Source organism: Flavimarina sp. Hel_I_48 (assembly GCF_000733945.1).
In the GTDB taxonomy this organism is placed as follows: domain Bacteria; phylum Bacteroidota; class Bacteroidia; order Flavobacteriales; family Flavobacteriaceae; genus Leeuwenhoekiella.
On sequence record NZ_JPOL01000002.1, the window covers coordinates 2,612,126 to 2,669,796 of the forward strand.

General features: G+C 40.8%; 46 protein-coding genes and 4 tRNA genes (2 of these 50 running past the window's edge). 33 read left to right on the top strand and 17 right to left on the bottom strand.

Going from position 1 to position 57,671, the window contains the following annotated elements; genetic code table 11:
• Both P162_RS11495 and P162_RS11500 read right to left on the bottom strand, forming a co-directional pair.
• Positions 1-1,323: the 5' portion of a RagB/SusD family nutrient uptake outer membrane protein gene (locus P162_RS11495; protein WP_031427524.1), read on the bottom strand. 303 nt of this gene lie to the left of the window's left edge; the window shows 1,323 of its 1,626 coding nt (coding positions 1-1,323); the start codon lies at positions 1,321-1,323; its stop codon lies beyond the left edge, outside the window.
• A 10-nt stretch (positions 1,324-1,333) separates the two neighbouring features.
• Positions 1,334-4,468, bottom strand: coding sequence for a SusC/RagA family TonB-linked outer membrane protein (locus P162_RS11500; protein ID WP_031427525.1), 3,135 nt, complete (start codon positions 4,466-4,468; stop codon positions 1,334-1,336).
• A 385-nt stretch (positions 4,469-4,853) separates the two neighbouring features.
• Here P162_RS11500 and P162_RS11505 point away from each other — a divergent pair, with 385 nt between their 5' ends.
• A complete protein-coding gene (locus tag P162_RS11505) occupies positions 4,854-6,128 on the top strand; it encodes an NAD(P)/FAD-dependent oxidoreductase (RefSeq protein WP_031427526.1) in 1,275 nt (424 codons plus the stop codon).
• Positions 6,129-6,324: 196 nt separating this feature from the next.
• On the opposite strand, the gene P162_RS11510 is transcribed toward P162_RS11505, so the two are convergent.
• Positions 6,325-6,801 carry a TspO/MBR family protein gene (locus P162_RS11510; RefSeq protein ID WP_031427527.1) on the bottom strand — a complete coding sequence of 159 codons (477 nt, stop codon included), beginning with the start codon at positions 6,799-6,801 and terminating at the stop codon, positions 6,325-6,327.
• Between the two features lie 104 nt (positions 6,802-6,905).
• Between P162_RS11510 and P162_RS11515 the strand changes: the two genes are divergently transcribed.
• The 4 genes from P162_RS11515 to P162_RS11530 all read left to right on the top strand — a co-directional run bounded on the left by P162_RS11515 (position 6,906) and on the right by P162_RS11530 (position 11,320).
• Positions 6,906-8,000, top strand: coding sequence for a diphosphomevalonate/mevalonate 3,5-bisphosphate decarboxylase family protein (locus P162_RS11515; RefSeq protein ID WP_031427528.1), 1,095 nt, complete (start codon positions 6,906-6,908; stop codon positions 7,998-8,000).
• 158 nt (positions 8,001-8,158) lie between these two features.
• Positions 8,159-9,097 (top strand): mevalonate kinase, encoded by a 939-nt coding sequence (locus P162_RS11520; RefSeq protein WP_031427529.1) that lies wholly within the window; start codon positions 8,159-8,161, stop codon positions 9,095-9,097.
• 78 nt (positions 9,098-9,175) lie between these two features.
• Positions 9,176-10,087 (top strand): geranylgeranylglycerol-phosphate geranylgeranyltransferase, encoded by a 912-nt coding sequence (locus P162_RS11525; protein WP_031427530.1) that lies wholly within the window; start codon positions 9,176-9,178, stop codon positions 10,085-10,087.
• A gap of 399 nt (positions 10,088-10,486) precedes the next feature.
• Positions 10,487-11,320, top strand: a complete 834-nt coding sequence (locus tag P162_RS11530) for a pseudouridine synthase (RefSeq protein WP_035917029.1) — start codon at positions 10,487-10,489, stop codon at positions 11,318-11,320.
• Between the two features lie 112 nt (positions 11,321-11,432).
• On the opposite strand, the gene P162_RS11535 is transcribed toward P162_RS11530, so the two are convergent.
• The 3 genes from P162_RS11535 to P162_RS11545 all read right to left on the bottom strand — a co-directional run bounded on the left by P162_RS11535 (position 11,433) and on the right by P162_RS11545 (position 20,625).
• A complete protein-coding gene (locus P162_RS11535) occupies positions 11,433-11,882 on the bottom strand; it encodes a hypothetical protein (protein ID WP_031427532.1) in 450 nt (149 codons plus the stop codon).
• Between the two features lie 262 nt (positions 11,883-12,144).
• Positions 12,145-13,269: a hypothetical protein gene (locus P162_RS11540; protein WP_031427533.1), complete on the bottom strand. Its 1,125-nt coding sequence runs from the start codon at positions 13,267-13,269 to the stop codon at positions 12,145-12,147.
• Positions 13,270-13,416: 147 nt separating this feature from the next.
• Positions 13,417-20,625, bottom strand: coding sequence for a choice-of-anchor D domain-containing protein (locus P162_RS11545; RefSeq protein ID WP_031427534.1), 7,209 nt, complete (start codon positions 20,623-20,625; stop codon positions 13,417-13,419).
• 478 nt (positions 20,626-21,103) lie between these two features.
• Between P162_RS11545 and P162_RS11550 the strand changes: the two genes are divergently transcribed.
• Positions 21,104-21,538: a GNAT family N-acetyltransferase gene (locus tag P162_RS11550; RefSeq protein WP_031427535.1), complete on the top strand. Its 435-nt coding sequence runs from the start codon at positions 21,104-21,106 to the stop codon at positions 21,536-21,538.
• Between the two features lie 116 nt (positions 21,539-21,654).
• Here the strand turns inward: P162_RS11550 and P162_RS11555 are convergent, their stop codons facing one another.
• Entirely contained in the window at positions 21,655-22,287 is a 633-nt protein-coding gene (locus P162_RS11555) for an SDR family oxidoreductase (RefSeq protein ID WP_031427536.1), read from the bottom strand.
• 148 nt (positions 22,288-22,435) lie between these two features.
• Between P162_RS11555 and trxA the strand changes: the two genes are divergently transcribed.
• Positions 22,436-22,735 (top strand): thioredoxin, encoded by a 300-nt coding sequence (trxA, locus tag P162_RS11560; RefSeq protein WP_031427537.1) that lies wholly within the window; start codon positions 22,436-22,438, stop codon positions 22,733-22,735.
• A 53-nt stretch (positions 22,736-22,788) separates the two neighbouring features.
• On the opposite strand, the gene P162_RS11565 is transcribed toward trxA, so the two are convergent.
• The 5 genes from P162_RS11565 to P162_RS11585 form a co-directional block, all read right to left on the bottom strand.
• Positions 22,789-23,682 carry an ABC transporter permease gene (locus P162_RS11565; RefSeq protein ID WP_051907867.1) on the bottom strand — a complete coding sequence of 298 codons (894 nt, stop codon included), beginning with the start codon at positions 23,680-23,682 and terminating at the stop codon, positions 22,789-22,791.
• Positions 23,645-26,125 carry an exopolysaccharide transport family protein gene (locus P162_RS11570; protein WP_051907868.1) on the bottom strand — a complete coding sequence of 827 codons (2,481 nt, stop codon included), beginning with the start codon at positions 26,123-26,125 and terminating at the stop codon, positions 23,645-23,647. Before P162_RS11570 ends, P162_RS11565 begins: the two co-directional genes overlap by 38 nt.
• Positions 26,126-26,938, bottom strand: a complete 813-nt coding sequence (locus P162_RS11575; protein ID WP_031427540.1) for a polysaccharide biosynthesis/export family protein — start codon at positions 26,936-26,938, stop codon at positions 26,126-26,128.
• 118 nt (positions 26,939-27,056) lie between these two features.
• Positions 27,057-28,238 carry a GlmU family protein gene (locus tag P162_RS11580; RefSeq protein WP_031427541.1) on the bottom strand — a complete coding sequence of 394 codons (1,182 nt, stop codon included), beginning with the start codon at positions 28,236-28,238 and terminating at the stop codon, positions 27,057-27,059.
• A gap of 88 nt (positions 28,239-28,326) precedes the next feature.
• Positions 28,327-29,712 (bottom strand): MATE family efflux transporter, encoded by a 1,386-nt coding sequence (locus P162_RS11585; protein ID WP_051907869.1) that lies wholly within the window; start codon positions 29,710-29,712, stop codon positions 28,327-28,329.
• 166 nt (positions 29,713-29,878) lie between these two features.
• Here P162_RS11585 and P162_RS11590 point away from each other — a divergent pair, with 166 nt between their 5' ends.
• Positions 29,879-30,472 (top strand): hypothetical protein, encoded by a 594-nt coding sequence (locus tag P162_RS11590; RefSeq protein WP_410471168.1) that lies wholly within the window; start codon positions 29,879-29,881, stop codon positions 30,470-30,472.
• A 79-nt stretch (positions 30,473-30,551) separates the two neighbouring features.
• On the opposite strand, the gene P162_RS11595 is transcribed toward P162_RS11590, so the two are convergent.
• Both P162_RS11595 and P162_RS11600 read right to left on the bottom strand, forming a co-directional pair.
• Positions 30,552-32,081, bottom strand: coding sequence for a GH3 auxin-responsive promoter family protein (locus P162_RS11595; protein WP_031427544.1), 1,530 nt, complete (start codon positions 32,079-32,081; stop codon positions 30,552-30,554).
• A 117-nt stretch (positions 32,082-32,198) separates the two neighbouring features.
• Positions 32,199-33,587 carry a M20/M25/M40 family metallo-hydrolase gene (locus P162_RS11600; protein WP_031427545.1) on the bottom strand — a complete coding sequence of 463 codons (1,389 nt, stop codon included), beginning with the start codon at positions 33,585-33,587 and terminating at the stop codon, positions 32,199-32,201.
• A 239-nt stretch (positions 33,588-33,826) separates the two neighbouring features.
• On the opposite strand from P162_RS11600, the gene recR reads away from it, so the two are divergent.
• From recR to P162_RS11625, 5 genes are all read left to right on the top strand, one after another.
• The gene (gene recR / locus P162_RS11605) at positions 33,827-34,444 is read left to right on the top strand and encodes a recombination mediator RecR (protein WP_031427546.1); all 618 of its coding nucleotides are present in this window, start codon (positions 33,827-33,829) and stop codon (positions 34,442-34,444) included.
• A gap of 3 nt (positions 34,445-34,447) precedes the next feature.
• Positions 34,448-35,581 carry a glycosyltransferase family 2 protein gene (locus P162_RS11610; protein ID WP_031427547.1) on the top strand — a complete coding sequence of 378 codons (1,134 nt, stop codon included), beginning with the start codon at positions 34,448-34,450 and terminating at the stop codon, positions 35,579-35,581.
• A 67-nt stretch (positions 35,582-35,648) separates the two neighbouring features.
• Complete coding sequence (locus P162_RS11615) at positions 35,649-37,031, top strand: dihydrolipoamide acetyltransferase family protein (protein WP_031427548.1); 1,383 nt, start codon at positions 35,649-35,651, stop codon at positions 37,029-37,031.
• 172 nt (positions 37,032-37,203) lie between these two features.
• Positions 37,204-38,709 carry a M28 family peptidase gene (locus P162_RS11620; protein WP_051907871.1) on the top strand — a complete coding sequence of 502 codons (1,506 nt, stop codon included), beginning with the start codon at positions 37,204-37,206 and terminating at the stop codon, positions 38,707-38,709.
• Between the two features lie 41 nt (positions 38,710-38,750).
• Positions 38,751-39,293: a YfiT family bacillithiol transferase gene (locus P162_RS11625; protein WP_031427550.1), complete on the top strand. Its 543-nt coding sequence runs from the start codon at positions 38,751-38,753 to the stop codon at positions 39,291-39,293.
• On the opposite strand, the gene P162_RS11630 is transcribed toward P162_RS11625, so the two are convergent.
• On the bottom strand, positions 39,290-39,850 hold the full coding sequence (locus P162_RS11630) for a thioredoxin family protein (RefSeq protein WP_031427551.1): 561 nt from the start codon (positions 39,848-39,850) through the stop codon (positions 39,290-39,292). The genes P162_RS11625 and P162_RS11630 overlap by 4 nt on opposite strands.
• A 125-nt stretch (positions 39,851-39,975) precedes the next feature.
• Between P162_RS11630 and P162_RS11635 the strand changes: the two genes are divergently transcribed.
• Together P162_RS11635 and P162_RS11640 are read left to right on the top strand one after the other, a co-directional pair.
• Positions 39,976-40,281 carry a hypothetical protein gene (locus P162_RS11635; protein WP_031427552.1) on the top strand — a complete coding sequence of 102 codons (306 nt, stop codon included), beginning with the start codon at positions 39,976-39,978 and terminating at the stop codon, positions 40,279-40,281.
• Positions 40,281-40,616 carry a tRNA-binding protein gene (locus P162_RS11640; RefSeq protein ID WP_031427553.1) on the top strand — a complete coding sequence of 112 codons (336 nt, stop codon included), beginning with the start codon at positions 40,281-40,283 and terminating at the stop codon, positions 40,614-40,616. The genes P162_RS11635 and P162_RS11640 overlap by 1 nt, the downstream gene beginning before the upstream one ends.
• Before the next feature lie 109 nt (positions 40,617-40,725).
• Here the strand turns inward: P162_RS11640 and P162_RS11645 are convergent, their stop codons facing one another.
• A complete protein-coding gene (locus P162_RS11645) occupies positions 40,726-41,994 on the bottom strand; it encodes an exo-beta-N-acetylmuramidase NamZ domain-containing protein (protein WP_031427554.1) in 1,269 nt (422 codons plus the stop codon).
• 7 nt (positions 41,995-42,001) lie between these two features.
• Here P162_RS11645 and P162_RS11650 point away from each other — a divergent pair, with 7 nt between their 5' ends.
• The 3 genes from P162_RS11650 (at position 42,002) to P162_RS11660 (ending at position 45,150) form a co-directional block, all read left to right on the top strand.
• Positions 42,002-43,231, top strand: a complete 1,230-nt coding sequence (locus P162_RS11650; RefSeq protein WP_031427555.1) for an ABC transporter permease — start codon at positions 42,002-42,004, stop codon at positions 43,229-43,231.
• Between the two features lie 200 nt (positions 43,232-43,431).
• A complete protein-coding gene (locus P162_RS11655; protein ID WP_051907872.1) occupies positions 43,432-44,118 on the top strand; it encodes a hypothetical protein in 687 nt (228 codons plus the stop codon).
• 51 nt (positions 44,119-44,169) lie between these two features.
• Positions 44,170-45,150, top strand: a complete 981-nt coding sequence (locus tag P162_RS11660) for a PLP-dependent cysteine synthase family protein (RefSeq protein WP_031427557.1) — start codon at positions 44,170-44,172, stop codon at positions 45,148-45,150.
• Between the two features lie 121 nt (positions 45,151-45,271).
• Here P162_RS11660 and P162_RS11665 read toward each other — a convergent pair whose 3' ends face one another.
• Positions 45,272-45,829, bottom strand: coding sequence for a hypothetical protein (locus tag P162_RS11665; RefSeq protein ID WP_031427558.1), 558 nt, complete (start codon positions 45,827-45,829; stop codon positions 45,272-45,274).
• A gap of 141 nt (positions 45,830-45,970) precedes the next feature.
• Between P162_RS11665 and P162_RS11670 the strand changes: the two genes are divergently transcribed.
• The 15 genes from P162_RS11670 to tuf all read left to right on the top strand — a co-directional run.
• Complete coding sequence (locus tag P162_RS11670) at positions 45,971-47,257, top strand: DUF2851 family protein (protein WP_031427559.1); 1,287 nt, start codon at positions 45,971-45,973, stop codon at positions 47,255-47,257.
• Positions 47,258-47,397: 140 nt separating this feature from the next.
• Complete coding sequence (locus tag P162_RS11675) at positions 47,398-47,625, top strand: PspC family transcriptional regulator (RefSeq protein WP_031427560.1); 228 nt, start codon at positions 47,398-47,400, stop codon at positions 47,623-47,625.
• 2 nt (positions 47,626-47,627) lie between these two features.
• On the top strand, positions 47,628-48,635 hold the full coding sequence (locus P162_RS11680; protein ID WP_031427561.1) for a potassium channel family protein: 1,008 nt from the start codon (positions 47,628-47,630) through the stop codon (positions 48,633-48,635).
• An 87-nt stretch (positions 48,636-48,722) separates the two neighbouring features.
• Positions 48,723-50,408: an alanine/glycine:cation symporter family protein gene (locus tag P162_RS11685; RefSeq protein WP_031427562.1), complete on the top strand. Its 1,686-nt coding sequence runs from the start codon at positions 48,723-48,725 to the stop codon at positions 50,406-50,408.
• Positions 50,409-50,668: 260 nt separating this feature from the next.
• Positions 50,669-52,750: an amino acid carrier protein gene (locus P162_RS11690; RefSeq protein ID WP_031427563.1), complete on the top strand. Its 2,082-nt coding sequence runs from the start codon at positions 50,669-50,671 to the stop codon at positions 52,748-52,750.
• Between the two features lie 8 nt (positions 52,751-52,758).
• On the top strand, positions 52,759-53,628 hold the full coding sequence (locus tag P162_RS11695; protein ID WP_031427564.1) for a ComEA family DNA-binding protein: 870 nt from the start codon (positions 52,759-52,761) through the stop codon (positions 53,626-53,628).
• 75 nt (positions 53,629-53,703) lie between these two features.
• A complete protein-coding gene (locus tag P162_RS11700) occupies positions 53,704-54,873 on the top strand; it encodes an acyl-CoA dehydrogenase family protein (RefSeq protein ID WP_031427565.1) in 1,170 nt (389 codons plus the stop codon).
• Positions 54,874-55,037: 164 nt separating this feature from the next.
• Positions 55,038-55,232, top strand: coding sequence for a 30S ribosomal protein S21 (gene rpsU, locus P162_RS11705; protein ID WP_031427566.1), 195 nt, complete (start codon positions 55,038-55,040; stop codon positions 55,230-55,232).
• Positions 55,233-55,485: 253 nt separating this feature from the next.
• Complete coding sequence (locus P162_RS11710; protein WP_241077761.1) at positions 55,486-56,376, top strand: tyrosine-type recombinase/integrase; 891 nt, start codon at positions 55,486-55,488, stop codon at positions 56,374-56,376.
• 34 nt (positions 56,377-56,410) lie between these two features.
• On the top strand, positions 56,411-56,713 hold the full coding sequence (gene hpf, locus P162_RS11715) for a ribosome hibernation-promoting factor, HPF/YfiA family (RefSeq protein ID WP_031427568.1): 303 nt from the start codon (positions 56,411-56,413) through the stop codon (positions 56,711-56,713).
• Positions 56,714-56,811: 98 nt separating this feature from the next.
• A tRNA-Thr gene (locus tag P162_RS11720) sits at positions 56,812-56,885 on the top strand.
• Positions 56,886-56,948: 63 nt separating this feature from the next.
• Positions 56,949-57,031 (top strand) — tRNA-Tyr (locus tag P162_RS11725).
• A 65-nt stretch (positions 57,032-57,096) separates the two neighbouring features.
• Positions 57,097-57,169 (top strand) — tRNA-Gly (locus P162_RS11730).
• A gap of 190 nt (positions 57,170-57,359) precedes the next feature.
• Positions 57,360-57,431, top strand: a tRNA-Thr gene (locus tag P162_RS11735).
• A 131-nt stretch (positions 57,432-57,562) separates the two neighbouring features.
• On the top strand, positions 57,563-57,671 hold the 5' portion of the coding sequence (gene tuf / locus P162_RS11740) for an elongation factor Tu (protein ID WP_031427569.1). Its footprint extends 1,079 nt past the window's final position; the window shows 109 of its 1,188 coding nt (coding positions 1-109); it begins with the start codon at positions 57,563-57,565; the stop codon falls past the right edge of the window.

Consider the following 57,671-nt stretch of genomic DNA (forward strand, 5'->3'; position numbering starts at 1 on the left):
TTTCATGAGGTGCGCATCTGCATAACGGAAGAAAATCTCATGCTGTCTGGATGCACCATTTCTGGGATTATACTTAATAAGTCTGATGCCAGTAGTTTCACCATTGTTTAGAAGACTACTGTTTCCTTCTCCATCTACAAAATTCTTTTTGAAAGTTAAGGGATTTCCACCACGATCCTTTAGAGGAGAACCGTTATCAGCATATTGCTGATTAATTAAAAAGCCGTAACCTACACTTGATCCATCAGCAATACCATTGTTATTAATATCTGAACTATTGACTACCTCATTGAGGGGCAATCCTTCTGTTGGAACAAAACCTCGTCGCTCTTCCTGTCCAGACCCTGGTGTATTTACGTCTGAATCACCTTCAAACATGTTATAATATTCAGCCAAAGTCGCAAAACCGTTCCATCCACCACCTACAATTTCTGGTGCCTGATTATAATGAAGACCATTCCAAATTCTATTTTCAACACTTTGGGTTAAAAACCAGATAGTTTCGTTATCCAATTCCCTTTCAAAAATATCAAAATAACCTTCTACAAGATCATAGCCCTCTGCATTTATTGAATTTACCAAGTCTATTACCTCTTGCATATCACCCGCATTTGGTTCAGTTTTAAGATAGACATGTTTATTCAACAATACCTTTGCAAGTAGATAGCGCGCTGCAGCTTTGTTGGGTCTGGAATTGCCTGCACCTGGCGCCTCAGCCTCTAGGCCGTCAATAGCATCATTAAGATCTGAAACAATAAGATCAATAGCTTCCTGACCTTGAATAACGGGTGGGTTATCAAAAGGTGGTGCAGTTACATCCCTGATGGGTACTTGACCAAAATTATCTAGAATTATATAAACGCCAAGTGCCCTAAGAAAACTTGCGCTTGCTTTTACATTGGCACTTGCGGTGGTACGCTCTGATAGTAGTTGTGCAGCCTGAAGGTGCACATTATTCCATTGATTCCAAACATTTTCGATATAAAAATGGCTGGGTCTCCAGTCGTGCTGGTGTAGCTGTCTCCATATACCATTATCTCCCCAGTCAGAACCACGTGTAGGAACAACAGATGCATCTGTTGTGACCTCACTCAGGGCAAATAAATTTTCCTGACCGCCCACTAGTCCATTAATTGAATTGAATGCATTTGAAAGGAATGAGTCAGGATCGGTTACTCCTTGAAAACTTGAATCATTTGGGTCTTGAAATACGGAATCCGTAGCTTCAATTTCCAGATTTGTACATGAGTTCAAAACCATACTCATGGTAAACATACCCAAGATTAGTTTGTATGAACTCAATTTATTATTAATGTTTTTCATGTCGTTTTTTTTAAAATGTTGCATTAAATCCAAAAGTTACAGTAATAGGTCTTGGATAAGAGGAATAGTCTATACCTGCTGTTGGAATATTTGAAGCATTCAAGGAACCTGTATTTGCAGAAATCTCTGGATCAAGACCACTATAGCCAGTTATTAAAAATAGGTTCTGACCTGTAAATGAAAGTCTCATTGATTTAAAGATATTTTCGCCGCTTAAAGGAACATTATACCCCAAGGATGCAGTTGTCAACCTTACAAAATCAGCTTTTTCCAGAAAACGAGTTGAAACGGCCACTGTAGAACCAGGGTTTTCATTCGTGCCTAGGACATCTCTTGTTACATTTTTACCTATTAATAATGCACTTTTTGAAAAGAATGCATTTGCAGTCGCATTGTATACAGAGAATCCAAACTGACCATTAAAATATGTAGATAGATCAAAATTCTTGTATGTTGCATTAATTGAAAGCCCAGCAGTATAATCAGGAACTGCATCTTCGCCTACAAAATACTTATCTGCATCAGGGTCACCAATACCATCACCATCAAAATCAAAATATGTTGGATTTCCAGTTGTAGGATCAAAGCCAGTAAATTTAGCCATATAATAAGAATATAATGGTTGATCCGCTTGCAACCGCTGGGCAAAAGCATTGGATAGACCGTTACCATTTATAGGACCAGCGTTAATTGGCACTTGAATATCTTCTACATTATTACTGTTGTAAGCTACATTAAGACTCGTGGAAAGACTAGCATTATCTGTTCGTATAAAGTCATAGTTCAAAGAAACTTCAATACCATCATTTACGATCTTACCATCAGATAAGTTTTGAAAGATTGTTCCAGATCCAGGTGCTGCAATTTGTGTAGTTAGTAATAAATCCCTTGTCTCCTTGCGGTAAAGGTTGACTGTACCATTAAAACGATCTTGGTTGAACCCAAAATCAATACCTACGTTGAAGTCTGTTGTTTCCTCCCATTTCAAATCTGGGTTAGGAAAACCACCGGCAATAGCTGTTCCTGGCCGTGGAAAAACATTCAAATCATTATTTATACCTCCTCCAGCGGCTGTAGTCCTAAAAATAAATTGACCATATGCAAGACCTTCTTGGCTACCTACTACACCTGCACCGAGGCGTAATTTAAGTGTGGAAAATGCATCTCCCATAAATTCTTCTTTATGTAACTGCCATGCAAATGCACCTGAAGGAAAATAGCCATATCGCTCATTTTCACCAAAGGTAGATGAGCCATCCGCTCTAAAAGTACCTGTGAAAAGATATTTTTCAGCCAGTGTATAATTTGCCCGAACAAAATAAGATTGTAATTCGTCAAAGTTATCGTAGCTGTAATTCATAATATAGGAAGGTATAATACGATTAAAACTTCCTGGTATTTCATCTGTTGTATTAATTTCTGGGAAAAGACGATTTACATATGTGCCATCATTTCCATAACCAAATACGGAATATCGATCTTGAATCAAATTATCAATAATTTTATACTGACTCTTTAATTGATCACTCATTTCACCTAAATCTGTGGTGTTGAAACCAGCACCCTCAGAACCAAAGCCGGAACGTTGAAATTTCTGGTAAGAATAACCACCTACAATAGCTAGATTTGAATTGTCAAAATCTTTGTTGAAATTCAAAGTTGCTTCTAAAAGTTTATTCTCTTGATCACCTACATTATAATTACCCCGACCAATATTGGAAGTGCCATTTAAACCAATAACGGATGATGCAAAAACAGATGTAGTTTCTGCATTAACTTTATCATAGCCTATAGCTACTTTAACGCTCAAAGGATCAATAATTTGATATTCCGCGGAAGCATTTGCCAGAAAACGATCAGTATTTGAAATACCTTCAAAATTTTCCAACAAACTCACAGGATTTAAGACGTTACCACCAGCATCAAAATCAGGATCTAGTGGATAAGTTGGGTTGGCAGTTATAGATGCACCAATTAAATCACCAGTAGAACCTGCACTTCCAGAGATAGGGGCTTTAAGGTCATTAACACGTGACAATGAGAATTGACCACTCAAAGTAAGTTTGTCATCAAATAGTCGCTGGTTTATGTTTAGACGTCCAGAAATCTGTTCCTGGTTTGTGTTTTGAACCACGCCATTTGTCAAACTGTATCCAAATGAGGCACGTACATTACCCGTAGAATAACTTTTAGAATAGCTAAGATCTGAACGTGTTGATGATGTTTTTCTAGTATAGAAGTCTTGAAAATCAGAATCTGCGCCAAAGTCCAATGCATTTGCGTCATTTCCTACGGAAGTAAGAGCTCCTAAAAACTCTTCACGACCCAAAAGGTCATATTTGTTTAGTGGTTCTAAGAAACTTACGGTAGAATTAAATTCAAAAACACCCTCTGAAGCTCCACGACCACTTTTAGTCTGAATTATTATAACCCCATTAGCTCCACGAGATCCATAAATAGCGGTTGCTGATGCATCCTTTAATATGGAAATACTTTCAATATCATTTGGGTTCAAAAAACTTAGGGGGTTGCTCGTGGAAGATCCACCTATACCAGCAACATTTCCAGCTGGTGCTCCGCCAGTTGTTAAAGGGATACCGTCAACAACAAAAAGAGGATTGTTACCCGAACGGATAGAGTTTGTACCACGGATTCTTACATTTATCCCCGCACCTGGTTCTCCTGAGCTTTCTGAGATTTGAACCCCAGCGGTCTTACCTTGAATTAATTGCTCAGGAGATGTGATCACACCCTTGTTGAAATCTTCTGCAGTTACTGAAGAAACAGAACCCGTTGCGTCTCGTACGGTGGTCTGCCCATACCCAATGAGTACGACTTCATCTAAAGTGTTACTGTCTTCTTCCAGTGTCGCATTTATGGTTGACTGGCCATTTACGGGAACTTCTAACTGGGCAAAACCTACATAACTAAATACGAGTATGGCTCCCGCGGGAACATCGTTAATAGTGTAATTTCCGTCAAAATCTGTCGTTGCACCATTTGTGGTCCCTTTTACAAGAACGTTTGCGCCCGGAAGTGGACCACTAGGTTCTGAGATTGTACCGGTTACTGTCTGTGCCTGTAAACCTTCTGCCCCAACAATCGCCGAGAAAAGGAATATACAGAGGAGTAATAATTGCTTCATAAAGGTATTTTTTGTTGTACATAATATAACGTTGTAGTCGAATTACTACAGGTCGTAAATATAGATAAATTATTAACGCAAAAATTAAAAAGTTGCGGAAACGATTGCATAGGGTTTAAATGTATATTTTACGTTTATCGTATTAAAAATGGCAAATCCTTTCTAAAAAATTAATTAAGTTCTCAATCATTGAGTTTTTAATAAAAATAATTCAATCGTTCTTTTCCAAAATTTAACTTTTCGATAGATATATTTATTAATATTTAGCTGGTTTTTAGATTCTAAAGTTTATAAAATAGGAGTACCGCCTTTTAAGTTCTAAATGATCTATTGCATTACATTATGATACGTGTTCCTTTTTTATCGAAAGCGTATCTTTGGATTTATGAATTATGACGTAATGATTGTGGGTGGAGGGGCGGCCGGCTTCTTTACAGCTTTAAACCTGGCGGAACGTAACCCCTCCCTTCGTATCGCCATAATAGAACGTGGCGCATCCTGTCTTGAAAAAGTGCGTATTTCTGGTGGTGGCCGGTGCAATGTTACCCACGCCGAATTTCTGCCCAGACCACTTTCCGTGAATTATCCAAGGGGTGAGAAGGAGCTTCTGGGGCCTTTCAACCGTTTTATGACCGGTGATACCATGGCATGGTTTGAAGAGCGCAATGTTCCTTTGAAGATTGAAGAGGATGGTCGCGTTTTTCCCACCAGTGATAGCTCTGAAACGATCATCAACTGTTTTGAAGCGGAAGCAGAAAAATATGGCATTCAAATTTTATTGAAACATGCATTAAAAGATTTGAGAAAAACCAGTGAAAACTGGTATTTATCTACTTCCTCAGGTGATTTTTCAGCTAAAAAAGTCGTTTTTGCTACGGGAAGCAACCCTAAAATATGGAAATTACTTGCAGGTTTGGGGCATTCTTACACCTCCCCGGTGCCTTCGCTCTTCACGTTTAATTGTAAAGATCCACGCATATCAGAGCTGCCGGGACTTACAACTAATGTAGAGGTTCAATTACTTGCCAGTGGAGAGGAAATAGTTAAAAATGGACGTTCCCAGCGGGTGGATCGTGGTGGTCTCCCCGGGCCATTGCTCATCACGCACTGGGGATTCAGCGGTCCCGCAATCTTAAAACTTTCGGCCTGGGGAGCACATGAATTGGCAGAAATGGGCTATACCTTTAAAATAGCGGTCAATTGGTTGCCAGAGCATAGCCCGGAAACTGCATTAAAGCATATTGAAGCTACAAAAATAACACTTGCCCGCCAGCAGGTAAGTACAAACGTACCTTTTGATATCCCGAAGCGTTTATGGCAAAAACTTGTTGCCGCCACGCTCAAAGATGAAAATAGGCGCTGGGCAGATCTCAATAAACAAGAAATGCTTGATCTTACAGATCAGTTGACTCATAGTGTTTTTTCAGTTGCCGGTAAAAGTAGCTTCAAAGAAGAATTTGTAACCGCTGGTGGGATAAATCTTCAGGAGGTGGACTTTAAGACTTTTGGAAGTAAAGTACATCCCAACCTTTATTTTGCCGGTGAAATTTTAAATATTGATGCGATCACCGGTGGTTTTAATTTTCAAAATGCGTGGACGAGTGGTTTTGTGGTCGCCAATGCCATACAAGAGCATTGGGCGTTAGAAAATGCAGGGTAAACTTTTCCGCGGAAGCGAAATTTCAACTTAAATTGTCTGATTGTTAAGCTACTTTTTGGTTCTTCAATTAGATTTTTGGGCGTTTCCCTGCGGGTCGGGCTTTGCGTTTCAATCTTTTTGCTCGTACCTCACAAAAAGGATTTTTACTGCAATCCCTAACGCAAGGTTCGTTTCCAGAGCTTAAAGTATTCAATTCCTAATTTAAACGCCATATTTCAAAGTTGAGCGCAGCGGCATATGCAACCCAAACAAGGTAGGGCAGAAGTAGATAGGCAGCCCTGGGGTCTACCAGTTTAAACCATTTAACGGTGGGCAACAAAACAAGAAAAAGTATTACAATGCAGAGGAGCGCCGGTAACGGACTTTTTAAGCCAAAGAAAATAACTGACCATAACGCGTTGAGAATAAGCTGAATCCCAAAATGATATAGGGCTGTTTTCACCCATTTGTGATAGAAACCTTTGTTCCATACCATTGCCGCGGCCACGCCCATCATGATGTACAAAACGGTCCATACTGGGCCAAAAAGCCAGTTGGGCGGCGTAAAAACTGGTTTTTCAAGCGCTATATACCAGCTGTGGACGCTACTTTGAGTTGCAACTGCCGCAATGAAACCCACAAGCAGGCAAATGCCCACACAGATTGCGACGCGTATGTGTTCTTTTTTTATCATATTATTAATAAGTTCCAGTTTAAAAATAAACTTTTTTTTCATTTTTGCGATATGCCTTTAAAAAGTGCGACCGCTACGCGCTTTGAAGAACTTATATTTGCAGCATGAGTATAGAAGAATTTGTACCAAAAACCGCTTACAGCCCCTTACCTGCCGGTAAAGTGGGATACGAATCACCCAGTAATATTGCACTTATTAAATACTGGGGAAAACACGGGGAGCAATTGCCCAAAAATACTTCGGTTAGTTTTACCCTCACCAACTGTAAAACCACCACAACGCTGAGCTATAGTCCCCTTGAGACGGAAAAACCAGAAGGTTCTTTTGACTTTGAAGTATATTTGGAAAACGAAAGAAAACCCGATTTTGAGCCAAAAATCGGTCAGTTTTTTACCCGTATTGAGCAGTATTTGCCCTTTTTACGCAATTATAAATTTATAATTAACACGAGCAACAGTTTTCCGCACAGTTCGGGGATTGCTTCTTCGGCAAGTGGTATGAGCGCGCTCGCACTCTGTCTTTTACAAATGGAGCAAAAAATGATAACGGCCAGGTCTGAAGAATTTTTCCTTAAAAAAGCCTCTTTCCTTGCCCGGTTGGGATCTGGGAGTGCCTGTAGAAGTATTTCAGGTCCAGTGGTATCCTGGGGAGAACATAACAATTTGCCCGGAAGTAGTGCCCTTTATGGCACACCATTTATAGGGGGAATTGCTCCCGTTTTTGAAGGTTTTCAAGATACGATCTTACTGGTAGATACCGGTAAAAAAGAGGTGAGCAGCACTGTAGGGCACAACCTGATGAACGATCATCCTTACGCAGAAAACAGATTTCAGCAAGCTGAAAAGCATATTGACCAACTTCTGTATATTTTCAAGAATGGTGATCTTGAAGGTTTTGTAAGTCTAGTAGAGCAGGAGGCGCTTACCCTTCACGCGATGATGATGACGAGTAAACCGTACTTTATTTTAATGAAAGAGAATACGCTCAGTATCATCAATAAAATTTGGGAATTTAGAAAAGAAACAGGTTTGCCGGTTTGTTTCACCCTGGATGCGGGCGCGAATGTTCACGTGTTGTATCCTGAAAAAGATAAACAGGAAATCCTTAAATTTATTAAAGAGGAACTGGCCATATTTTGTCAGAACGGTAGATACATAAGCGATTTTGCCGGAAAAGGGTCAAAAGCCTTACTAAAATGACCGTTTTTACTCATTTTCAGCAGTTTTTTAATCTTATTGTATTATTGCTGGAGAATACGTTAACTTTGCATTCATAGCTTTTAAGGTAAGTTTTTGATACTCATGTAATAAATGATTCAAAATTGAGCTTTGTGGAAGCGGAAACTAAATACTCTTTAATGAAAGGACCTTTATTCTATTCTAAAATTTTGCTTTTTGGTGAATATGGAATCATCAAAGATTCCAAAGGTTTATCCATTCCCTACAACTTTTATAACGGGGCGTTAAAGAAAGAGGAAAATCCGTCTGAAGAAGCGCAGAAGTCCAATGCCAGTTTGCAGCGTTTTGCAACCTATCTGGATACGTTGCAAAGCAACAAACCTGAACTTGTCACATTTGATATTGCATCCTTAAATAAAGATATTTCTGAAGGAATGTATTTTGATAGTACCATACCGCAAGGTTATGGTGTAGGCAGTAGTGGAGCGCTCGTTGCCTCCATTTATGATAAATATGCCCAGAACAAAATAACGATTCTGGAAAATCTTACCCGTGATAAATTGCTGAAGTTAAAGGTAATTTTTGGTGAGATGGAATCTTTTTTTCACGGTAAATCTTCAGGTCTTGATCCTTTAAACAGTTATTTAAGCCTGCCTATTCTTATAAATAGCAAAGACGATATTGAACCTGCCGGTATCCCCAGTCAGACCGTTGATGGTAAAGGCGCTGTTTTCTTGTTAGACAGTGGTATTGTGGGTGAAACTGCCCCCATGATCAATATTTTTATGGAAAATATGAAGCAGGAAGGATTCAGGAAAATGCTGAAAACCCAGTTTGTAAAACATACCGATGCCTGCGTGGAGGATTTTTTGAAAGGCGATGTAAAATCACTCTTCGGAAATGTCAAGCAGCTTTCTAAAACCGTGCTGAGCAACTTTAAACCTATGATCCCGGCTAAATTTCATGAATTATGGCAAAATGGGTTGGAATCTAACGACTACTATTTGAAACTTTGTGGTTCTGGAGGTGGCGGTTATATTCTTGGCTTTACGGAAGATATTGATAAAGCAAGGAAAGCCCTGGAAGGTCACAAGCTGGAAGTGGTTTATAATTTCTAGACCTTTTTTTAAGTTTCCGGGTTTGGTAGGCTTTCGCGCATTTTACGCAAAACCAACTATTTTCATCTCAATTGACACATGTCCCTCATAAACCGAAGAAATAAGTTATTGCTGCTTAAATTTTTCAGTTTATTTTCAGTGGTGCGCGGGTATAATATTCTCATTATAGTCATCGCGCAGTACCTCGCATCTATCTTTATCCTTGCGCCAGATCTTAGTGCACGGGCCATTATCCTGGATGTCAATTTATTTATCCTTATACTGGCAACGTCGCTGGTTATTGCCGGTGGCTATATTATAAACAGTTTTTATGATAGTGAGAAAGATCTCATTAATAGACCAAGAAAAACCAGGCTGGATCATTTTATAAGCCAGAAGAAAATACTCACCCTCTATTTTGTGCTCAATTTGCTTTCGGTGATCATCGCGAGCTATGTTTCTTTTAAGGCAGTGCTTTTCTTTTCGCTCTACATTTTTGGCATCTGGTTTTATTCCCATAAACTAAAGCGCATGCCATTTATTGGCAATCTTACCTCCGCCATACTTTCCATTACACCTTTTTTTGCAGTATTTATCTATTATGGCAATTTTGATCAGGTTATTTTTGTGCACGCCACTTTTCTCTTTCTGATCATAGGAATGCGTGAGATCGTCAAAGATCTGGAAAATTTAAAAGGGGATCTTGCACTGGGTTATCATACCATTCCTATAGTTTTAGGGGAACAGCCTGCAAAATGGTTGATCACAGCGCTGGTTGGTTTTGCCATTATTCCCATTTACTTATTGGTCACACATTATGACATTGGTTTTATGAATTATTATTTCTACGGAAGTGTGGTCCTTTTACTTGTGTTTCTGGGTCTGGTCTGGTTTTCAAGAGCACAGTTACATTATCTTTTACTTCACAATATTCTCAAATTTATCATTGTAGCCGGTGTTTTCAGTATCTTGCTAATTGATATTGATGTATTTTTGGGTAGAATCTTTTAAATGTCCTTAGCTTAGCAGTTTGTGAATGAACAGCTTATCCTAAAACTTCTTAGCTTAATATATACAATCTCAGAAGCGATATGGGTTATTTGATTCTTGAGAATATTTAGCTCTTTTTTTGGTTTTTTTGGCGTTTACCTACGGGTAAGGCTTTACGTTGCAATCTTTTAGTTCGTGCCTCACAAAAAGGATTTCCACTTCAATCCCTAACGCAAAGAAAGTTTTTAGATTATATGATCGCTTTAAGCATTTACTAAGTTTCCGTGTATTTGTTTAAGGTTTTGGTATGCTAATGAAACAAGATAGTGCAAGTTCAACAGAACTGGAAACCCTTTTTGACTACTAAGGGATATGCAAATAGCTCTTACTAAAAACGTACCTTTGCACAAATTTTTTATCATGAAGAAGCAGGACGGAAAGCCTACAAAAAAATATAATAAACCTACTACCGGTAAGAAAGCGGCAGGAGGTAAGCCTTCGGCGAAAGCCGTTAAGGAAAATGCAAGCGCACCAAAAAAACAAAGTTCAAGCGGAATACGCCTCAATAAATATATCGCAAACAGTGGGATCTGCTCCCGCCGCGAAGCAGATCTTTATATTTCTACCGGTCAGGTTACCGTAAACGGCCAGGTGGTAAATGAAATGGGAAGTAAAGTCAATCTGGATGATGATGTGCGTTTTGATGGGCGTCGTATCAACCCTGAGGCAAAAGCCTATGTATTGCTCAACAAACCTAAAGGTTTTGGGGTGACCACAAGCAATAAAAAGGGAATGACGGTTATGGATCTTGTGGCCAATGCCACAAAATCGCGTATTGAGCCCATAGGCCGACTGGGCCGAAATGCAACCGGTCTTCTTTTGTTTACCAATGATGAAAAGGTAATGCAGAAAATGATGAACACAAAAGCCGGCCTGCCCCGTCTTTTTCATATTGAACTTGATAAAAACCTAAAAGGCGAGGATCTTGAAAAGATCAAGCAAGGTCTTACCGTAGAAGGCAAGAAAATTTTTGTGGAAGATATTAGTTATGTGAATGATGCGCCAAGAAAGGAAGTGGGGCTTCAGATCAAGAATATAGGCAACGGTGTGATCAGGACTATATTTGAATATTTAGACTATCAGGTGGTACGCGTGGATTGTGTCACGCTGGGAACCCTTACTAAAAAGGACCTCCCCAGGGGAAAATACAGACATTTAAACCAGCAGGAAATCAATAACCTAATGATGCTTTAAAAAGTGCCTTTTTGGGCTGAAAATTGGCTATTTTAGTCGAAAAACTAGGTGTTTTAGTAAAAAAAAGCGGCAAGTAAAACTTGCCGCTTTTTTATTTTGGGAAGGTATTGAATTAATGTTCGTTGTTTACCTGTTCTGAAAGTACACGTTTGATAGTACTAAATTCTTCAGTGCTAACAAAGAAGACTTTTCTTTTGTCTTTTGAAGCTATCCTGACAGCTTCGCCAATTTTCACATTGTAAAGCCATCCCTGGGTTGTATATCGTATACCAATACCGGTCCACCATTTTAATTCTATCTTTTGAATTGATGAAAAATCAATTTCGGAAAGGTGCATCTTCCTCTTAAAAAGTCCAAAATTAAAATAAGCTACAATCTCTTCACTATTTATAAGAATAGTCAATTTGTGAAAAATCACTGCAATCGCAGCCAATAAAATAACAGGAAAATAAATTGTTGTTATATCATATCTGAAAAAAAGAAAAATACCAATTAATGAGAAAAGGGCATAAATCCAATACGTGTACTGATCTTCCCTAAATACTTCGTTGTGTGCTTTCATATTATAAATGGCATTGAACTTTCTTAGACTAAAAAACTGAATTGCAGGTACTAAACATCTTTTAATGTGTATACTTTATAAAGTTAAACAATCAAGTAATATATCCAAAACGATGGGATATTGTTATTTTAGCATGAAAAATCGGAATTTCCCTATATCCATACGATAGATTGGAATTTATGCCATACTATTTGGTTTAAATGAAAAAATGCGATTGTCCTAAGGCAATCGCATTTTTTTTATAAATTAAGCTATCTTAAATTTATAAAATATCGCTTATAGTAGCTACAAAAGCTGCATGAGCCTCGTCCATAGTTAAAATATGGCCTTGCTTCTGAGCGTTTTGAGCCAGATCATAACCTGCTCTTGATGCAGCCATTCTCTGAGCAGGTGTACCGTGGTGACCACTACTGGAAAAACTACAGTCTCCAATTTGAAAGTAAAGATCAAGAAACTGCTCTACTCGTTTCCAATTGTATGTTGCTCCTCTTTTATGTGTCATGTAATAAGATGCAATAAAATCTGCTTCAAGCTCCGTATAACGTGTAGCTTCTGCAGGATCCTGAGCAGCACCGTTAGGATACCAGTCCCCAAAATTTAAAAATTGAATCTCATGAGCCCATTCGTGCGCTAAGATCCCTGTCCATACAATACCCTCGTCAATTCCAGTTTGAGAAAGCCAGTCTGGCAGTCCATCACCTATAACGATTGTACGGTTAGATGATGCAAAACCATCTGTTGCAAAGTATGGGTTTTCTGGTAGGTTAGGGGATTGCTCATTAAGTTCAAGTATTATATCAGCCTGTTCATAAGCCTGCTCCTGTGTAAGGGGTACAAAGTTTCCCTGTGCGTCGCGAAATCCAAAAAATGAATAGAAAACTTCTGCCACTTTTTCTCTGTCATTCAAATTTGCGGTATGCTCACCCTTAACTGTGATATCTACAGGCATGCTCCAGAATTTATTCAACTCTCTTTCCCTTTTAGTCATCAACTGAGTATAATTCCCATCTTCACCAAAATACTGATCTCCCTCATTGAGCAGAAAGCTATAGTAATAATTGATATCAGAGTATAATGAAACATAAGATAAGGCCAGTGGATCTGCAATGATGGAGTTGATATACTTATTTTGTACATCCCTTAGCTCCGTAGGGCCGCACGGGGATGGTGCAACTGCATTTCTAAAAAGATATGCTAAATTTTTGGAATTCTCATCCTGCCATTTTTTCGCATCGTCTTTAAGTTCTAGATTGTTTGTAGCTGCTTCAAGGTTTACGCCATCAGAAAAGTCCTGAGTTACGATTTCATCAGGGTTATCCTTTTCACAGGATATACTAATTATACTGAGTACAAGCGTTGCGCATGCCATTTTAATACTTCTATTCATAAGTTTGAGTTTGATTATTTATTTAAATTAAGGCTTTGTTTTATAAATTCAAAAGAAATTATGTTAACTCCTAAAAAGTAAATCGCAAAAAAAACCACCATTTCTGGCGGTTTTTAATAGTAAGGCTAACTTAATAATCAAATCATTTTATTTCTTCACAACCTGAATTTTTGAAGAAATAGCACCTTCCTCGTTAGTCAATTGTAAGAAATAAACTCCTTGTGACATGCCGGTCATGTCCATCACACCCTGATTTACACCAGGTCGAAGGTCAAGCGTTCTATTTATAACATTAGCACCGTTAAGGTTGAACAATTGTCCTTTGAATGTACCTCCGTTACCTTTAACAGCAAGGTTAAGATAACCACTTACCGGGTTAGGGTACATATTTATGTCCAATTCTGCATTGGCCACACGGTTGATTTGATTTTCGATGCTCAGGAGAATATCAATATCCTCATCACTAAGGGTGTTGATCACCAGGATTCCATCCAGGTCATAACCGTCTGCTGCGCCATCTGTAAAGTCGGCCGGATTGCTCATATCGGTCACACGGATAAAACGTGCGCTAGATAAGCCTCCATCGGCAAGATCAACTTCGCCATCACGGCAAATACCGGTACCTATCACAGACCAGGTTTCCCCATCGAGAGACGCTTCGATCATCGCTTTTTCAGGATAGGTTTCACAAGGTTGCCCAAGATCGTTAAAGCCGGTCTCCACAATCAGCAGGTCATTTCCAGCCATATCCATGACTTCACACCCTAATTCGATCACGATACTACCACCAAAGCCTAAAGAGACATAGTTGTAGTTGTCATTTTCCATAGGCATGCCCAGGGCACGTTCAGGATTTGATCTGCTCGCTGGCAAACTGCTGCCATCCTTTTTAAAGCCAGGGGAATAGTCTGTTACGGACTCCCCAAAACATAAAGTAGGCGCCTGGATTACTTCAAAAGTTACCGTTAATGCATTTCCGGCTTGTCCTGTTCCGTTTTTACCGGAATACGGTGTAGCAGTAATCGTGTTTTCACCTAAGGGAAAGGCAACGGGCATATAGATCGCGCCTTCATTACCATTGATGGTATACTCTGAGTTGTTTTCTACCTTAAATCTTGGGTTGTCATTAAAACCAAAGACGACGCTAGAGACATCAAGCACACCTACGTTAGCAACAACGCTAAACGCATTTTCTGGATAATTGTCCAGATTGATCACATCACCATCCATCAGCGGACCTATTTCTTCATTAAGATCTGCATTGTAGAGTACAAAGCCTGTAACTTCTGGTACTTCCAAAACTTCAAGACTTACGGGAACCTGAACTATGGGAGTAACAGGATCGTTGCTACCTATGGTAATATTTCCTTCATAAGTTTGACCACCTTCAAGGTCTTCCGCAGAAAAGGTTATTGGGATTTCTACGCTTTCGCCTGCTTCTATACTACCCAATAAGGGAGGAGTAAAAGTAATTGCGAGTTCATTAGTAAGATATTCCGTATTGAATAGTACCTGTAAACCGCTCGTTCCATCAGGGCCTTCCAGACCTACGGTACTACTTGTTGCAATACTGGAATCTACGATCCTGTACTGCGTTTTTATGGTACCATTAGGATATAAAATCACCTGAAAAGTTACAGGGTCTGGAATGGGTAGAAAGGGAGGGAACCCAAATCCAGGCACCGCTTCATACTGTACTATGAAATACTCTTCGCTAGCCTGATAAAAGACGCCCGTACCGTTTTGTGGTTCAAGGTCTGACCACATGGCAGCGATAATATTGTTAGGCTCCGTAGTACTTGGTATCTGCGCATTTGAAAAATTAGAACCTACCACGGGAGCGAATGTCAAGAAGCCATTTGCAGCAATAGTTACGCTGTCCTGTATATTTCCAAAGAAATTAAATTCAAATGGAAGTTCAACCGAAGCATTGCCTTCGCCGGCAGTACCTTCAAAAGCCACCGGGGTTCCAGATTCACTGATGTCTACATAATCATATGCTGGACCACCACTGTTATTGTCTATCCAGGTATAACCAAACGTTCCAGGACCGCCACTAGCATTCATAAACTGAGGTCCTTTGCGGGTATCGCCGGCTTCTTTGCTTCTTATTTTAGCAAATTCCAACTGAGGGTATACCTGAGGTGTTGCAGTAGCTTGGTCAGTAGAACCAAAATATGGCGGAGTAACCGAATAATTAAGCACAGAACCACCATTATTGTTGATAGTGATCGATTCACTAATAGAATCGCCTTTGTTTACAGTAAGATCAAAGGCTTCCGGGGTTACGGCGATGACCGGAGGGTCTATGCCTATACCGCTCAAAAGAACAGTTTCTGTTGAATTGTCAAATGCATCATTGCTCGTAATGGTGATTTCATCTGAAATAGAACCTATAACGCTTGGTGTGAACGTCACTCCAACCACAAGGGATTGATCAGGTTTTAAGCTGAATGGAGCTACGGTATCCAGCACAAAATCAGAATTTCCGTTAGATAATTCAGAAATCTCAAGGGTTTTTGAACCCGTATTTTCGATGAGGAAATCTGCAGAAGTACTCTGATTTACATATAGACCTCCAAAATTAAGGGTGTCTGGCGTAATGGTAATTTCCGGATATCCAATTACGGTAAGCTCAAATAATGTACTTGGGCTATTTATGGGATCATTACTGGAAACCTCAAGATTGTCAAAATACACACCATCGTTTAGCCCTGTTGCATCGAGTGTTACAGTAAGTTGACGTGACCCGCCAGCTGCAACAACTCCTGAAAGAGGCTTGACGTTGCTTATAAAACTGGTAAGTGGTTGTTCTGGTTTTACAAATCGCAGGGCCAGGTTATCTTTAATGTAACTTGTATTAAAAGCCACCTGAGCACCTTGTGTACCGTCTGCATTTTCAATACCTACTGTAGCAGAGTTGAGAAAGCCTGCATTTTCAACATTATCATAATATAGATCAATGTTTCCATCACTGTTCAATACGATTTGAAAAGTAACTGCAGATTCTGCCGTACCGCTATATTTTGATACCGTAGTCCATTGTATTATAAATCTATTTTCAAACGCCTGATAATGGACAGCTCCATTAAAATTTTGAGGTTCTAGATCATCCCATAATGCTGCGATCATATTATTTATACCGCCAGCGGTAGGAATTTGCTGATTGGTATAGGTAACCCCAGTAGGTTCCTGGAAAGCCACAAAACCATTGGCGTTTATAAAAGCATTATCATAAAACACTCCATAAAATTCAAAAGGGAATCCTATTGCGACTTGTGTAGAACCATCACCAAGTATATCTGAGGTGATTGCTGTTCCTGATCCCGAGATATCGTTAAAAGCATAAACGGGACCACCATCTTCATCGCTATCTATCCAGGTGTAACCAAAACCGGTATCTGTACCCACGCTATATTCAATTTGATTACCTCGACGGGGATCTGTAGCGCCCTTATCCAAATTATTTGCTGAACCAAAGTCAATAATTTCGGTGTTGTTTAATTGAACATCAGGATCTGCTAGCGCATTAGCCACGGCAAGATCAGGGAAAGAGAAGATTAATGGAGAATTTCCTTCATTTTTCAAGGTAATCTCACTATCTATTGTAGTTCCCGCATCTGTGGTTTCAGAAACCTCAGTAGGGTCAAGAACTGCAACCGGTGGATCAACACCCACCCCGTTTACTACGATCTGTAATTCATCATTTTCTGGTGCATCACTGTTTATGGTAAGAATACCGTTGATACTTCCTGTAGCAGAAGGGGCAAAAGTTACCACAACATCAAGGCTCCCGTTTGCGGCAATAGCAGCTTGTGCTGGCTCCACACTAAAATCTGGATTGTCTGAAGTTATACTTTCAATTGTAAGTACATCCAGTCCCAGATTATCTATGGTAAATGTGCGTTCTGCCTCGCTGCCCAAAAATACATTGTTGAAGAGCAAGAATTCATCAGAAATGGCAATTTCAGAAATCTGGCCTGAAACTTCAAAAGTTGTTGCTAGACGTGCTTCTGGAGTTATAGGGTCATTGCTAGAAACTACAATATCTGTATCGTAAACTCCATTTGCTAATGTTGTACCATCAAAGGTAACATTTACCTCGAGTGATTCTCCTGGTGCAACTGTACCTGATGAAGGTTCTAATGCGATATAACCATCTCTACCACCGCTAAGTGCACGGGTAAAAAACGCAAAATCTACAGCAACGTATGTTGCTCCGCCATCGCTACTTGCAAAATAAGTGTTTGGTCGTATGGTTGCAGCAGAATCGTATCCCTGAGGGAACGCGATACCATCAGGATATTGATAAACTATCCAGAAGGTTTCGCCAGCGGTAAAAGTTTGAGCTTCATCAAGTACATTTGCCACTACAATGCCATCTGCACTTGATTGCGTAAAGGTTTGTGTTATCAAAAGCTCACCATCGTTTGGACTCGCGTCACCGCCTCTGTAAACTTGCAAAATAATAGTGGGATCTGAAACGGCTTCTGTCCTATAGGCATTTCTAATTGCAGATAGGGTAAAATCGCCTTCTGTAACAAATTTCATTGCCGAAGTGAGCGGTGCTGTTTGAAAACCTACAAAATCATCAGGAAAATCAACCCCTGAATCGTAAGAAATGGAGTCAGAATACGTTACTGCATCACGCTGTACATTTTTATGAATTTTGAGATTCTCCAATGTACTGGCAATTTTCATAGAAACCTTTTCTGTATTGCCTACGCCATAGTTGGCCATATCAAGATCTTCTATTTTGATAGCGTTGTCCATTGCCGGAGGCGTAAAAGAAGTAGAACCAGGAGAAGCCGTAAAATCAAGTGGGCTTTCGCCGGAATTTGAAATGGTAAAACTTGATTGTGCTGTGGCAGGAGTTTCTGTGATCACATTTACCGAAGCGCTCAGAGAATCTGGAGCTACTTCTATGGTAGGCGGTTGAAGTACGGTAAGTGCAACAGGAACCTTAATCTGAGGATTGTCAAGATCATTGCTGCTAACTGTAAGTGCCGCTTCGTAAGATCCAGGATTAAGGGTTCTTGCATCAAATTTTACGTTTACGGTACTGGTGGTTCCAAAGGGAACAGTACCTGCGCTTGGGCTTACAGACAAAAAAAAGGAAGAAGGATCACCATCTGTAATCTCAAAATCGTCCATATCAAAAGTAGAACCTGTAACTTCCATATTTGAAAGAATTACAACCTGCTCAATTTCCGGGGCAAATCCCTGTCCTGAAAAGACTAGTTCTTCATCAAAGAAAATTGAAAATGTGGAGTCATCCTTATCTACCACGATACGAAGGTCAAAATAACCCTCTGGCGTTGTAGCGGTAATGGGAACAAAATCACTTTCTGTAAGTACATCTATACTTCGGTCTGGATTGAACCGTAGGCGCGTATTGACCGAGTTTGCGGTAGGAGATTGTGGGATCACTTCCCAGGTTACGCCTTCTCCCTGAATATTTATAGTAGCCGAAGCGACCATAAACGGTTCATCACCAGGAGTAATTGTAGGCGAAATTGCAAGAACGCTGCCAGCCCTCGTGCTACCTAATCCATCAGAAATACCTCTAAAATGCTGATTTCCATTTTCAGGATTTTCGGTAGAGACGACCCAGTTTCCCGGATATTGACCGCTCCATCCCAGTTGACCCAGAATATCACCAGTGGTGAATTCTTCAAAATCTGTTGCGTAAAGACTAGTAACTATTTTCTCAAAACCTCCACTGTATTTAACAAGTTGTCCGTTGCCAAACAGTGTAGTATTCGTATTGAAATTGGTCGTTTTTGAGCCCGAATTAGCAATATACTCCCTTGATATCGCAACTCGAGAATCAAATTCTTGCGTAGAGTCGCTAACAACCTCAATAGAATAAGTAAGATCTTCATCTCCATTGTTTGCAATGCTAAGTTCACGGGTTATAATTTGAAATTGCTCAATAGTCTCATCAAATGATTCTGGACTAACAGAAATTTGCGGAGTTTCCGTACCGTCAAGTACACGCACTGTTACCGGAATGGCAATCTGGTTCTCATTTGCGCTTCCACTTACAAATATCGTATCGTTGTATATTCCCTTTACAAGTCCTGAAGCGTCAAGGTTGACGTTAAATGTATTTGTACCGGCAGAAGCAATTGTAAAACTTTCTGGATCAAAGGAAGTGATAACAGTAGCATCAGAATTTGCATTTACGGTAACATCTATTGCGTCATCAGAAATGTTAGAGATTTCAATCGCACGGCTTAAGGTGTCACCCACAAAAAGTTCTTCGGTTAAAGATTGTGGAGTAGCAATAAGAGATGGCGCATCTTCATCGTTTATAACCCAGCCCATATCTTTGAATAGACCACGGGTAATGTCGCCAATATCAAAGTTTGATTCTGCAGAGCCCACCTGAGGTGTCATAAGTGAGTTGGGATCACCTGCGGGAAAAGAAACTTCGTCCCAGTGTGCAAGGCTAGAACCACCTTGCCACGTTGATGGAGCATAAAGTTCTGGTCGCTCACCTGCAAGAGCGGCAACCGCAAAAGTTCCTCCCATATAGAGGTCACCACCCGTAAAGGCACTTCCCAGTTCTGTAGAAGGGTCTGCCAGATCGAGAAGTCGAGTACCATCACCAAGTTCCATAAAGAGACCGTAAACGGAAGGGTTTCCGCCAGATCTCAAAGAACCTGTGCCAGCATTATAACTACGCACGGTGGTAAAGCCCAGGCCGTGACCAGCTTCGTGAAGCGCTACGGTCACAAAATCGTAAAGCCCTGCCGGTGTATTTCCATCAGTGCCAAAGTACCAGGGGATACCGTTGCCCAGATTCACCAAGAGATCATAATCTTCATCTGGAAAAAGAGCTTCCCCTGCAATTGAATTTGCCAGTGCCGCAGGATAAAGTACATCTTGCTCAGGAGCACCTGGGAAATTTGTGACATTATATGCTGGTCCTGCCGAAGCAAGAACACCTTGTCCCAAATCTGCAAAATCTGCATACACCTTTATGGGAACAGCAGAGACAACTTGTGTCGCCCAGATATCAAGTGCAAATTGAAAAGCAGCACTTGCTTCGGGATTGGCCTGTGCTCCCGGGCCGAAGGTAATGTCAAATTCCGCGGTTGCGGCATTTTCCATTGTGCGTTGAAAATCCCCAGATGACGTTTTGGGAATATTTACTTGGGTATTCATATCATCTGGCCCAGCGGGACAAACAATAATTTCACCAGGTAATTTAACAGGTTTTTGAGCGAAGGCTTGTTGGAATCCCATAAAGAGAAAAATAAAAGCCGTCAAAATAGTCATTGCGGTAGCCGATAATGAACTTCTGGCATGTACACAACAACCTCTGGAATTGAGGTACTCTTGTTTCATAGATAAAAAGTTTTAATTGGATTTTTGTTGAGATAAAGTTATCCTATTTTTTTGCTGGATTTTACGTTTAACGTATGTATGAGTAGTTAAACTTTTATTTTTAGTTTATATTAATAAGAAAAATGCTTCAAATTAGAAATAATATAATGCTTTCGAGAATTGTGTATTTAATCGATATTTTTAGCATTTATGGTGTTTGTTAATTAATTTTTTTACTCTAAAAAGCTATAAATGATGCCTTTAGTAGAAATTTTCCTACCTCGTCAAAATGCATATAAATACTTTGAATTTGAGTAAAAATTTTACGATTAATTTACTCTAAATGAAAAATGACTACATATACCATAATTGCTAGATGTGATTCAAGCTAAATATCTAGCGTTTTAAATCTTCTTTTTGCATATCTTTCCAACCTATAAGAAAGTGCTTAAACCCTTCAGTTATTTTATTAAACACATAATAAAGTTATAGACCAGCAATGATTGAAATACAATCTATTACGGCTCAGGATACGTACGGTATTCGCCATAAAGTGCTACGTCCTGGTCGCCCCTTTAAGGAATGTTTTTTTGAAGGTGATACTGCTCCTCAAACCTTTCATATAGGAGCTTTTTCAATGGGAAAACTGATAGGGGTTGCCAGTTTTATGGTAGATGAGTATAGTGGCTTTAGCGGTAAACAATTCAGATTGCGTGGTATGGCCGTCTTGACAGATTATCAGGGTCAGGGTATAGGAAAAAAACTAGTTGTGTATGGGGAGGAAAAGGTAAGGGAGAAAGGTTTTGACCTTTTATGGTTCAATGCCCGCAAGATTGCTATTGAATTTTATAAACGCCTGGGATTTACAATCAAAGGAAATGCCTTTGAAATCCCCACAGTAGGAAAACATTATGTAATGTTTAAAAAATTATAACTAGTATTAAGGGCATAAACCTCAGATACAGACAAAGAAAAGCCCCACGTATTATATGATAGTTCAAATAAAAGCGTGAGGCTTTAACCCGTTTTTCAATCTTTCTTTAAAACAAATTAATTAACGGCATCTTCAATTTTAGTTTCCCCGTTGATCATTTCAAAAGTTTCATTAGCGGCTATAGTATCGCTTAGTGCTTGTACAAGTACTGATGCAACATCTTCCCGGGTTATTTTCCCAGTTCCGTCAAGCTTTTCTGCCTTCTTTATTTTACCGGTAGCTTGATCATTTGTGAGCGTTCCAGGACGCACAATAGTATATTTTAGGCCACTTTTTCGTAAATGTTCGTCAGCTTCTTCTTTGGCTTTTAAATATTTGGAAAGATCGGGATTGCTTTCTGGTTCATCTGCTTTGATACTGCTCAACATTACGAATTTTTTTACGTTCGCTTTCTTTGCGGCATCTACTACTTTTTTAGCTCCTTCCTGATCTACAAGAATTGTTTTTTCATCAGAAGTATTCCCACCAGATCCCGCAGCGAAAATTATTTTATCAATTCCTTTAACTGCATCTGTGACATCGTTTTCTAGATCTGCCAGAACCGTATGGATGCCTTTATCCTTAAATTGTGCTTGTTGCTCCTCTTTACGAACCATGGCTACAGCCTCGTAATTTTCAGTATTATTGACTTTGTCTACTATTATTTTTCCTGTGGTACCATTTGCACCTACGATAAGTATTTTCTCCATTGTAATATGATTTATTTAATGGTGCAATTTAAAAAGCGAATGCGGAAGAAATGGGATCATTAACGGCTATTAACCTCTACCAATACTATTCCCTTAAGGACATGTTAAGGCATTTTTAATCGAAATAGGAATGTTCTAAATTTGCATCATGAAAACATCATTTGGAGCCCTTACCGATTCGGAAACCCCCGTTTTAATAGATTTTCATGCCAGTTGGTGTGGACCTTGTCAGACACTTGCGCCTATACTTCAGGATGTAAAGAAAGATCTAGGGGAGAATATAAAAATTATTAAGGTCGACGTTGATAAAAACAAGCCGCTGGCGGCTAAATTTAAAGTGCGTGGTGTACCTACTCTTATGCTTTTCAAGAATGGTCAGCAACTCTGGAGAAAGAGTGGTTTAATGACTAAAAATGACTTAAAAGAGGCTATTCTACCCCACAAATAGGTAGTTTTGTTTACTAAATGTTGATTTTTTGTTCATTTAGGTTCTTTCTATATCTAGACTGTATCTATAAAGTTCCTACCCGTTCGGTTAAAGATAATAAGACCAACAAAAAAAAGGATAAGGCTAAGAAGTATACAGTATAGCAATAAATCCCATTCAAAAAAACCTTCTCCCAATACCATGTACCTAAAAGCTTCGATAAGAATGGCTATGGGATTGTATTCAACGATCCAGGCATAATCCCCAAGTGTTCGGCTATTTCTTACTTCAGAAATAGGATACATCACGGCAGACACGTACATAAGTAGAGACGTTGCGAAACTTATAAGAATCCTAAAATCGCGGTATTTTGTTGTCAATGCCGAGATTAGCATTCCTACCCCAAGACCAAAAATAGCCATTGTAGCCAATAAAACGGGAAATAGCCATACAGTCATATTGGGAGCTAGAGGACTTCCCTTCCATAAATAATAAAAATAGAAAATAACAAATATCAACAATTGAACACCCATTTTAAGCAAGCCTGAAATGGCCTGAGAAAGGGGTGCTATAAACCTTGGGAAATAGACTTTTGCAAAAAGGCCGGCATTTGTGGCAAAAGTATTTGATGACGTGGTCAGGCAGTGCGTAAAATAATTCCAAAGTGTTACACCTGCGAGGTTGAACAAAAATGGAGGTACATTTCCGGTAGATATCGTTGCTATATTATTAAAGACCAATGTGAAAATGACAGATGTAAAAAGGGGCTGTATTAAATACCAGAGCGGTCCCAATATGGTTTGTTTATAGGTCGCTACTATATCCCTACGTACAAATAACAATAGAAGATCACGGTAGCGCCATAATTCTGGAAAGTCAATCGCCATGAGAGATTGCTCCGCATTAATCTCATAAAGCCAGCCTTTATCGTCATCCTTTTCCACCGTTCCTATTTCGCTTTTTTGCATTTGATTTACCGCGCACGTTTTTCAGTATTTTTGAGAAAAACCCTGTTTTTTCATCTTCGTGATATCCTTCGGCATAACTGCCATATCCATAACCGTAGCCATAATTATAACCTAATTTGCCTTTGGTCCTAAAATAATTAAGCACAAAACTGATGTTTTTTACCTCCCCTCGTTTATACTTCTCGTTGATATTTGCAAGCATTCCTTTTTTAGTATAGTCCTGTCTTATCACGTAAAGTGTTGCATCTACATAGGATTGAAGTTCTAAAGCATCTGCGACCAGACCTACCGGTGGGGTGTCCAGGATGATATAGTCATAATTTTTCTTGAGTTCTGCAATAAGCGCATCCATTTGATCACTCATGAGCAGTTCAGAAGGATTGGGCGGTACGGGACCGGCCAGAATAATATCAAGATAGGGCAGGTGGGAAGGCTGCTTGATCTCTTCATAACTTTTATCACCTATTAAATAATTGACTACACCTATGTTTTTATCAAGACTGAAATCATCATAAATTTTGGGTTTTCTAAGGTCGAGACCTACCAATACCGTTCTGCGTTCGCTTAGGGCAAAAACAGTGGCCAGGTTCATGCTGCAAAATGTTTTTCCCTCGCCGCCTACTGAAGAAGTTACCATTACGGTTTTTGCCCCATCTATTTTTTGCCGCCTATAAATAAACTGAAGGCTTGACCGAATGGCCCTAAAGGCTTCTGCAACCGCAGATTTTGGTTTATCCAAAAGGACCAGATTAGAGTCTAGAGAACTTTTTCCTATAGCACCTAAGACAGGAATCTCTGAAAGTTGTTTCAGCTCATCGGGGTTGTTGATCTTATTATCAAAAAAAACAAGCAAGAATACGACGATCATGGGTACTGCACTTCCCGCAATGGCAGCCATAATATAATTGGTCTTTGTATCTGGACCTACAGCACCACCGCCTATATCTTTAGCGGGATCTATAACCTGTATGTCAGAAACGTTTGCAGATTTTATGATTCCGGCTTCACTTCGTTTCGCCAAAAAGATACTATAGGTGTTTTCGCTTAAATTGTATTTGCGCTGTATGCCCAGCAACTGCTGCTGTTCTGCAGGCAATTTGCGCATTTGGGATTCCACATTGCCTATATCCTGGCGTATACTGTTGAGTTGGCTATTGAGAATTTCCTTAGATGAAGATATATTCTCCAGCACAATTGTTTTTATGGCATTGATGCGTCTATCCAGATCGTTAAATATGGGATTGCCCGGTTTTGCCGAATAAGACAACCGCTTTCTTTGTTCAGAAAGCGCGATAATATTTGATACTTGTTGTGAGATACTACCTTCCCCTATTCCGGTAAGGGAGGGGGCGGGAATATTTGAGGAATAATCTGTGCGGGTTATGAGGTAATCTTCCAGATTTCTGTAATACTGTAATTGTTGCTCCAGCTGTTGTTGCTTTGTATCCAGCTCACTCACTTTTACGATCAGGCTTTCTTCACTACCAGATATGCCTACGCTGGTATTATTTTCCCTAAACGCATTAAGTTCCTGTTGAACATTTTTAAGTTCAGAAGATTTATTGGCTAAACTGCTATCAATAAATTTGATTGTCTTTGTTGCAAACAGGTTTTTGCGCTCTAGCTGATCTGTGCTCAGCACTTCTACAGATGTATTGAGATAATCTACGATACGGTATTTATTTGTCCCTTCCATGGTCAGGCTCATGATGCTTGAACCACTGGGGGTCTGCTCCACACTGAGGTTTCGGTAAGCACTTACCGTAGCATCAAAATCGCTCAGTTTTAGTAGGTATTTTTGACCTTTTAAGGCAATTATATCTGTAGGCTGTACTTTAAAGTTGAGAAAAGGCAAATCTACGGGATCACCCAAAGCATAGCGCTTTATAAAATCCTGTGAGGGAAGTACGAACGGGATTTTTTCTTTAGTACTATAATTTTGAAGCATGCCGTCGCCTCCCTTTAGTGCTATTTTGAGATCAAAATGTGATGCATCAACAAATTCAATGGTTATTGTAGTATTTAAAAGTTGAGGTTCGGCTGTATTGATGTCCACCTTAAAAGGTGTTTTGTCATAAACATCTAAAAGGTTGTATTCGCCCTGCTTAAGATATGCTACATAGAATTGCAGTTTCTCCACCACTTTTTCATTATGGCTTCGTGATTTAAGAAAAATCAGTGCGGTTTGTACTTTATCTGTAGTACCTCCCCAGTTGAACGTGAGACTGGTATTGCTCGTAAAAAAAGGATTTTGGTCATCTTTGACCGAGATCATATTGCTCAGGCGGTATACGGTCTCCTTGCGTATATTGATGTAATACGCGATATAAAATGCGATACTTAGAGAGATTATAAAAAGAGGCCAATACCGTAAAATTTTGATCAGAAACCCCCTAAAATCAAAAAAATGCTGCTGGTCTTTTATTTCGAATCCATCTTCCATTTAAAGTCGTGTAAATAATAAAATGGTCGTGGTAAGTGCAGTAAATATTGATAATACGGTTGTAAAGGATGATAGTCCCGTAGTGCCCGTACCTAGTGATTTCTGGGGCAGGGGATTGACCAGTATAAGGTCATTGGGCTGAATGTTATAATACGGGGATTGCATGGACTCTATTTCGGTAAGATCCAGATGATGTACGCGTTGGCCACCCGGATACTGCCTTATAATTACCACATCTTTCCTGTCACCGGTAATCAATATATCACCGCTGTTTGCGATAGCATCCATAAGGCTCAGTTTTTCTACCAGTTCCACCTTGACGCCGGGGCTGCCCACCTCACCAGCTATGGTGTATTTAATCCCGGCTAGTTTTACGGTTACAAAAATGTTTGCTTCTTCGGTAAAGTAGTCCTCCAGAAGTTTTTGTTCAATGATTTTACGAATCTCCTCTGTAGTATAGCCTAAAACATTGACTTCTCCCAGTGTGGGAACCCGTATTTTGCCATGACGGTCTACAGCAAATCCATCGTAATAATAACCTTCATCCAGAGCGTTGCCGCCCGACTCTGATTCCTGACCGGCATTAGATGAAGATGGGTTGAAAAGGGTTACTAATTTCTGATCCAGCGCCTTGATGCGTAAGCTCAGGACATCGTTGATCTGAACCCGGTAGGGGCGCTGTTGCAGATCAATTGAAATCAAGCTGTCGTCAGTTTTTGTGTTTTCCTGTAAATATGTAAGATCTTTTGTAGGAATGCAGGACGTCAAGGCCAACAGCATTAGTATATAAAAAATATAAGTTAAGCTTCGCATAGCTTGGGATTGCTAGAACGTAAAGATACTTTTTATCGACGAAATACAAAATTTAAAGATTCCTTTAACATATTCGGGTAATTTAATAGGGATACTTGAAGATTTCAGTTGTACCGAATTATTCTTTTCCCCTGTATTGCGCACTTTCTTCAAAAATATGCTGAAGGATGCGCTGTTCCCTGTCATCAAAATCAATATGGCGGCGCTGCATCACTATTTTTATGGTCTCGAACGCCTTATCCATTCTATAGGTTGTCATCCCTGCGCTTCCTCCCCAACTGTAGGATGGTATAAAATTGCGCGGAAAATCACCACCGTAGATATTTGCTGCGACCCCTACCACGGTTCCTGTATTGAACATGGTATTGATACCGCATTTGCTGTGATCACCCATCATAAGCCCACAAAATTGGAGTCCGGTTTTTTCAAAACCTTCTTTTTCATAGTCCCACAAGCGTATCTCGGCATAATTATTTTTGAGATTGCTCGTATTGGTATCGGCACCCATGTTGCACCATTCCCCAAGTACGGAATTTCCTAAAAAGCCATCATGGCCCTTGTTTGAATATCCCATCAAAATAGAATTATTGATTTCACCACCCACTTTACTAAAGGGTCCCACAGTGGTAGGTCCATAAATTTTCGCCCCCATTTTTACGGCTGCCTGTTCACCCAGGGAAAAAGGTCCGCGGATAAGGCATCCCTCCATGACCTCACTGTTTTTTGCCAGATAAATGGGTCCGCCGGAAGCGTTGAGTGAAGCAAATGTTACAACGGCTCCTTCTTCGAGGAATATGTTTTCTTTATTTATGCAGTGCACCCCATCTGGTATAGGTTGCGAAGTACGGCCATGTGTAAGTAGTTTGAAATCTTCTTCGATCGCTCTGCCATTCAGGGAAAAGAGATCCCAGGTATGGTTGATTTTAAAAATCGCTTCTTCAGGGCAATTTTTGACATTAAATGCATCAAAATTTGCCTGATTTTCAGCTTTTTCACTGCGATAGGCAACAATCTCGTCAGCGTAAGCAAGGGCTTCTCTGGTTTTTAATTCTTTAACGGAAGTAACCAGCTCTTCCGTAGGTAAGAACGACGCGTTGATCAATACATTATCGTTTGTTTCCTTCAACTGAAATTTTTCTGAAAGATATTTTTCAGTAAGTGAGGAAGTTGGAGCGCTGAGATGCTTTTCCCACTTTTCACGTATGGTCAGTATGCCAATGCGCAGGTCAGCAACTGGACGGGTGAACGTGAAAGGCAGCAGTTGTTTACGGGCTTTGCCGTCAAAAAGAATGTAATTCATGTGTAAAAGCTATAATTCTTTGAGGTTTATTCTTGCCAAAGGTATCACATTGAAGTGAATAGGTTTTTGACTATCTAAAAAAATGATATTAACGATTTATTGCTTCGCCTGGTTTTATCCCAGATTTATTGTGGGCGTGTATCAATTTTTGGCTAAGATAATGAAAGCGTATATACAGAAACAATGCTGAGGTGCTCAAGCCTGCAAGCAGCCCAAACCAGATGCCCTGGCTTCCCATATTTTCGGCTTTGCCAAAATACCACGCCACGGGAAAGCCTACCAGCCAGTACGCTACAAAACAAATATACGTGGGTACCTTGACATCTTGCAGGCCGCGTAACGCACCCAGTATGACGACCTGCAGCCCATCGCTAAGCTGAAATAGTGCGGCTACAACCAGCAGTTGACTGGCGAGCAAGATAACTTCTGCATTATCAATATAAAAAGGGGGCAGCACATCTTTTAAAAGTATAAAACCTACCGCAAACACCGCTTCTATTAAAAAAACCTGTAAAAATAAAGACAGCGCTATGCGTCGCATATTTTGATAATCTAGTTTGCCCTTTTGATTGCCCACGCGTATGGTGGCCGTTACCCCAAGCCCTACGGCAATCATAAACGTCATTGCGGCAAGGTTAAGGGCAATTTGATTTGCAGCCTGTGCATTAGTGCCCAAGATTCCACTTAAAAAGATACACGAGGTAAAAAGCGCCACTTCAAACAACATCTGCATGGCAGTGGGAAAACCCAAGTCAAAGATCCGCTTAAAAATTGCCAATTTAAAAGCTTTACGACGTGTCCAGATAAAATAAGGTTTGAATTTCTCCCTTCGGCTGAGAATGAAATAAAGCAGCCAGAGCATAAAAAAGCGGGAAATTAAGGTGCCGTACGCCGCGCCCTCAAGTTCAAGCCGCGGAAAACCTAATTTTCCATAAATGAGCAAATAGTTGAAAAACACATTTACGACGTTTGCCAAAATAGTGGCATACATCGCATAACGCGTATTGGAAAGACCGTCTGCAAATTGTTTAAAGGCCTGAAAAATCATAAGTGGTATGAGGGAAAACGCAACAATTTCCATATAAGGTATGGCAAGCACGACCACTTCTACCGGTTGGTCAAGGTAATACAACAGCGGTTTTGCGAGCAATAACAATAAAAAAAGCAGAATTCCATTAATGGTGCATAAAACGATGCCATGATGAAAATAATTGCGGCCCATTTTTGTATCTGCCGCACCATCTGCCTCTGCAATGAGTGGGGTAATCGCAAATGAAAAACCTATGCCCAGGGAAAGCGCGATAAAAACCAGGCTGTTGCCCAGGGAAACCGCGGCAAGGGGCGCTGCGCCTAACCGCCCAACCATAAGATTATCTGCCAGCGCAACAAGAATATGGCCTAGTTGGCCCAGCATTATGGGAAAGGCCAACTTAAGATTGGTATTAAATTCTTTGGTGTAATTCTTTAATTGCAATGGGGCGATTTTTTAGGACGGCAAAAATAGTCAAAGAAGTTGCAATTTAGAGCCTGCCGTTCAACTACTTTTATAGAATTAATGCCTGATGCTTTTTATTGTAAAAAAGGATTTGAATTTTAGGCAGCTAGAAGGATCATCAAAATAAATCCTACTTTACGTACATTTGCATTTTCCCCACACCATGAACGAGCAGATCAATTTTACAAATAAAAAAATTCCTGAATCCATAACGGCCGAGACCCTTAAAGCACTTTCGTATTATCCCGCTTTAAAAGACACGCCTATTGCTTTTAAGTTCAAGAAAAATATCAAGAAATCTACGATGCAGGCCCAGCCTATATTCGGTAGTTTTTTTAGATCCCGAAAAAACCGGGAATATGTAATTCTTATCAGTAAACGGGTAAAAATTGATAAAGAGGTTTTTAAGATCACAGATGTACCCTCAGATGTCTTGATAGGATGGATAGGCCACGAACTTGGCCATGTGATGGATTACAGGGAGCGGGGAACGATTGATATGTTTTTCTTCGGGATTAAATATCTGTATTCTACCGGTCATATTCAGGAAGCAGAGCGTGCGGCTGATACTTTTGCGGTTGCCCATGGTATGGGCGATTATATTTTAAAAACAAAGGATTTTATTCTCAATCACGCTGATATCTCTGAGGCTTATAAAAACCGTATACGTCAACTTTACCTTTCGCCAGAAGAAATCATGCAACTTATTGAAGAGCATAGCGACGAAGAAAAAGTCTAAAATTTGTAAAAAAATTATAAGCTGTATATTCTACTTGCTGTTAAATAAGCGTTCAATAAAATATACAGCTTAATTCAATCTATTGGTCAGCTACAAAAGCTTCCCATTCCTTAAATTTTTCCTCACCCATTACTTTTTCCATTTTTACCTGGCCGCCCTTTTTCTTATTGGCCGCGTTCCAGTCATAAAAAACATCTGGTTTAATGGTTTTCACAATAACGCCTTTTAAAGCTTTACCACGGGCAACCTTGTAGTTTTTATTGGCATTTTGCAGGCTTTCATCCAGTTTTTTAGCGAGTTCTTCATTGTTGGCCTCGTCTGATGTTCCCAAATACCAGTAGTGATAGAATTCGTCATTATCGTCAGGATTCCGCTTTGCGGAAATGGTGAATTCAGGTATTTTAATATCAAAATGATCCTCTAATTCCTGCACCGCGTCACTCATTTTATTTACAGAAAGTTGGCTTCCCACCACATTAAGGAAAAACTTGGTGCGACCGGTAATTTTAATTTCTGCGCGCTCAATATCGGTGAATGCGATCGTATCGCCAATGAGGTATCTCCAGGCGCCACTTACGGTAGAAATGATCAAAATATAATCCTGATCTTTTTCCACTTCCGCAAGGGTATAGACCGGTGCATCCTGTAGGATGGAACCGTCTTCGTTGATATAATCAGGATTCATGGGTACGAACTCAAAGTAAATCCCATTATCTGTCACGAGACGCATAGAATCTGTTTCGGGACGTGTTTGAAAGGCGATAAAACCTTCGGAAGCCAGATAGGTGTCTATAATCGTAACCGGTTTTCCCAGAAGCGCTTTAAAACTTTTCTCATAAGGTGAAAAAGCTACCCCACCTGATGTATAAACCTGTAGATTAGGCCAAATATCATGTATATTGTTAAGTTTATTGACCTCAATTACCTTCTCGATCATGAGCTCCATCCAACTGGGAATTCCGCTCAAAGCGCCAATGTCCCACTGATCTGCATTTTTTGCAATGTGCTCCACTTTTTGATCCCAATCGTCAATTTTTGCAATTTCATCACCCGGCTTGTAATAACCTTTAAACCAGAAAGGAATTCGGCTTGCACTGATTCCGCTAATTTCCCCTTCCAGATGGCCGTTTTCTTCAGCCAGGGCCGTAGAGCTGCCCAGCATCATGATTTCTTTTTCAAAAAAGTCTGGTTCGAGGTCAAAATGCGCCAGCGCCCCCACTTGTTTGATTCCCGCAGAACGGATGGCGTCTATCATATCTTCTGTCACTGGGATACGCTTGCTTGTTTTGCCCGTAGTACCAGAACTTAAAGCAAAATAATCTGGGGTACCCGGCCAGGTAACATCTACTTCACCTTCGTGCATTTTACTCCACCATTGTTCATTGAGACTATTGTAGTCAAAGAAGGGAACATTTTTAGCAAAGGTTTTTTCCAGGTTTTCTTCCGGAAGCATGGCCTCGAAAGCATAATGTTTCCCAAACTGGGTATTTTTAGCCTTTTCCAGAAGGTTTTCAAGCACCTCGCGCTGTTCCTCAATGGGATTTGATTCATTAGTGAAGGAATCACTGAGATCTATTACACCTTTTATAATGGAACCGATTATTGCCATGACTGTTGCTTTATTTTATATGAATGGGGCTAAAATTAAATGTATACAGTTAGAAAACGCGCTAACTTAAAAATAGTTTAACAGGAAATAATTGTTTAGAGTAATAACGGATTCAATTTACTTTACGCCATACCTATCAAAAAGATAAACCAAACTTGCCATTGCGGCCGCACCAAGTTCGAGTTCGCGGCGGTTTACCACTTCAAAAGTATCATTCGCCGCATGATGATAGTCAAAATAGCGTTGTGAGTCGGGACGCAGGCCGGCAAGTACGATACCTTCTCCTTCCAGCGGACCAATATCTGCACCGCTATGGCCTTTTTCAAAATAATGTATCAGATAAGGTTTGAAAAGTTCCTTCCATTCTAAAACCTGCTGAACATTGGCATCGCTCGCATCAAAAGAAAACCCTCGTGGTGTAAATCCACCCGAATCACTTTCCAGGGCAAAAATGTGCTTTTGATTCTGTTTCTTAGCTTCTTCAGCATAGGTCGTTCCTCCGCGAAGACCGTTTTCCTCATTCATATAAAGCACCGCGCGAATGCTGTGTTTTGGTTTGTAATTGCTCGCTTTCATTAAGCGAAGTACTTCCATGCTTTGCACGATACCCGCGCCATCATCCTGAGCACCTTCGCCCAGGTCCCAGGAATCCATATGGCCGCCCACAACCATATACTTTTCGGGAGATTCACTACCGGTGATCTGACCTATCACATTATAGGATTTTACATCCTCGTGGTTTTCACAGGACATTTTATAATAAAATTGGGTCTCCGGATTTTCTTTTAATGTTTTGCTCAATAGATTCGCGCCGTTTGTACTTATAGCGGCAGCGGGAATGCGCTGCTCATCGGGAAGGTCACCGTAGGACATCGCTCCCGTATGTGGGAAATCATCCTGACGTAAGTTCATGGAGCGTACGATCACACCTACCGCACCATATTTTGCTGCTTCCATAGCGCCCGCACCACGTTGATCAACCGCATTTCCATACGCGTTGAACGTTTCAATAAGATCTGCCTGCATGGGCCTGTTATAAAAAACGAGTTTACCCTTAAGTTGGTCTTTTCCATAGCGTTCCAGGTCTTCAATACCCTGCACTTCGATAACTTTTGCGCTGAGTCCATTTTCTGCTGTGGCTACTGATCCACCAAGGGCACAGATGGGCACTGTTGTTTTTGCGGAATCAGTGGTTGTGAAATAGGCGGTCTCCGCTGCGCCACGCGTCCATTTTGGCACCATGACCGGCTGGAGCCATACACTGTCAAGTTGTAGTGTTTCCAATTCTTTTTTTGCCCATTGTACCGCTTTTTCCGCACCTTCGCTTCCGCTCAATCTGGGGCCAATATCCTTTGTCAACGTTCGTAACCATTCGTAACTTTTTCCCTGCATCAAAGAGATGTCATAGAGTTTGCGCAATGTTATAGAATCCTGTTCGGTTTGTGCGTTTAGGCTTGTTAAACCCATAAACAGGGTAAAAAAGCTTAAAAATAGGCGTAGGGTCATGTTTTTCTTATTTTGTGAGATGCTAAAATATAAAAGAAACCAGCGTATAGCTTTATTTGATGTCATGAATTTGCAAAAGAAAATAGTTGCAGTTGCTTTAATTTTTGGAGGCTACTATTCCGTATAACGCCAATTTATATTCTATCTACACTATATCTCCTGACATAAGATGTGGAGCAAGATTTTGCTTCGTTACTATTAAGGCGTGCGCCCTAAGAATTATTTGTACATTTACGGCCATGGAATTTTCCTCAAAATTGCTTGAAAATGCCGTTTACGAGATGTCCCAACTCCCGGGCATAGGTAAGCGTACCGCGCTGCGCCTCGTACTGCACCTCTTGCGCCAGCCCGAAGAGCAGACTGGGCATTTGACCCAGGCATTGAATAAACTGCGCGGTGAGATCAACTTCTGTAAAAACTGTCATAATATTTCTGATACCACATTGTGCGAAATCTGTGCAAACCCTAACCGGGAGTCTGCCATCGTTTGTGTGGTAGAAGATGTGAGGGATGTCATGGCGATTGAAAATACCAGCCAGTACCGCGGTCAGTATCATGTGCTGGGTGGCAAGATTTCCCCGCTGGATGGTATTGGCCCACAGGATCTTAACATTGCAAGCCTAATTGAAAAAGTAAAGCAAGGGGAGGTCAGTGAGGTCATTTTTGCCCTAAGTTCAACGATGGAAGGAGATACCACCAATTTTTATATTTATCGCCAGCTCGAGGATTTACCGGTAAAAACTTCTACTATTGCACGCGGGATTGCGGTGGGCGATGAGCTTGAATATGCAGATGAAGTTACGCTGGGACGTAGTATTCTCAACCGTATTCCCTTTGAGAATTCCTTAAAAAGCTAATGCGTGCAACTCTCTGTCATTGTCTTAAACTATAACGTACGCTATCATTTAGAGCTTTGCCTGCTTTCGGTAATGCGGGCGCTCAAAGATATCAATGCCGAAATTATCGTGGTTGATAATGCTTCTTCTGACGCTAGTCTTGAGATGTTGGCAGATCGCTTTCCGCAGATCAATGTGATCGCCAATAGCGAAAACCTCGGTTTTTCTAAAGCAAACAATCTGGGCGTCAAACAGGCTAAAGGAGAGTATGTCTGTATATTGAATCCAGACACGGTACTGCCGGAGGATTGTTTTACAGAACTCCTGGCCTTCGCTGAAACCATACAAAAATTGGGAGCCATAGGCATACGGCTCATAGACGGTACCGGTTCCTTTTTGCCAGAAAGTAAAAGAAACCTGCCCACGCCAAAGGTTGCCATAGCCAAATTGCTACGAAATTCAAAAGCCTATTACGCAGGGGATTGTGGCGAAGGGGAAACCGCTAAAGTGCAGGTGCTGGTAGGTGCATTTATGCTCATGAAAAGGGAAGTGTATGAGCAGCAGGGCGGTTTTGATGAAGACTATTTTATGTATGGGGAAGATATAGACCTTTCTTACCGGCTGTTGCAGGCGGGTTATAGCAATTATTACTTCGGGAAGGTTACCGCAATTCATTTTAAAGGTGAAAGTACATTGCGGGATAAAATTTATGCCAGGCGTTTCTATGAAGCGATGGGCATATTTTATAAAAAACACTTTGGCAGCAATGAGATGGAAGCGCGACTCGTTGCCCTTGCGCTCCAGGCGGCGAAGAATGTAAAAACATTTCCCCGTGTACGGAATGTACAGGATATTTTAAAGGAACCCCTTGTTGTTGTAAGCAGTGACACCGGTTTTATTGCACAGACAGAAACCAGGGCTTTCTCAAAAACTAAAATATATAAGACGCTTACTGATTGCGATTCCCATACGGAATGTGGCATGTTTATTTTTGATGCCGGTTCCTTTGATTATAAAGAAATCATCGCGTGCATGCAAATGCTAAATAAACGCAAAAGCACGTTTAGGATACATCCACCAGAATGTAATTTTATACTGGGAAGCGATAGCAGTACGAGGCAGGGAAAAGTGATTTTTCTGAGCTCATTGCAAAATTGAATGTAAAATACATCGATTTTTATTAATTTCGCAAAATAATAATATTTTAAACCTTCTATCTACTGATATGGCAAAATTTGAATTAAAACTTCCCAAGATGGGTGAAAGTGTTGCAGAGGCAACGCTTACGGCATGGCTAAAAGAAGTAGGGGATACTATTGAAATGGACGAACCGGTAGTGGAGATCGCTACAGATAAAGTAGATAGTGAAGTCCCCAGTGAAGTAGAAGGAAAGCTAATCGAGAAATTCTACGAAGTAGATGATGTCATCGCAGTAGGCGCAACGATCGCAATTATAGAAACAGGTGGGGATGGAGAAGAATCAGAACCTTCGGAAGAGAAAACATCAGCACAGGACAAAGAGGAAAACGACAAAACCAGTGTAGAATCCCTGGGTGGTGATCCCGTTCCTGAGGCGCTTAAAGATGTTGAAAAAACAGTCGAAAAGGCTACAGAAACCGCTTCGGCGGGAGCGATTACTAACGATGGGGAGCGTTTTTATTCCCCACTCGTAAAAAATATAGCCCAGCAAGAGCATATTTCACAGGATGAACTGGATCAGGTGGAAGGTACGGGCAAAGAAGGCCGCGTAACAAAAGATGATATCCTTGCTTACGTAGAAAATCGTGGCAGTAAAAAGCAAAAAACTACCGAAAAATCATCAAATTCGGTTTCTGGTGGTCAAAAAGCGGTCGCCATAGCAGATCAGCAAACAGCATCAGCTCCCGTAAGTGTTAACGGTCAGGATGAGGTTATCGAGATGAGCCGCATGGGTAAAATGATTGCCAAGCATATGGTGCATTCGGTACAGACATCAGCCCACGTGCAATCGTTTATTGAGGTAGATGTTACCAATATCTGGAACTGGCGCAATAAGGTGAAAAATGATTTTATGAAGCGTGAGGGTGAAAAACTCACCTTTACGCCCATTTTTATGCAGGCGGTTGCAAAAACGATCAGGGAATTTCCCATGATCAACATTTCCATGGACGGGGACAAGGTGATCAAGAAAAAGGATATTAACCTGGGTATGGCAGCAGCTTTGCCTACAGGTAACCTTATCGTTCCGGTCATTAAAAAGGCAGATCAGTTGAACCTGATGGGTATGGCAAAGGCGGTAAACGACCTTGCCGACCGTGCCCGTAACGGCAAGTTAAAACCAGACGATACTCAGGGCGGTACCTATACGGTGACCAATGTGGGAACCTTTGGCAGTGTGATGGGCACGCCCATTATCAACCAGCCTCAGGTGGCGATTTTAGCGCTTGGCGCGATTAGAAAAGTCCCTGCCGTCATAGAAACTCCGGAAGGGGATTTTATAGGGATACGTCATAAAATGTTCCTCTCGCATTCTTACGATCACCGCGTAGTAAACGGTGCGCTCGGCGGACAGTTTGTGCAGCGCGTGGCGCAGCACCTTGAAGCCTGGGATGTAAACGAGAAGATTTAGAAACATTGAATTTGATATTTTTAAAAAAGCCAGGATTTTTCAATTCTGGCTTTTTTTGTTTGTATTTTCAGTGAGTAAAAGGTTATTTTTAAGATATCTATCTTAAAGATAATAGGGATTATACCTAATTCTCTATTCCAAATGCAGCAATAACGCAAAACCAACGCACACTATGAAAAATAAATACACATTAAAAAACAACTTGAAAATCCATGTTTTGGGTCTAAAAATGACCGGAATTTTACTTTTTTTGACCATTTTAAGCCCAATTTTTGGTCAAAATTCGATGGCAGTTCCGCCTGCACTTGACGCGATAAAAACGGCAGAACTAAAATCGGACTTATTTACTTTGGCCAGTGATTCCATGCGCGGCCGTAGGGCGGGTACGCTTGACGAACTCAACGCTGCGACCTGGGTTGCCCAGCGTGCGCAGGAAGCTGGTCTTGAACCGGCCGGGGATAATGGCACTTATTTTCAGTTTTTTAACCTGAAACGCCAGGTGGTTGATGCATCGAGTACGGTAAAAATCAATGGTGATTCTTTGGCCCTATGGCAAGATGCCTGGATTACCGCTCCCGCGAAAGGAAATATAGAAGATTCAGTAACCTGGCTAGAAAATCTTCAGGATACGACAGTTTCCTATAAAGATAAAGTAATTGCCACCCCATTGATGCCGCCAACGCCCTTGCCTGCGGAAGGAATGAGCTTATGGGTGTACCGCTACGCGCTTTCCGCCATCAGGCAACAGGCCGGTCAATTGATCAAGCAGGGCGCAAAAGCAGTCATTCTGGTTGCAGATAGTACCGCACAGTCTAAAATTGGTTTTTTTGGCCACGGGATGGAAGAAGGTACCTACGCAATTGCATCCACCCCGCTACGAAGCGTTAATGAGCCTCCCGTACTTTTAGTAAGTCCGCAATGGGCAGAGGCACTTCAGAAGAAAGATGCTACAATTTTGATTGATTTGAATGTAAACCAGTTTGATTATCCCTCTGCAAATGTTGTTGCCAAAGCAGTAGGTAGCGATGCTCAGCTAAAGAAGGAATATGTACTTTTTAGCGGTCATCACGATCATGATGGGGTAGGGGAATCCGTTAAAGGCGATTCTATCTGGAACGGCGCTGATGATAATGCGAGCGTAAGTGTGGCCCTGCTGGCCATTGGCCGGGCATGGACGCAAAAACCGGGGAAGCGTAGCGCCCTTTTTGTCTGGCATGGCGCCGAAGAACGTGGTCTTTTTGGTTCGCGTTATTTTGCTGAAAATCCCACCGTTCCCAAAGAAAACATCGCCGCCGTGCTCAACGGTGATATGATAGGCCGCAATGCGGAAGGTGAAGCGGCCTTGCTGGGAGCGATTGCGCCACATCGCAATTCGCAGGAACTGGTAGCTATGGCGATGAAAGCGAACGCTGCACTCACTAAATTTAAGGTAGATACGTCGTGGGATGCCGAGGCACACCCAGAACATTGGTATTTCCGTAGTGATCATTTGCCGTATGCACAAACAAATATCCCTGCCATTTTCTTCACAACTTTATTGCATCCTGATTATCACACGCCGCGCGACGAACCAGAAACGATCAATATGGATAAACTGACCAAAATGACACAATGGATTTACGCAACAGGTTGGGAAATCTCGGAAACAGGTAAAAAACCGACTTTAATTGCTGAATAATTGACTTTTTAGTCAATAAACCGATACTAAAAACAACTATTTTGGACACTCTTCAGCTTGAAAAATTGAAATATCCCATTGGTAAATTTGAAGCTCCGCAACTGATTTCGGAAGATCATCTTTCGCTTTGGTTTAAAAAATTAAAAACCTTACCAAGCCGAGTGGATCTTGCGGTACAAAAATTAAATGAGAGTCAGCTGGATACGCCTTACCGTCCTGAAGGCTGGACGGTTCGGGAAGTCGTTCACCATCTGGCTGACAGCCATCACAACGCCTACACCCGTTTTAAATGGGCGCTCACCGAAGATCAGCCAACCATCAAAGCCTACGATGAAAATGCCTGGGCAAAGGGAATTGATTATAAGGCGCCTATTTCACTTTCATTGAATTATTTAGCTGCTTTGCATGAAAAATTGATTTATTTACTAGAAAATCTTGAACAAAGTGATATAACTAAATCTTTTATTCATCCTGCTACTGGCGAAAAAGTTGTCCTCAAAAATATGGTGGGCATGTATGCGTGGCACGGGGATCACCATTTAGCGCAAATCATGAGTTTAATGGAAAGGGAAGGCTGGGGTTAAGCCTTTTTCCATTTTATATTGCACCCTATACTCGGTTTTTGCAATTGAACCGGCTGGCGACTATTTAGTAAATTGTCCAGTGCCTCACGCAGGTCACGGCCGTTAGTGGGTATGCCATTGCCTGGTCTGGAATCATCCAATTGGCCACGGTAAACAAGTTCGAGGTCAGCGTCAAAAAGGTAAAAATCTGGTGTACAGGCCGCGTCATAGGCTTTTGCGGTCTCTTGACTTTCATCATAAAGATAGGGAAAGCTGTAATTTTCCTTCCGGGCATTTTCCCACATTTTTCCCGGTGCGTCCTGTGGGTAGTTCTCAACATCATTGCTGCTGATTCCCACAAAGCCAAAACCGAGTACACGATAATCATTCGCTATACGCACGATCTCATTGTTTACGTGCTTTACAAAAGGGCAGTGGTTGCAAATAAACATGATCACCGTTCCGCGGTTGCCTCGTACATCGGTCAGGGATTTCCATTTATTGGTCACCGTATCCAGTAAATTAAAATAGGGTGCCTGGGTACCCAGCGGTAACATATTAGAGGGTGTATTTGCCATGGCTTTGTTCAGGTTTAAGGAAATTTAAGGTAACATTTTCAATCAAATTTACAAATACTAAAGTTGTTCTAAACTTTTGGTGCAACTGGGATGCATTTGTATTTTTATTTGAAACAAATATAACCATGAAGAATACATACGACACTTTATCTGAAGCGATTGAAGCTTTGCAGAAAAAAGGATACGATAAGGATTTTAATCTTGTTGACGAAGGAATAGAATCCAAACACTTGAAGAAGAGCTGGAAAGCCGAACAAATAGAAGTTGAAGAAGCTTTCAGATTTGAAGGGATGACAAATCCCGGTGATAATTCCGTGCTTTATGTGATCAATACACATGACGGTGAAAAAGGATTGCTTGTAGATGCTTACGGCGCCTATAGCGGTCAAATTTCTAAGGAAATGATTGAAAAACTGAGAATAGAGCATTAATGGCTGAATTATCGTGGACCGATTTTTCTAAGGTTGATATGCGGGTAGGTACAATTCTCACCGTAAGTGATTTTCCTGAAGCTAAAAAACCTGCATTTCAATTGCAGGTTGATTTTGGTGATGAAATTGGAATTTTAAAAACTTCTGCTCAGATTACGGTTAACTATGACCGCACTGAACTTGTGGGTATGCAGATTATTGCGGTAGTGAATTTTCCAAAGAAACAGATTGCCAACTTTATGAGCGAATGTCTTATTCTTGGCGTAGTTGATGACGATGCAGTTACGCTTCTAAACCCGAGCAAGAATGTGGAAAATGGCTTGAAAATAGGTTAAAATCAGTATATTTAGATACATAATTAAGAAAAACGGTGAGCTTTTGCTCACCGTTTTTCGTTATTGCTAGTTCGATCTCCCCTCCTTTGGAAGGGCCGGGGGAGAAACTTTACTCATAAATCAAATAGTTCTCCCTTTTTTCCTTAAAAGCATCTAAACCCGCTTTCCAGCTTTCTCTTATTTCAGCCATAGATTTACCAGATTCGATCTGTTTTTGCAGTTGGGCGGTGCCGGCGTGTGCGGTGAAATTTTTGGTATTGAAGAAATCTTCTTTTTTACTATGGTTGTGGTAGACGTCAATGATCCACGTAAGGTCTACGCTGCTCATCCACAGGGCCTGGCGCAAATCGATTCCGTGGCATATTTCTCCGTCGTGTTTTGGGTTTTTGGAGCCAAAATTGGAATGTGGCGTATAAATGAAATCATATTTTTCCGCAGGTAAATACGGCGAACCAATAACCTGAAATTGCATGTCTGTACCGCGACCTGCGTTTAGACTCGTACCTTCAAGCAGTCCCAGGCTGGGATACAAATTGATGGATTTATCATTGGGTAAGTTGGGCGACGGCCGTACCGGAAGGGAATACATGAGATCGTGCTTGTAATTCTCCATAGGGATTACTGTTAAATCGGTTTTTATGCCGTTTTTCAGCCATTTTTCACCATTTATCATTTGTGCATATTCGCCAATGGTCATCCCGTGAACTAACGGAACCCCGGCATGCATACCTAGAAAACTGGTATGCTCTTTTTCCATTATGGGTCCGTCAACGTAATGGCCATTGGGATCAGGGCGATCAAGGATGATTACCGGGATAGCATTTTCTGCGGCCGCTTCCATAATATAGTGCAACGTGGCGATATACGTGTAAAAACGTACGCCCACATCCTGAATATCAAAGATCAAAATGTCAATATTTGCTAACTGGTCGGGTTTTGGTTTTTTATTGTTTCCATAAAGGGAAACGATTTCAAGACCCGTTTTGGGGTCTTTGCCGTCATTTACCTTTTCCCCTGCGTCTGCAGTGCCGCGAAAACCGTGTTCTGGAGAGAACACCTTGACCACATTGATATTACGGCTAATCAGGGAGTCAACTAAATGTGTGTATTCTTTTTGGCCATCTGGCAGAACGTTTTTTAAGATCAGCGAACTGGGATTGCCAACAACCGCCACGCGCTTGTTCTCAAGCAGCGGTATATATTCTTCGGTGCGATTTGCTCCCAATAGCAATTCTTCCACAGCAGCGGAAACGATAACCTTCTTTTTTTCTTCTTTTTGTTTGCTGGCACTTTCATTTTCTGTCTGTGAGAGATTTGCGCAGGAAATGAACAGGACAAGAATTAAAAAATGGGTATTTTTGAGCGAACTTAAGGACATAGATCGATTGAATTTTGAATATTTTATAGCGCGTCGTGTCATTAGCGCCGGCAAAAATAAAAGTACGGCTTCCACCCCGATTATTAAAATCGCCATTGCCGCGATCGTGCTCGGGCTGGTCATGATGATGATCACCATTGCCACGGGCGTGGGGCTGCAAAAGAAGATAAGGGAAAAAGTTTCGGCTTTTAACGGGGATATTATTATTTCAAACTTTGACGGTAACAACAGCGAGGTAACGCTCAATCCTATTTCCACAAAGCAGGATTTTTATCCTGAATTCAGTGCAGTTCCCAAGGTTTCGCATATACAGGCCACAGCCAGCAAGGCCGGGGTGATACGTACCGCGACAGATTTTGAAGGCATCATTATCAAGGGAGTGGGTGCAGAGTATCGCTGGGATTATATGAAAGAATTCCTGATCGCCGGCCGTCTTCCCAATTACAAAACAACACTGAATACCGAAATTCTTTTGAGCCGTTTTATGGCCAACCGTCTGGGTTTTGAAAACGGTGATAAACTCATCGTCTATTTTATTAAGGAAGATGGAGGTTTTTTAAACCGCAGGTTTGATGTCGTGGGCATATACGATTCTGGTTTTGAGGAATTTGATGCCCGTTTTCTTTTTGCAGACATAAGGCATATTCAGAAATTGAACAAATGGGGTGAAGATCAGGTAGGGGCTTTTGAGGTTTTTGTAAAGGATTATGATAACCTGAAAACTATTGAAAACGAGGTTTATGCGAGTATAGGTTCTACATTGAACTCCATGACCATGACCGAAAAATACTATTCCATCTTTGAGTGGCTTTCACTCTTTGATTTTAATATTGCGCTGATCATAGGCGTTATGATCGTGGTAGCGGGCATCAATATGGTCGTCGCGCTGCTGGTTCTTATCCTTGAACGTACACGTATGGTGGGAATTCTTAAAGCGCTGGGCAGTGCCAACTGGAGCGTGCGAAAAATCTTTATGTACAATGCACTTTATCTTGTTCTGGTAGGCCTCTTCTGGGGAAATCTGATAGGGATCGGGCTATTATTGCTTCAGAAATATTTTGGCTTGATACAGCTCAATCCAGAAACATATTACGTGTCTGAAGCGCCGGTTTATATAGACTGGGGTTATATCGTCTTGCTCAACATAGGCACCTTTTTGTTGTGTGCAATCATGTTGCTCGTTCCATCGTATATTATCACAAAAATTTCCCCCGTAAAGACCATTAAGTTTGATTAATGCAGAAAATACGCTGAAATTCAGCAATTTAAAGGTTTTTTTGTGTAGTTTTTAGCTAATTTTAATCGGTTTTGTATGAATGCGGTAAATCAAATGGGCGAGTATTATTGACGGTTCAATGCTAAAAATAGCCAGTTGAGCATCATTAATTTTTTCTGTTTATGGTATCGCTGCATCTTTGAAGCCTAACACAGCTAAAGATGGAACAAAGTATTACGATCGCTATTTATGTTCACGCGTTTTTCGGCGGAATTGGATTAATTGCCGGAACCATCAGTTTTTTGGTCAAAAAAGGGTCAAAATCACATCTTCTGGCCGGAAAATGGTTCAGTATTGGGATGATTATCAGTTCGCTGATCAGTATTCCCGTGGCCTGGATACCGGGTCATAAAAATATGTTCCTTTTCCTTATCGCGTTGTTTACCATTTATCTCGTCCTCGCCGGGAACCGCGCGCTTACCTTTAAGCCCATATTTAAGAAAACCAGCGCAACGTTGATAGATAAGCTAATTTCAGGCAGTATGATGTTATTTGCGATGGTGATGATTGGTGTTGGTATTTTAGGATTGATTCAGGATGGGCAGAATGCTGTTTTGTTTCTGTTTTTCGGTCTCTTTGGACTGGGATTCGCGATAAAGGATTTTCGGTTTTATAAAAATCCAGCTGCTGATACATCTAAATGGCTCGTCAATCACCTGGCCAGGATCATAGGCGCCTATATTGCATCCATCACCGCCTTTATGGTTGCCGGTCTCAACTTTGATAACCTCGCTGCATGGATGCTGCCTACTTTGATAGGAACCGGGGCGATCATCTACTGGACGCGCCGTGTAGGGAAAAGAAAATTTCTTCGACCAAGGATGCCAAAAACCAATAATTTAGGATAGCTTTTGGCCAGAACCTTGCGTAAAAAGTATCTTTGCAGGAAGAAAGAACTTATGGATTACAAAGAAAATATATTAGGAACCATTGGGAATACCCCTATGGTCAAACTCAATAAGCTTACCCAGGATTTACCCTGCCTTGTACTGGCAAAATATGAAACGTTTAACCCTGGGAATTCCGTCAAGGATCGCATGGCGGTTAAAATGGTTGATGATGCAGAAGCTGCGGGAATTCTTAAACCCGGTGGTACGATCATAGAAGGAACTTCTGGAAACACGGGCATGGGACTTGCGCTTGTCGCAATCGTGCGTGGCTATAAAATGATCTGCGTGATGTCTGATAAGCAGAGCAAAGAAAAAATGGACATTCTCAAAGCGGTGGGCAGCGAAGTTGTGGTATGCCCTACTGATGTTCCTGCCGAAGACCCGCGTTCTTACTATTCTGTTTCAAAACGCCTTGCGGAAGAAACGCCCAACTCCTGGTACGTAAACCAATATGACAATCCCGGTAACTGTACCGCCCATTTTCAAAGTACCGGCCCAGAAATCTGGCAGCAGACCGATGGTAAAGTCACCCATTTTGTTGTTGGCGTAGGAACCGGTGGAACAATTTCTGGCGTGGCGAGTTATCTGAAAATGAAAAATCCAGATGTTAAAATCTGGGGTGTGGATACCTACGGTTCGGTTTTTAAAAAGTACCATGAAACCGGAATTTTTGATGAAAATGAAATTTATCCCTATACAACCGAAGGAATAGGGGAAGACATCCTGCCGAAGAATGTAAACTTTGACCTTATAGATGGTTTTACAAAAGTGACCGATAAGGATGCTGCGGTTTACACCCGCAAACTGGCGAAAGAAGAAGGAATGTTCCTGGGAAATTCCGCGGGCGCGGCAATAAAAGGCTTATTACAGCTTAAAGAACATTTTAAGAAGGATGATGTTGTGGTGATTCTCTTTCACGATCACGGAAGCCGCTATGTGGGCAAAATGTTCAATGACGAGTGGATGAAGGAAAAAGGATTTTTAGATTAAAAAATGACTTTTTAAGGTCATTTTTTAACGATTTAGACCCATAATTAGAAGAAATCAGAATACTTGAGAAATAAAAAAAGCCGCTCTAGAGCGGCTTTTTTTATTAAAAAGGTATGTTTTTCTAACTATCTTCCTTTTTGAGGTCCATAGATTCAATCTTGAATTTTGAATTGTCTGCCTTAGCATTCTTTTTAAGACGTACCACTCCAGACGAGCTTGAAATATTTCCATCAGCATCTGTTGCGCTGATACGTACAGGAATGGTTGCGGTAGAAACACTGTCCACCGTTTTCATCTGGGTATCTTCTTCTGTGAAAGCGACCTCGATTTTCTCATAATTAGGATTCTTTTCAGAAAAGTCAGCAAAAGTACCGTTGTTACTATCAGCATCCCACATATCATAAGCTTCACGGGGTGCTTTGCGGGTAAACGCATTATAGTAGTCATTGATAACTCCCTTGGCTTCGGTCAATGCGACCATATCTTCATTTGACAGCTTAGGATTTTCACCTTCTGGTGTCATATCTGATTCTTCGGTAAATTCAGTATCGGCGCTATTGTCTTTAGGTGCTTCTAACCGAACAGTGTCCTCGTCCTGATTTGTTTTGCGATCTACGCAAGAGGTTGCGGTTAGTGCTAAAAGCAATAAAAAAGATGCTTGTACGGTGTATTTTCTCATGTGATAATTTTTCCTAAAAGTATGATAGTCCGTACGCATAGCTTATTAACAAAGTGCTAAAATTAGTTTACATTTATGGTTGAAGTTGTTCAAAATAGTTGTCCGAAGGCTTAATTTTTTTAGAACCAAAGCAAACTGTACATGAAGGAAGATTTTTTACAATACCTCTGGAAGTACAAAAAGTTTGAAGCGGCACGCTTAAAAACCACAGAAGGGAAAGATGTGGCAATCGTAAGTGTGGGAATGCACAACCAGCTTGCGGGACCAGATTTTTTCAACGCCCGCATACGCATTGACGGCCAACTATGGGCCGGGAATATAGAATTGCACGTAAAAGCTTCCCAATGGTACGGGCATGGTCATGAAAAAGACCGCAAGTATGACAATGTGATCCTGCATGTGGTCTGGGAGGATGATATCGCGGTGTATGGTGTGGGCAACGCGGTTCTGCCCACGCTACTTTTGAAGAGTTATGTCACCGAAGATTTATTGAGCAGTTATAAGAAACTATTTGATAGGACCGGCAAACGCTTTATCAACTGCGAACAGGATTTTCACGCAGTGCCAGATCCGCTTATGCAAAATTGGCTGGAACGGCTATACTTTGAGCGACTGGAGCGCAAGGTAAAAGAAGTGGATGGTTTGCTGAAAACTTCAAAGAATGATTGGGAAGCCGCTTTGTTTTTCCTGTTGATGCGCAGCTTTGGAACTAAAATAAACGGAGCCGCATTTGCTGCTCTCGCCGGGAGCATTCCCTTTAAAATCATACGCAAATCCACTTCTGTTGAAAATGCCCTGGAGCCGCTTTTACTGGGGCAGGCCGGTCTTTTGATGGAACAATCAAACGATATTCAGGTACTGGAGTGGAAAAAAGAATACGCGTATCTCAAACATAAATACGAACTACCACAAAATCATGGCGAACCTGTGCAGTTCTTTAAATTACGCCCGCCCAACTTCCCCACGATAAGACTGTCGCAGGTGGCCGCTTTATATTCTGAAAAGAAAGCGTTGTTTTCAAAGCTTATGCAAGCGGAACACCTGGATGAATATTATGAGCTGCTTTCGGTGAAGGCGTCGCCATATTGGGATATGCATTATACCTTTGGTAAAACCCATAAGGCAAGACCAAAATCCCTGAGCCGTTCTTTCATTAATATACTGCTCATTAATACCATTATTCCCCTAAAATTTGCCTATTTAAGGTCAAAAACCACCGCAGAACCCGAGAAAATCCTTGAACTTATTGCCGCTATCCCCACGGAAAAGAACAGCATTGTAGATTCTTTTTTCAAATTGAGGAAACTTCCGGAAAATGCGCTAACGTCACAAGCGCTTTTAGAACTTAAAAATAATTATTGCGATCCCAATGCCTGTTTAAAATGTCAGGTGGGCAATTATTTGATTTCTAATCCTGATACGCTTTGACTTTTTGTGAAAACAGCAAATGGTTGATTGTGAAACTTGATTCAAATAAAACGCAAGATTCCTTAATTTGCGTTTTGGCTCTTGATTTCTTCGGTTTTAAAAAGGCGCACCGCCTTGATATTTTTAGTACTTTGCACGTAATGAAACTGATTTACAAAATCCGGTATTTTTTTGAACGCAACGGCTTTTACGTATGTTCACGCCTGGCAGACCGTATGGGAATACGTACAAAAAATGTGCGTTTATCCTTCATATATCTGTCTTTTGCCACGCTGGGACTTGGTTTTGCCATATATCTTTTTATGGCATTCTGGCTTCGCATCAAGGATTTTGTTTATACAAAGCGTTCATCGGTTTTTGACTTTTAATTATGCTACGGTTTTTCAGTTCTAAGATATATATTGCCATTTTTCTGGTCATCACCATGCTGACCACGGGGATTTTAGGATTTAGGATTTTTGCAGATTATACCTGGACAGATTCGGTCTATATGACCATTATCACGATAAGTACCGTGGGCTTTGGGGAAGTTGCGCCCCTTAATGAGAGCGCAAAATTATTTACCGTTTTCCTTATATTGACCAGTCTGGTGGCACTGGGTTATTCACTTTCGGTAATAACAGAATATATAGTGAGCCGTAGCGGTTATGAACTCTTAACACATAGAAAAGTGCAGCGTAAAGTAGATAAATTAAAAAATCATGTGATCGTTGTGGGCTATGGCCGAAATGGCAAACAGGCGGTTCAGAAATTAATTACCTATAAACAGGATTTTGTTATTATCGAGATTGATGAGGATATTGCAGAGCGCTTTGGCAATGATTTTATACCATTTATAACGGGAAATGCAAATGAAGATGAGATTCTGATTCGTGCAGGGGTAGAACGTGCACGTACGCTCATATCTGCCCTTCCCGAAGATGCCGATAACCTTTTTGTGGTTCTTTCTGCCCGGCAGATCAACAAACAGATGAAGATCATAAGCCGTGCCTCTGAAGAAACCACTTATCAAAAATTAAAGTTCGCCGGTGCAGACAACGTGATCATGCCAGATAAAATAGGCGGTGATCACATGGCTTCCCTCGTGGTAACGCCAGACCTTGTTGAGTTTATGGATAACCTTCAGGTCTCTACGGAAGGAAGTGTCAATGTACAGGAGATACCGTATAAAGCGGTATGTCCAGATTCTAAAGATAAAACCATTCGTGAGATCGACCTGCGCAACCGTACAGGCTGCAGTATCATAGGTTATAAATCACCAGAAGGTGGTTATGTGATTAACCCTGAGGCGAGTCAGCTCGTGCAGCAAAATTCAAAACTCATTGTAATAGGTCGTCCCGAACAGATTGAAAACCTGCACAAAGAATTTGCTATATAAGCGGATTAAAAAGTAAATCGTATTTCATAAAAGACTATTTTCGATATACCGAAAACAATACGACGTCAACCAACGATCTTATCTTTTATGAAGCAATTTTCTGCCCTTATTTGTGCATTTTTGGCACCTTTTCTGAGTTTTTCGCAAAGCGAAACTATAGGTATTGATGATCAGATTGATCAGGCTTTTGCACCTATTTCAGATTTCTTTTCCCAAATTATTTTTTTTGAGGTTTTTGACGTTCCTTTTATACTCATACTCCTGGTATTCAGTGCCGCTTTTTTTACTGTATACTTCGGGTTTCCCAATTTCCGGTATTTCTGGAGGGCTATTCAAACCGTTCGTGGAAAATATGAAGACATTGAAAATCACGGTGCCAAAGTACTCTATGGAGAAGGCGGTATTGCCCAGGGTATAGATATGAACAAGGTAGATGACTTTCACGCCCATGTGGAAGGCCTTGATGATACGCTAAATATCAATACTGATATTGTAGAAAGTATACAGGAAGAAAGCTCGGCCGGGGAAGTAAGCCATTTTCAAGCACTTGCGACCGCTGTCTCCGGTACGGTGGGGAACGGTAATATTGCTGGAGTTGCCCTGGCGATCGCTTTGGGCGGGCCTGGAGCAACATTCTGGATGATCGTATGCGGTCTTTTAGGCATGTCAACAAAATTTGTGGAATGTACCCTGGGGGTACAATACCGCGATGTAGGACCAGATGGGACCGTTTATGGCGGTCCCATGTACTACCTTACCAAAGGACTTAAAGAACGTGGATATGCCACACTAGGTAAAATTACAGCGGTTATTTTTGCCATATTTTGTATTGGTGGATCGTTTGGTGGTGGAAATGCAGCCCAATCCAATCAGGCTACCATTGTGCTCAAAGAATTGCTAAACCTGGAAAGTGCCGGAGCCGGATTTTTTATAGGTATAGTGATTGCCGTTTTTGTTGGGGTCATTATCATAGGTGGCATTAAGCGTATAGCTTCGGTAACCGAAAAAGTAGTACCGTTTATGGCACTTTTTTATCTTGCCGCCTGTATTTATATCATTTTGGCAAATTTTAGCCTTATCGATGACGCGGTGGTGCTCATTATGGAAGAAGCATTTAAGCCCACCGCTATTGGCGTGGGAAGTGTTATTGGGGTTTTGCTTGTGGGATTCAGGCGTGCCGCATTCTCTAACGAAGCGGGTGCTGGTTCTGCATCTATTGCGCATTCTGCAGTACGTACAAAATATTCAGCAAGTGAAGGTTTGGTAGCCTTGCTGGAGCCTTTTATAGATACGGTAGTGATCTGTACCATGACAGCGCTGGTGATTATTATTTTCAATATGCAAGGATACTTTCAATATGGAGGTGACGGTTCTGGGGCTGTGATCATTGATGGTTTGTCCTATGAAGGGGCTGGAATTACCTCAAAAGCTTTTGCCCAATATATACCATACTCAAACGTGTTTTTGACCATTGCGGTAGTCCTATTTGCAGTTTCTACGATGATTTCCTGGTCCTATTATGGTATACAATCCTGGAAGTATCTTTTCGGAAGGGGCAAGGTGGCAGATATTGTCTATAAAATTCTATTCCTTACATTTATAATAATAGGCGCAGCAGCAAATATGAGATCTATTTGGGCTTTTTCAGACGCGATGATTTTTGCAATGATCTTTCCCAATATGGTGGGATTATTCTTCCTTTTCCCTGTAGTTAAAAAACAACTGGAGCGTTATCTTGCCGCAATAAAATTAAAACATAACGCTATTTCATGAGGTTTTTGAACTTCAGGTAGCGCATAAAAATGAGTGACATTTATAAAACGCTTAAGATTATTTAAAAGTTTTGTCATAAAATTTTAAGTAATTTGAGCGCTTTTTGTTTGATGAACAATTGATAGTTAGCGCTATAATTTTTATTAACTGCCCATGATGCTTGACTATGAGAGTATATTTTAACTCGACTATCTTTGAAAAGGTCTATTTTTTTAGCATCTTGCTCTTTTGTTAAATAAAAACCAATTCAAAAAACCATCATGAAGAAAATTATTTTTCTTTTTTGCATTCTTTTTTCGGCGTTATCCAGCGCTCAGGAGCTTCAGGTTTCCGCAGAAGTTTCAAATCCAAGTACTAACATAAACGATGGTGTTGCCACAATAACGGTAAAAGGTGGTACTGCTCCTTATTCCTATAAATGGAGCGACCAGAACACACCTTTAAGTTCTAATACGGCACAATCGCTAACAGAAGGGGTTACCCATAAAGTGGTGGTTAGTGATGCTACTGGAAACACTGTTACCGAAGAATTTAAAATAGACGCCGAGTCTATCACCGAAATTTTTAACGGTACCATGACCCCAGCGGTTGCCGGTCTGGGATCTGTACTTTTCTGGGATCCTTTTGCTGCCAGCGGTATCTATGACCCTGTTATATATTCTGACTTAAAAATGGTAGCCATACCGGGATGGTCGTCTATAAGTGCAACGAGCTACACCCTGGCGGAGTGGCTGAAACCTGACGGAGCCAACGTGAAAGAGGGGGATCCCATAGCCAGGATTTCCCAGAGTGATGGTACAGAGCAAACCGTTACCGCAAGTGCAAATGGAAAACTAATACATCTGGAAGAGCAGGGTGGCATGATCTATAACCCAGAAAACCAAAAACATGTTATTGAAACCAATGCAGATGTTTTTGCGGAAATTGAATATGACGACCCTGTTGCATTAGAGTTTCCTAACGGTGATAAGCAGACTACAAGTATTCCTTTTATTGTGGTTTGGTTGATTTTTGGTGCTGCCTTCTTTACGGTAAGAATGGGCTTTATCAACTTTAGGGGCTTTAGCCACAGTCTTGAATTGGCCAAAGGTAAATATGATGATCCTGATGCTCCTGGGAGTATAACGCATTTTCAGGCATTGGCAACTGCGGTTTCTGCAACGGTGGGTCTGGGTAATATTGCGGGGGTCGCCGTAGCCGTTTCATTGGGTGGCGCAGGTGCTACTTTCTGGATGATCGTGGCAGGCCTTTTAGGGATGTCCTCTAAATTTGTGGAATGTACCCTGGGGGTGAAATACAGAAATATCCTTCCGGATGGTCGTGTTTTTGGTGGACCAATGAATTATCTGCGTTACGGATTAGAAAAACGTAACATGGGAGGTCTGGGTAAAGTACTGGCAGCATTTTTTGCCGTACTGGCTATTGGAGCTTCTTTTGGAGGTGGAAATATGTTTCAGGCCAATCAATCTTTTGAAATTCTTAGTGGTCAGTTTCCAGCTTTAGTAGGTAATGGATTCTGGTTTGGGGTTACCGTAGCCGTTTTAGTAGGTGTGGTAATCATAGGTGGTATAAACAGTATCGCAAAGGTAACAGGTAAAATTGTTCCCATCATGGCCGGCGTTTATGTGCTGGGTGCATTAACGGTTATCTTTATAAATATCGAAAATATTGGTCCGGCGTTTTCTGCGATCATAGACGGGGCATTTAGTCCGAGCGCACTTAAAGGTGGGATCCTGGGCGTGCTTATCGTAGGTTTTCAACGTGCGGCATTTTCTAATGAAGCTGGTGTGGGTTCTGCGGCTATTGCACACAGTGTGGCCAAAACAAACCATCCTCCTTCCGAAGGTTTTGTGGCGCTTTTAGAACCTTTTATTGATACCGTTGTTGTGTGTACACTTACAGCACTGGTTTTAATTTTTACGGGTATGCACGAGGTTACCGGTGTTGCTGGTGCAGATTTGACTTCAGATGCCTTTGGTAGTGTGATCTCCTGGTTTCCCTATGTCCTGGCTGCCGCGGTTTTCCTTTTTGCATTTTCCACGATGATTTCCTGGTCCTACTATGGTATGCGTGCCTGGACGTACCTCTTCGGAAAAAGTAAAAAAATGGAATTGCTCTATAAGATTTTGTTCTTGTTCTTTGTAATTGTGGGAGCCTCGGTGAGCCTTGGGGCGGTACTGGACTTTTCTGATATGATGATCCTGGCCATGTCATTTCCTAATATTATAGGTCTTTATATCATGAGCGGTGAAGTGCGGAAGGATCTGCGGGAATATTTCCGTAAATTGAAGGCAAACGAACTTTTTAAGAATGATAAAGTCGTAAAAAATAAGGCCAACTAAATAAACAAATGAAAATTATAAAATCCCACTTCGTACTTAACAGAGAGCAACGGAGTGGGATTTTACTATTAGTACTATTGATTTGTGTCTGTCTGGCGGTAACTTATTTTCGGGATTTTAGTCAAAAAATACCTGAAAATGACCCTAAAATGGCTGTTTTTCAGGCGAAAATAGACTCCATCAAAGCACTCAAAACAGCGGATACAATACCCAAAATCTATCCCTTCAACCCTAATTTTATTTCTGATTATAAAGGATATGTGCTTGGCCTTTCCCTAAAACAAATTGATAAACTTCACCAATTTAGGGAAACCGATCAATGGATCAATTCAACTGCAGATTTTAAGAAAGTTACCGGTGTTTCAGATTCATTATTGGCGGTAATTTCACCGTACTTCAAATTTCCGGATTGGGTTGTCAATGCCCAGGCCAAAAAACCTTTTACTGGAAACAAGAAGAAGTCCACTGCCCAGAAGAACGATATCAATACCGCTTCCGTAGAGGATTTGCTTCTGGTAAAAGAATTGAATGAAGAGCTGGCTATACGCATTGTAAATTATAGGAAACGGCTGGGTGGTTTTCTTGAGGACAACCAGCTTTTTGATGTTTACGGACTTCCCAGTGCGGTCGTTTTTAAAATCAAAGATGAGTTTACGGTGCAAACCAGGCCAGAAATAACCCCCATAAATGTGAATGAAGCGAATGCGTCAGATCTTTCAACCATTTCCTTCATTACCTTTGATATCGCAAGGGAGATTATAAATTATAGGGAACTACACGAGGGAATCAATGACCTTGATGAACTGCTTAAAATAGAAGGTATAAACGCTTATAAGTTAGAACGAATTAAATTATATTTGTCATCCAGCCAAAAATAGGGGCGTTTTTTTGCGAAACCCTCAAAACTAACCAGCCTATCCAAGTCGCGTTAGTACTAAAATTATAAGAATTACATGAAGAACACATATTTTACAGAAGAGCATGAGCTCTTTAGGCAGAGCTTACGGGATTTTCTAGTGAAAGAAGTAGTCCCAAATATTGATGAATGGGAAAAAACCGGAAGTATAGACAGCGGCATCTGGAAAAAATTTGGGGATATGGGCTTTTTTGGTATTCATTATCCTGAAAAATATGGAGGTCTTAATCTTGATGTTTTTTATACCGTTATTTTTCTGGAAGAACTTCAGAAAATCAATTCTGGCGGTTTTGCCGCTGCTATGTGGGCGCATTCCTACCTGGCCATGACGCATCTCAATGCAGAAGGTGATGAGCGAATCAAAGAAAAATATCTGGTACCCAGTATTGCGGGAGAAATGATAGGCTGCCTTTGCATAACAGAGCCATTTGGTGGTTCTGATGTGGCGGGGATGCGAAGTACCGCAAAACTTGAAGGGGATCATTATATACTAAACGGTTCAAAAACCTTTATTACAAACGGAGTATGTTCAGATTATCTGGTTGTAGCTGCAAAAACCGATGCTGACGCCGGTAATAAAGGCATGAGTATTTTTGTTCTTGATCGCGAGATGGAAGGTATAAGCGCTACCAAACTGGATAAATTGGGCTGGCGCGCTTCAGACACGGGCGAGATCGCTTTTGATAATGTAAAAGTTCCCAGAGAGAACCTTATGGGAGAAGAAGGTCAGGGATTTCCCTACATAATGCAACATTTTGCCTTAGAGCGGCTAATTATGGGAATCAATGCACATGCCCGTGCAGAATTTGCCCTTGAATATGCCATGAATTATATGGAGGAGCGTACAGCTTTCGGAAAAAAGATAAATAAATTTCAGGCGCTACGACATAAAATTTCAGAAATGGCCACAGATGTTGAGATCTGTAAAACCTTTAATTATGCCGTTGCAGATAATCTAAGCAAAGGGGAGTATGTAGTCAAGGAGGCGAGTATGTCCAAATTAAAGTCAACCAAAGTTGCTGATGAGGTAATTTATGATTGCCTGCAGATGCTGGGCGGCTATGGCTATATGGAAGATTACCCGCTGGCAAGAATGTTTAGGGACAGCAGACTGGGCCCCATAGGTGGAGGTACTTCAGAAATATTAAAAGAGATCATAGCAAAAATGATCATTGATAAGAAAGAATATAAACCGGCAGCGAGATAGTTGAATTTTTATCGTCTAAAGGGAAGCATTTGATTCCATTTTAAGAAATGAAAACAAATAATCAATATGTTTGTCAGTTTTAAGAATTGATTTATATTTGCACTCTATTTTAGAATAACAATATTACAGAACGGAATACGAATTAAAAGAAAGGAGGTACCACTATGTTAATTATACCAGTTAAAGACGGAGAGAATATCGATAGGGCGCTTAAGCGTTTTAAAAGGAAGTTTGATAGAACGGGAACAATGCGTAGGCTGCGTGACCGTCAGAGTTTCACTAAGCCTTCAGTAGAACGAAGGAAGGAGATTCAAAAAGCTTCTTACATACAAGGGCTTCGCGACAAAGAGAATATCTAGATCAACTTTAGCTCTTAATAAATTCGTTTTATTCAGGGCTTATAGTAAATCTTATTCCGATAACACTATCGGTAATTATATAAATCCGTCTTGTCAACCTTGTTCGACAATGGGATTTTAACAGAGAGACTAATCCTCTTTCACAATACAAATCCGCCTGACAGTTCTGGTCAGGCGGATTTTTTTATGCGATAAATTGATCTTTTTGCCTAAATTGAGACTAAAATCAGCCGTTTTGTACCTAAAATCGTTTTTGGAATATTTAAAGCTAGAAAAGCACTACAGCGCACATACGCTTCTCGCTTATGAAAAGGACATTACATCTTTTTTTGTTTTCACGGAAACGGAATATGAAACCACGTCTCCAGGTAGCGTTACCTATGCAATGGTGCGTGGATGGATCGTTCTTCTTTCGGAATCAAAAATAGCAAATCGCAGTATCAACCGTAAAATTGCTTCTCTAAAGACATTTTATAAATTTCTGCAGAAAACAGGGGATGTTGCTGTTTCACCCCTCGCTCGTCATAAATCAATAAAGACAAAGTCAAAAGTTCAGGTTCCTTTTTCATCTCAGGAAATAGACGATGTGCTGGAGCCCTTAAGCGGTGCATCAAGTTTTAAGGATTTACGGGATCAACTCTTGATAGAGCTTCTGTATACAACAGGCATGCGGCGCAGCGAACTGATCAATCTTAAATTAGGGGATATTAACAGGGGAGAGGGCGTGCTTAAAGTTCTGGGAAAGCGTAATAAAGAACGTTTTATACCTATTATTGATAGTTTAGATGCCATTTTTGAACTTTATCTGGAAAAAAGATCCGCTGAATTTAAAAATAATGATGTGCCCTTTGTTTTATTGACAAACAAGGGCGTTAAAATGTATAACACACTTGTTTATAGAATAATAAATAATTATTTTAGTGCAGTATCTCAAAAAGTAAAAACCAGTCCACATATGTTGCGCCATACATTTGCGACTCATTTACTGAACAATGGTGCAGATTTGAATGCGGTAAAAGAATTGCTGGGACATAGCAGCCTGGCCTCAACGCAAATATATACGCACAATAGCATTGCGCAGCTGCAAAAGGTACATGGCCTGGCACACCCGCGTAATAGAAAAGATACGGATGAGATGAATTAGCAACCGGGAAATTTAACCTTAATACTTATATATTATGAAAGTAAATGTGCAAAACCCCAATTTCACAGCAGATCAAAAATTGATTGATTTCATAGGTCGAAAGCTATCTAAGCTGGAACAGTATTATGATAAGATAATTTATGCTGATGTGTTTCTCAAAGTACAAAAAACCAGCGGTCGTGAAAATAAGATAGTTGAAATATTATTAAGTGTTCCCGGAAATGAGTTTATCGTGAAGAAACAGGCAAACAGTTTTGAAGCTGGTACAGATAACTGTACACAGTCTTTACAACGTCAATTAATGAGGCAGAAAGAGAAAAATAGGGCAGTTGCTTAAATTTTTTCTCGAAAATGTTTTGTTAGAAATAAAAATATTCTACATTTGCAGTCCGTTAGAAATAGCGGACTTTTTTATGCTAAAGAAAGTATAGAAAAGCCGATGTAGCTCAGTTGGCTAGAGCACGTGATTTGTAATCTCGGGGTCGGGGGTTCGAGTCCCTTCATCGGCTCGATTTGAAGGCGTTTTGTTTAAAGACGATTCGGTTTTTTGAAATATTGATTATACTATTTTTGGGGAGATACTCAAGCGGCCAACGAGGACAGACTGTAACTCTGTTGTTTTACGACTTCGCAGGTTCGAATCCTGCTCTCCCCACATTTAATGTTTTGTTTGGAATTTTGTATCGCTATATTTTGTAGCTTTGCAGTCCAAATAAAAATGCGGGAGTAGCTCAGTTGGTAGAGCGTCAGCCTTCCAAGCTGAATGTCGCCGGTTCGAACCCGGTCTCCCGCTCTCTTAAACAGATGATTTTGTTTTGTTTTAGAAGGTTTTAAAATTATACTTACGTATAAGTTTTGAATCTCTGAACTGACAATTTATCGTATATCATAATGTTACTGCTTTGACTTCGTGTCAAATCCAGCCCTTAACGCTGCATAATCAGTTTGGGCTTCGTTTTTCTGGTTTGCCAGAACAACCTTAAGCCGACGTAGCTCAGGGGTAGAGCGTTTCCTTGGTAAGGAAGAGGTCACGGGTTCAATTCCCGTCGTTGGCTCTATAGCAGTGGCAGTTTTTAAACTAAACGGGTGTTTTGCACTCCGGCTTTTTGTGTTTATTAAAAGCTGAAGTGGCCTGTTAATAAAAATTTGAACACTAATAATAACTAAGAATAAAATAATTTAAATCATGGCAAAGGCAACTTTTGATCGCTCCAAACCGCACTTAAATATAGGTACCATTGGACACGTGGATCACGGTAAAACAACTTTAACAGCTGCTATTACGACCGTACTTT

Bases quoted from the DNA above. Each gene is read 5' to 3' on its own strand.
- P162_RS11500 (WP_031427525.1), bottom strand. From the start codon at position 4,468: ATGAAGCAATTATTACTCCTCTGTATATTCCTTTTCTCGGCGATTGTT.
- P162_RS11505 (WP_031427526.1), top strand. From the start codon at position 4,854: ATGAATTATGACGTAATGATTGTGGGTGGAGGGGCGGCCGGCTTCTTT.
- P162_RS11510 (WP_031427527.1), bottom strand. From the start codon at position 6,801: ATGATAAAAAAAGAACACATACGCGTCGCAATCTGTGTGGGCATTTGC.
- P162_RS11515 (WP_031427528.1), top strand. From the start codon at position 6,906: ATGAGTATAGAAGAATTTGTACCAAAAACCGCTTACAGCCCCTTACCT.
- P162_RS11520 (WP_031427529.1), top strand. From the start codon at position 8,159: ATGAAAGGACCTTTATTCTATTCTAAAATTTTGCTTTTTGGTGAATAT.
- P162_RS11525 (WP_031427530.1), top strand. From the start codon at position 9,176: ATGTCCCTCATAAACCGAAGAAATAAGTTATTGCTGCTTAAATTTTTC.
- P162_RS11530 (WP_035917029.1), top strand. From the start codon at position 10,487: ATGAAGAAGCAGGACGGAAAGCCTACAAAAAAATATAATAAACCTACT.
- P162_RS11535 (WP_031427532.1), bottom strand. From the start codon at position 11,882: ATGAAAGCACACAACGAAGTATTTAGGGAAGATCAGTACACGTATTGG.
- P162_RS11540 (WP_031427533.1), bottom strand. From the start codon at position 13,269: ATGAATAGAAGTATTAAAATGGCATGCGCAACGCTTGTACTCAGTATA.
- P162_RS11545 (WP_031427534.1), bottom strand. From the start codon at position 20,625: ATGAAACAAGAGTACCTCAATTCCAGAGGTTGTTGTGTACATGCCAGA.
- P162_RS11550 (WP_031427535.1), top strand. From the start codon at position 21,104: ATGATTGAAATACAATCTATTACGGCTCAGGATACGTACGGTATTCGC.
- P162_RS11555 (WP_031427536.1), bottom strand. From the start codon at position 22,287: ATGGAGAAAATACTTATCGTAGGTGCAAATGGTACCACAGGAAAAATA.
- trxA (WP_031427537.1), top strand. From the start codon at position 22,436: ATGAAAACATCATTTGGAGCCCTTACCGATTCGGAAACCCCCGTTTTA.
- P162_RS11565 (WP_051907867.1), bottom strand. From the start codon at position 23,682: ATGCAAAAAAGCGAAATAGGAACGGTGGAAAAGGATGACGATAAAGGC.
- P162_RS11570 (WP_051907868.1), bottom strand. From the start codon at position 26,125: ATGGAAGATGGATTCGAAATAAAAGACCAGCAGCATTTTTTTGATTTT.
- P162_RS11575 (WP_031427540.1), bottom strand. From the start codon at position 26,938: ATGCGAAGCTTAACTTATATTTTTTATATACTAATGCTGTTGGCCTTG.
- P162_RS11580 (WP_031427541.1), bottom strand. From the start codon at position 28,238: ATGAATTACATTCTTTTTGACGGCAAAGCCCGTAAACAACTGCTGCCT.
- P162_RS11595 (WP_031427544.1), bottom strand. From the start codon at position 32,081: ATGGCAATAATCGGTTCCATTATAAAAGGTGTAATAGATCTCAGTGAT.
- P162_RS11600 (WP_031427545.1), bottom strand. From the start codon at position 33,587: ATGACCCTACGCCTATTTTTAAGCTTTTTTACCCTGTTTATGGGTTTA.
- recR (WP_031427546.1), top strand. From the start codon at position 33,827: ATGGAATTTTCCTCAAAATTGCTTGAAAATGCCGTTTACGAGATGTCC.
- P162_RS11615 (WP_031427548.1), top strand. From the start codon at position 35,649: ATGGCAAAATTTGAATTAAAACTTCCCAAGATGGGTGAAAGTGTTGCA.
- P162_RS11620 (WP_051907871.1), top strand. From the start codon at position 37,204: ATGAAAAATAAATACACATTAAAAAACAACTTGAAAATCCATGTTTTG.
- P162_RS11630 (WP_031427551.1), bottom strand. From the start codon at position 39,850: ATGGCAAATACACCCTCTAATATGTTACCGCTGGGTACCCAGGCACCC.
- P162_RS11635 (WP_031427552.1), top strand. From the start codon at position 39,976: ATGAAGAATACATACGACACTTTATCTGAAGCGATTGAAGCTTTGCAG.
- P162_RS11640 (WP_031427553.1), top strand. From the start codon at position 40,281: ATGGCTGAATTATCGTGGACCGATTTTTCTAAGGTTGATATGCGGGTA.
- P162_RS11645 (WP_031427554.1), bottom strand. From the start codon at position 41,994: ATGTCCTTAAGTTCGCTCAAAAATACCCATTTTTTAATTCTTGTCCTG.
- P162_RS11655 (WP_051907872.1), top strand. From the start codon at position 43,432: ATGGAACAAAGTATTACGATCGCTATTTATGTTCACGCGTTTTTCGGC.
- P162_RS11660 (WP_031427557.1), top strand. From the start codon at position 44,170: ATGGATTACAAAGAAAATATATTAGGAACCATTGGGAATACCCCTATG.
- P162_RS11665 (WP_031427558.1), bottom strand. From the start codon at position 45,829: ATGAGAAAATACACCGTACAAGCATCTTTTTTATTGCTTTTAGCACTA.
- P162_RS11670 (WP_031427559.1), top strand. From the start codon at position 45,971: ATGAAGGAAGATTTTTTACAATACCTCTGGAAGTACAAAAAGTTTGAA.
- P162_RS11675 (WP_031427560.1), top strand. From the start codon at position 47,398: ATGAAACTGATTTACAAAATCCGGTATTTTTTTGAACGCAACGGCTTT.
- P162_RS11680 (WP_031427561.1), top strand. From the start codon at position 47,628: ATGCTACGGTTTTTCAGTTCTAAGATATATATTGCCATTTTTCTGGTC.
- P162_RS11685 (WP_031427562.1), top strand. From the start codon at position 48,723: ATGAAGCAATTTTCTGCCCTTATTTGTGCATTTTTGGCACCTTTTCTG.
- P162_RS11690 (WP_031427563.1), top strand. From the start codon at position 50,669: ATGAAGAAAATTATTTTTCTTTTTTGCATTCTTTTTTCGGCGTTATCC.
- P162_RS11695 (WP_031427564.1), top strand. From the start codon at position 52,759: ATGAAAATTATAAAATCCCACTTCGTACTTAACAGAGAGCAACGGAGT.
- P162_RS11700 (WP_031427565.1), top strand. From the start codon at position 53,704: ATGAAGAACACATATTTTACAGAAGAGCATGAGCTCTTTAGGCAGAGC.
- rpsU (WP_031427566.1), top strand. From the start codon at position 55,038: ATGTTAATTATACCAGTTAAAGACGGAGAGAATATCGATAGGGCGCTT.
- hpf (WP_031427568.1), top strand. From the start codon at position 56,411: ATGAAAGTAAATGTGCAAAACCCCAATTTCACAGCAGATCAAAAATTG.